The sequence below is a fragment of the Microbacterium ureisolvens genome (assembly GCF_019511645.1).
GTDB classification, from domain to species: Bacteria; Actinomycetota; Actinomycetes; order Actinomycetales; family Microbacteriaceae; genus Microbacterium; species Microbacterium ureisolvens_A.
The window spans coordinates 1-57289 of sequence record NZ_JAEUAX010000001.1 but is presented as its reverse complement, the minus strand read 5'-3'; the positions used below and the strand labels follow the sequence as shown (position 1 = coordinate 57289).

Below are 57289 nucleotides of genomic sequence, written 5' to 3'. Positions count from 1 at the left end.
ACGCCGGTCTCGGGGACCGCGGGCGGTTCGGCTTGGACGGCGGACTCGGGCTCGACCGCAACGTCTTCGACCGGCTCTGCCGAGTCTGCGATCGGAGGCTCTGTCACAGCATCCGTCGGCACAGCATCCTGAGCGCCGGGCAGCGGCGGGCGCGGCGGCACGACGATGCCCCGGGCGGCGGTTGCGGCGAGCTCCAGATCGCTCGGCAGGGGCGGCGGAGGTCCCGGATCCGGGGCGGGTGCCGGCTTCGGCGCCGCCTTGGAGGCGGTCGACGTGCGCTTCTTGCGCGGCGGGCGGCGGGGCTTCTCGGGGACCGGTGAGACCGTGTCTGCGAGGCGTACGGCGCGCGCGCTGGAGTGACGGTCCGGCTCTTCCGGATCGATGTCATTCGGCACCGGGAGGGAGGCTGTCACTTAACAAACGTATCAAGCGCGCCCGCCGGCGACGCAGTCGGTATCGCCGCGTCGCGGCATCCACGTCATGTCACAACTCTGCAACGGGAGCCGCACATCATGCGTCTTCCCAGGCCTCATCGCTACCATGGTCGAGGCACGAAGGGGTGTCGCGCCGGTGAACCGGCAGTGAATCACGCACTTCAGGAGCAGATTTTGACCCTTCAGACCGTCATCCTCGCAGCCGGAATGGGCTCGCGCCTCGGCCGCAGCCTGCCCAAGCCCCTCACCGAGCTCAGCGACGGCCGCAGCATCATGCAGCAGCAGCACGACAACATCCGTGCCGCTTTCGGCCGTGAAGCCAAGATCACCACCGTCGTCGGCTACCGCGCCGAGACCATCGTCGAGGCGTTCCCCGACGTCGACTACGTCTACAACGACCGCTACGACCAGACGAACACGTCGAAGAGCCTGCTTCGCGCCCTGGCGAAGACGGGCAAGGGCGGCGTCCTGTGGATGAACGGCGACGTCGTCTTCGACCCGCGGGTGCTCGGCCGCGCGATCGCGCTCATCGAGCGCGACCGGTCGTTCGTCACCGTCAACACCTCCAAGGTGAGCGATGAAGAGGTCAAGTACACGGTGACCTCGGAGGGCTTCATCGACGAGCTCTCGAAGACCGTCAAGGGCGGCATCGGCGAGGCCGTGGGCATCAACTACATCTCGAGCCGCGACAAGAAGGCGTTCATGCGCCACCTGACCCGCGTCGACGACCAGGACTACTTCGAGCGCGGCCTCGAGCTCGCGATCGCCGAGGACGGCGTGCTGCTCGAGCCGCTCGACATCTCGGACCTGTACGCCGTCGAGGTGGACTTCGCCGAGGACCTCGAGCGCGCCAACCTCTTCGTCTGACCGATCGCGCCCGGGTCTGTCAACCCCGAGCCCCCGCTCAGACACGGGCGCATAGACTCGGCGCGATGGCCGACAAGGTTCACCAGATCCATTCCCTGCCGGGCGACTCGCCGTGGCAGGGCGGGCTGCCGCCGGCAGGCTCCGACGAGCATCCCTTCACGATCCGCGCGCTGGATCGCGTCCTCGCGATCCAGCGGCCGGTCGTGCTCGCCCACCTGCGCAGCATTCGCCTCCGCCATCCGGATGCCTCCCCCACCGACATCGTGCGCATCCTCGAGCGTCGGTACCTGGCGGCCGTGACCACCGGTGGCGCCGCGGTCGGCGCGACCGCCGTCGTTCCGGGGATCGGGACGGGCGTGACCCTCGCGCTCAGCGGTGTCGAGACCGTGGCCTTCCTCGAAGCGACCACGCTCTTCGCGCAGTCGGTCGCCGAGGTGCACGGCATCCCGGTGGCCGATCCGGACCGGGCGCGCGCCCTGGTGCTGACGCTCATGCTCGGCAAGGAGGGGGTCGACCTCGTGGCCCAGCTCGCCGGCCAGGCAGCCGGGCGCGGTCCGACCCGTTCCACGTACTGGGGCGAGCTCATCACGAAGTCGCTGCCCCGCGCGGCCGTCGGACCCCTCGTGGATCGGCTCAAGACGACCTTCATCCGCCAGTTCGCCGCGCGCGGCGGGGCATCCTGGATCGGCAAGGCGCTGCCGTTCGGCATCGGCGCCGCGATCGGCGGCGCAGGCAACAACATCCTGGGGCGCCGCGTGCTCACCGGCTCTCGGCGTGCCTTCGGCGCGCCTCCGCTCACGCTGCCGCCCGAGCTCGAGCCCCGCCCGGACGCCGAGCGGATGGAGCGACTTGCCGGACGCGGCATCCGTCGTGCCGGTGAAGTCGTCGTCGGCGGCGTGACCCGGGGTGTCTCCGGTGCGCGGCGAATCACCGCGCGTGTGATCCGGCGCACGCCGGACGCCATCGAGAGTCCGACCGAGGAGAACGACCTCTCATGATGCGGTCCCGCCGGCGCGCGGCGGGGACGACAATGGCCTCATGGGTCTGTTCAGCAAGCTTCCCGAAGAGCCCGCCGAGTGGGCGGGGCTCCCCTCCGAGCCGGCGCGCGCCGAGACGCAGGCGGAGCGATTGACGGATGCCGCAGCCGTCGACCCCGGCGGGCTCGGCCTGGGCGACCTCTCCGTCGGAGGCGGAGGCGGGGTCGAATCCATCGTGATCCCGGTCGCGCCGATCGTCGAGGTCACGCGGTCGCAGGACTCGGGCGAGGACCGGTAGAGCGCACGACCCGGCCCACGAGCGCACGGCAAGCGCTTGCAGTCGATCTCGACACGCACCGCACCGCGGGCATACGCTCACGGGTATGGACAGCACGTTGGCGTGCCTTGCGGCGTGGATGCCGCGGCAGCGGTGGTACGCCGCAAAGGGGCGCCCACCCAGCCTGCGCCTCGTCTCGTGGTGGGACCTGACCCTCGGATCCGGCGACCTCGAGGACGTGGACGCGGGTGCGCGCATCCGCACGTTCCTCGTTGCGGACGAAGGCGCGCTGCCCGCCGTGCTCTACCAGATCCCGGTCGTCGAGCGCGCCACCGAGACGGTGGACGCCGACCCCGACCACGTCATCGGCAGTCCCGTGCCGGGGACGACGTTCATCGACGGCCCATTCGATCCCGCCTACGCACGAGCGCTGCTGCGCTTGATCTCGCTCGGCGGGACCGCGGACGGCCCGCAGACGACAGCGATCGGACGGCCTGCGTCGTCCGGAGGTGTTCCCGAACACGCCACGTCGCGGGTGATCAGCGGAGAGCAGTCGAATACGTCTCTCATCTTCGAGGGCGACGGAGCCCCCGTGATCTGCAAGGTCTATCGCCAGCTTCACGCGGGCCTCAACCCCGACATCGAGCTGCAGGAGGCGCTCGCCGGAACCGGATCACCGCATGTGCCGCGCCCGGTCGGGTCGATCGAAGGCACCTGGCCCGACCTCGCCACCGCCCACGGCACCGTGCACGGGTCGCTCGCGTGCGCGCAGGAGTTCCTGCCGGGCGTCGAGGATGCGTGGCGCGTCGCTCTGCGGGCGGCGGCCAGGGGTGACGACTTCCGCGATGCGGCGCGCGCTCTGGGCACAGCGACGGCGGAGGTTCATCTCGCGCTGGCCGAGTGCTTCCCGACCCGCACGGCGACCACGGCGGGTCGTGAAGCGACGGCCGCCACCTGGGAGCGGCGGTTCGCGATCGCGATGGCGGAGGTTCCCGACATCGCCGATCAACGGGATGCCGCGGCCGAGGTGTACCGCCGCGCCCTCGACGTGCCGTGGCCGCCGCTGCAGCGGATCCACGGCGACTTCCATCTCGGGCAGGTGCTGCACTCCCCCGATCGAGGCTGGATCATGGTCGATTTCGAGGGCGAGCCGCTGCGCCCGATGGCGGAGCGCACGCAGCCCGATCTCGCGCTCCGGGACGTTGCCGGCATGCTCCGCTCGTTCGACTACGTCGCGGGGTCCCTTCGCCTCGACGATCCCGACCGCTCCGTCGATGCGGTGCGCTCCTGGGCGCGCGACGCCCGCCGAGCGTTCGTGGACGGATACGCGGCGTCGGCAGGCGGGCTCGACCCCCGGCATCCGCTGCTCGCAGCCCTCGAACTCGACAAGGCGGTGTACGAGGCGATCTACGAGGCCCGCAATCGGCCGACGTGGGTGGCGATCCCGCTGCGCGCGATCGCCCGGCTCGTCGAGCGTCCTGCTCCGGTGGCCTGACCGGGGCCCCGCCGCTCGACGCGCCCCGAGCTCAGCCCTCGTCGTCGAGTTCCGCCTCGTCTTCGGGCTCCTCGTCCTCGGTGTCGGCGACCGACCGGGTGTACCAGGTGTCCCAGTCGTCCATCAGGCGCTGGATCGCCCCCTGGAATCGCGCCGTCGCCGCACCCGGAGCGGTGTCGCCGAAGTAGTGCGCGACCCACTCCTCGAGCCGCGCGACCGCCTCGGGATCTCCCAGCACGCGCTCGGTGTGGGCGACGATGTCGGGGGCGTCGGCCGCGGCGAGCCACTCGCACGCCGAGAGGTACCCGTGAGTGTCGATCGCGGCCGCCGGGTCGGCCGGGCGTGTGATCATGAGAGGCTTGTCGGCTGCGAGCCGGTCGTAGACCATCGCCGAGATGTCGACGATGGCGACGTCGGCGGCGGCGAGCTGCCAGCCCAGCTCGGGACCGTCGTCGAAGACGTGCTGGGCTGCAGGGTCTGACGCGTTCGCCGCGGCGAGGGCCGAGATGATGCGCTTGTTCGCGGCGCCGTACTCGTGGTTCACGACCCCCGAGCGGGGATGCGGGCGGTAGATCACTCGATGTCGCCCGGTGGACAGCAGCGCGTCGACGAGTGCTTCTCCGTGTGTGGCGATCGAGCCGTAGTGCGCCGACGGGCGGTCGCCCTCCCACGTGGGCGCGTAGAGCACCACGGTGCGATCATCGGGCGTGTACGGAAGGGTGCCCGAGTAGTGGTCGGCCTGCGGGCGCCCGATCTGGATCGTGCGGCGCTCGATGTCGTAGTCCCATAGGACCCGTGAGAGCCGCTCTCGCGCGGCATCGCCCGCGATCAGCGCGTAGTCGTACGCCTTGTACTGGTTGGTGGTCATGTACATCTTGTCGGACTCGCCGTGATTGATGAACACGTGCCAGCGGCGGCCGTACCGGAACATCTGGAAGTTGCGCGTGTTCTGGTTCACGTACAGCACGACGCGGATGTCCTGTTTGGCGATGAAGCGCTCGAGATCGCGCACGGTGGGTACGAACGCGACCGGCAGCGCCCCGTCGGCCAGCAGCGCCTCGGCGCCCGTGGCGGCCCGGCTCAGCACCACGACGGGCCAGGTCTTCGCGAGGTCGGCGAGCGGCTTGTACCACTGCCGCATCTGGTACATGTTGACCGCGCCGTCGGCGAAGTAGACGGCCACGCGGTACTGGAACGGCGGGTGCGGCGGGCGGGCCGCGAGCGTGCGCCGCACATCGATCACGGCGGAGCGATTGCGTACCGCCTTGCGGACGAGCGCGACCGCTTTCTTTCCATCCGAGACCAGACCCACGCACCCAGCCTACCCAGGGCTCTCGTGACATGATCGACGCGTGCATGTCGAGCAACACGGGCGCAAGGACGCTCCAGTCCCTCCCCCCGGCTCCGGCGTGAGCTTCGTGATGCCGGTGCTCAACGAGCGCGCGTACCTCGGCCGTGCGGTGGAGACCGTGCTCGCACAGGACGTTTCCGGCCCGACCGAGCTGATCCTCGCGCTGGGCCCCTCGACGGACGGCACGAACGCGCTGGCCGCCGAGCTGGCCGCCGGCGACGACCGCATCGTGCTGGTCGAGAACCCGGGCGCGGACATCCCCATCGGCCTCAATCTGGCGATCCGGGCCGCGCGTCACCCCACGGTCGTGCGCGTCGACGCGCACTCCGAACTCGATCCGACGTACGCCCGACGCGCTCTCGAGACCCTCGACCGCGTGCACGCGGCGAACGTGGGCGGCGTGATGCGCGCCGACGGCCGCACCCCCTTCCAGCGCGCGGTCGCGCGCGCCTACAATTCCCCCATCGGTCTCGGCGGCGGCGCGTATCACGGCGGCACGCAGGAGGGCGAGGCCGAGTCCGCCTACCTCGGCGTCATGCGCCGCGCGGTGCTCGAAGAAGTCGGGCTGTTCGACGAGAGCATCCGCCGCGGCGAGGATTGGGAGCTGAATCTGCGCATCCGGCGCGCCGGGTACCGCGTCTGGTTCGACCCCGCGCTCGCCGTCACGTACTGGCCGCGTGAGAGCTGGACGCGCCTCGTGCGTCAGTTCGCCGCGACAGGGCGGTGGCGGGGCGAGCTCGTCCGCCGGTTCGGGCGCGGCAACTCGCTGCGCTTCTTCGCTCCTCCGGCGCTCGTGCTGACGATCCTCCTCGGCATCGTCATCGGCGTGCTGCAGCTCACCGGCGTGCTGCAGGGATGGTGGTCGGTGGCGGCATCCGTCGTCTACCTCCCCGTGCTCGCGTACGCGCTCCTCATCGTCGGCGTCGCGATCGGACCGGGCGGCGGGCATGGCTGGCGCGACAAGCTGTGGACCGCGGCGGTTCTGCCGTCCATGCACCTCGCGTGGGGATGGGGATTCCTCCTCGGGGTGATCGGCGGCGCCCACGACACCGTCGACACCTCGCGCCTCGGCAGCCGCAACACTCCTCTGCCGTGACCCGGGGGCGGCGATCCGGACGTCAGGCTTCGATGAAGCCCTGGTCCAGGATGCGCGACACGACCCGCTCGGCGGCGCGCCCGTCGTCGCGGGCGTTGAACTTGTCGCGCCACCGGGCGTAACGGCCCGCGTACTTCGCCGAGTCGTCGGCGGCGAGCGCGGCCACCAGCTCGTCCTGCGTCCGCACCATGGGCCCCGGCGCGTGTGCCGCGAGGTCGAAGTAGAACCCGCGCAGTTCGCCGCGGTAATGCTCCATGTCGGGTACGAGGAAGTACATCGGCTTGCCGGTCACCGAGTAGTCGAACATCACCGAGGAGTAGTCGGTGATGAGCGCATCGGCGACCAGCAGCAGCTGCGACGTGTCGGGGAAGCCGGTGACGTCGATGACGCGGGGGCCTTCGGCGTCGCGGCCGGGCAGCAGCGTGCGCGAGTGTCCGCGCACGAGCACGACGGCATCGGTGGCCGCGGCGAGGGAGACCGGATCGATGAAGTCCACGATCTGGTCACGGTCATCGCGCCACGTGGGCGCGTACAGCAGCACACGCTCGCCGGGACGGATCCCGAGGGCCGCGCGCGTCGCCGCGCCGTCGCCCGTCGTCAGCACGTCGTTGCGCGGGTACCCCTCGACCCAGATCGGGCGTGTGAGGAACGCGTACGCCTTGCCGAGGATGCGCGCGGCGTAGGGATTCTGCGCCAGCAGGATGTTCCACCGCAGCGACTCGCGCACGACCGCGGCGGTGCGGCGCGGGTCGAATCCGGGCCGGTGCAGGGCGAGACGCTTGAGGGGCGTGCCGTGCCAGGTCTGCAGCACGACCTGGCCCTTGCGGCGAGAGAACCGGCGGCGCAGCCAGTCGTTGACCACGAGCAGTCGCACCGCGCCGCGCGCGCGCCACCACTCGGGGCTGCCCTCGACGACCGGGATCGCGCCCTCGGGAACGGCGACCGACAGGTCGACCACGCTCCAGTAGCGGGTCACACGCGGTGCGCGGCGCGCAAGCTCCCGATCGATCGCGAGCGGGTTGCAGCTGGCGTTGCGGCCGTAGAAGCTCTCGAAGAAGACGGCGTTCTCGAACCCGCTGGCGGGTCGGGTGGCGTACCGGCGCTCGAGGGCGTCCTGCCCTTCGCCCGAGTCGTACGCGGGGTCGATCGGGGGCCCGACGCGCAGCGTCCACCCCTCCAGGCTCGCCCTGAGGGTTCCGAGCTGCGTGAGCGGGATCGACTCGGGGGGACGGATGCCTCGACCCGCGGCATCGGTGATGCGCACCTCGTACGACCCCGCGGGCAGCGGCAGCTCGGGGCCGCCCCAGCGCGCGGCGCGCAGCGGCAGCGTCGCGGTCCACGTCTTTCCGCGGCCGGTGAGTCGTGCGGTGACGCGGGCGCGGGGGCCGACGATCTCGACGGAGTCGGGCCGTTCCCCTTCGCCCGAGAGCACGAGAGCGGGGCTCGCCTCCGTGAAGCGCGCGTCGGTCATCCGGTTCCTTCCCTCGGGCCGGCGTGGACGGTTCCGGCCAGAATCGCACGGTACACCCTCTCGGCGTTGCGTCCGTCCCGGAACGCATGGACACGCGCGTCGAGCGCGATCGCGCGGTCCACGCGACGCGCGCGCTCGCCCTCGGACCCGAGCACCGCGTCCAGCTGGGTCGCCGCCTGGGTCCAGTCGACCGCCCAGTCGTCGCCTGCGACATCGGCATACGTGCCGTAGAAGCCGCGCCGGCCCGCGTACTCCTCGACGTCGGGCGCGAGGAACAGCGTGGGCAGCGGCACGAGCGCGGCGTCGAACGCCAGCGACGAGTAGTCCGTGACCAGGGCGTCGAGCCCGGGCAGCAGCGGCGTCACATCCGCGACGAGGTCGCTGCCGAGCGAGTGCACCCGATCGGTGGGGAACGGCGGGGCGTAGTCACCGGCCCCGAGGGGGTGCGAGCGGACGAGCAGCGTCGCGTCATGGCGCCGCAGCACCTCGACGATCCGAGACCACTCCTGCGCCGTCGGCACGGCGGGGTCGACCGCCCCGTCACGCCACGTCGGCGCGTAGAGCACGAAGCGGCTCGACGCCTGCGCCCGCGGCACCGCGCGCCCGATGGCGGCACGGGCATGCACCCGGCGATCCGCGGCGGTGCCGCGGGAGAGCACGTCGACACGCGGCTCGCCTGTCACCGGCACGCTCGCGTCGGGCAGCGCGAAGGCGGATTCGAGGCGACCGCGCACGAGGTGAGAGGCGGCCGGCAGCACACGGATCCGGCGGGCGGCGCCGCGGTACATCGCGCCCAGGAGCGTCCTGACGGCGCCGGCCGCGGGAGTGGCCGCGACGACGCCGGGAACCCTCAGCGTCTCGGGCGAGTCGATCCCGATCCGCTTGAGCGGGATTCCGTGCCACAGCTGCACGACGAAAGCGCCCGACACGGCGTAGCGGTTGACATCGCCGAACCCGTGCGTCACGACCACCACGCGAGCCCGCGCGGTGCGCCACAGCCCCCTCAGGGAGCGCTTCGGAACGGCACGGATCCCCCGGGCCGCGGCATCCGTCGCCTCCCGTTGGGACGCCACCAGCCACACCGGGCTGCGTCCGTCGGCGGCCGCCACCTCCCAGAGGGCCAGAGCGCCGTCGCCGATGCCGACCGCGCAGCCGATCACCCACTCGTCGCGCGAGCGCGGCACCAGGAGGGTGAGGAGGCGTCCGGCGGCGTAGAGCGGGATCGTCGCAAGCTTTCGGGCGTTCCCCGCGCCGAACGAGAAGGACGCCATCCCGCGAGCCTAGCCGCTGACCTGCGCCGCAGGCCTGCTGACTCGCGAAATGGCGTCCCTCGGCGCCGGGGACTACTGGAGCGACCCCAGCGTGACCTCGACCGTCTGCGTCTTGCCGTCGCGCACGTACGTGACCTCCGCGTCGCTGCCGGCCGCGGCGGCGCGCACCTGCGCCGTGAGGTCGGTCGCGTCGGTGACGGGCACGCCGTTGAAGGCTGTGACGATGTCGCCCTCCTTGAGGCCCGCGGCGGCCGCCGCACCGCCGTCGGTGACACCGGCGATGTAGGCGCCCGTGATGGTGGACCCGTCGACGGATGCCGCAGCCTGGACGTTCGCGCCGAGCAGACCGTGGGTCGCCTCGCCGTTCTCGATGAGCTCGCCGGTGATGCGCTTGACGATGTCGGACGGGATCGAGAAGCCGACGCCGATCGAACCCGAGCCGTCGGACGACGATCCGCCCGCGGTCGCGATCGCCACGTTGATGCCGATCAGCTTGCCGTCGGAGTCGACGAGCGCACCGCCGGAGTTGCCGGGGTTGATGGCCGCGTCGGTCTGGATCACCGAGATAGAGATGCTCTCGGTGGCGGTCGACTGCTGCTCGCCCTGGCCGAAGTCGAAGCGGAACGGGCCCTCCTGGCTGTTCTGATCCTGCTGGTCCTGTTCCTCGCCGTCTCCGCCCTCCGGAGCCGCCGACGACGCGATCGAGATCGACCGGTTGAGCGCGCTCACGATGCCTTCCGTCACGGAGTTCGCCAGGCCCAGCGGTGCGCCGACCGCGACCGTCGTGTCACCCACATTGAGCTTGCTCGAGTCGGCGATCTCGATCGGGGTGAGGTCCTCGGCATCCTTCAGCTTGATGACGGCGAGGTCGTAGGTCGGGTCGGTGCCGACGACCTCGGCATCGTAGACGCGGCCGTCGGAGGTGGTCACGCGGATGGCCGCATCGCCCGTCGCGCCGTCGAGGGTCACGACGTGGGTGTTGGTGACGACGTAGCCGTCCTCGGTGAGGACGACGCCCGAACCGGTGCCGGCGCCCGACGAGCCGGTGGCCTCGATCGTGACGACGCTCGGCACGACCTTGGCCGCGATCGCGGTGGTCTGATTGACCGAGTCGGTGTCATTGACGGTGACCGTGTTCGGGCCGGCGGCGGGGGAAGCGCTGACCGGGGCAAACCAGGTGACGCCGGCGTAAGCGCCGCCGAGGCCGGCGGCACCGCCGACGATGGCGGCGGCGACGACGAGGCCGACGACCTTGCCTGCGCCGGACGGCTTCTTGGGCGCCTTCGTCGCGGTGGGTGCCGCGCCGGTCGAACCTGCGATGGGCAGCGTCGGCTGGGCGTCAGGCGTCACGCCGAACGCGGCGCCCGGGGCGCCGGGTCCGGCCTGGCCCGCGTAGGAGTGGGGATAGGGCGTGGGCTGACCGGCGTAACCCTGCGGACGGGCGTAGGCGTGCGCCCCTGCCGGGTAGCCGGCGGGCGGCACGGGCTGGGTCGGCGGCGTCGGCGGGACGTGTGCCGCGGGCTGCGCGGCCGGGGCCACCGGCGGAACCGGGGGCGCCGCGGCAGCGGGCTGCGCGGGCTCGACGGGCTGCGCAGGCTGGACGTTCTCAACGGCCTCCGGCGCCGCTGCGGGGACCGGGTTCTCGGGTTGCGCGGGCGTCTGCGCGGCGGCATCCGCGGCCGACTGCGAGGGGACGGCGGGGGTCTGGTCTTCCGGGCGGTCGCCCTGGATGTCGCTCATGGTTGCTCCTTCTGCCAAGCACTCACCACTGTGCCCACCGATGCTGTGCGTTTCTTATGTCGCGAATGGGACTCGCCTATGCAACGGGGATGAGCCCGCCCGGTATTACGGTGAAGCGATGCGACAGATCCCCGGAGCATGGCGCCGCACGGCCGCGGGCGCCGGACTCGTCGGTTCCGACGGGTCGATCCACCCCACCATCTTCGCCGAGATGTCGGCCCTCGCGGCGAGAACCGGCGCGATCAACCTCGGGCAGGGCTTCCCCGATGAGGACGGCCCCGCGGAGGTGCTGGAAGCCGCGCGCACAGCCATCGCGAACGGCGTGAATCAGTACCCGCCGGGCCGCGGCATCCCTGATCTCCTCGCCGCGGTCGCCGAGCACCAGCAGCGGTTCTACGGCCTGCACCTCGATCCCGCGCGCCAGGTGCTGGTGACCGCCGGCGCGACCGAAGCCCTCGCCGCGGCGCTCCTCGCGCTGCTCGACGATCCCGACGACGAAGTGCTCGTCTTCGAGCCGTACTACGACTCGTATGCCGCGGTCGTCGCCCTCGCCGGCGCACGGCTCGTGACGGTGCCGCTGCGGTGGCCGGACTTCCAGCCCGACCTCGAGGAGCTGCGAGCCGCCGTGAGCGACCGCACCCGCGTCATCCTCGTGAACGACCCGCACAACCCGACGGGTGCCGTCTTCGGCGCCGAGGTCCGCGACGAGATCGTGCGTCTGGCCGACCGCCACGATGCGGTGATCGTGACCGACGAGGTGTACGAGCATCTCGTCTTCGACGAGCCGCACGTGCCGATCGCCACGCTGCCGGGCGCCGGGGAGCGCACGCTCACGATCTCGTCGGGCGGGAAGACGTTCTCGACGACGGGCTGGAAGATCGGCTGGATCTCGGGTCCGGCGCCGCTGATAGACGCGGTGCTCGCAGTCAAGCAGTTCCTCACCTACGTCAACGGCAGCCCGTTCCAGCCCGCGATGGCGACCGGTCTGCGTCTCGGCGACGACTTCTTCCGCGGCATCGCGGGCGCGCTCCGCGCGAAGCGCGACCTGCTCGGCGCGGGCCTGCGCGCGGCCGGCTTCGACGTCTCGACGCCGGCCGGCTCGTACTTCACCGTCGTCGACGCGGCACCGTTGGGGGCGACGGATGCCGCGGCCTTCTGCCGTGCTCTCCCCGAGCGGGCGGGAGTCGTCGCCATCCCCCTCACGGCCTTCGCCACATCCGAGCGGCGTGCGGACTACGGCACGCTCGTGCGGTTCGCGGCGTGCAAGCGCGTCGAGGTCCTCGAGGACGCGGCATCCCGTCTGACCCGCCTCCGGTGAGTCTGCGGATCAGCGCGGCCCGACGCCGAAGCGCCGGAGCCTCAGCGCCGGGTTGACGCGGCGCACGCGCTCGATGGCGCCCACGTCGAGGTGGGCGATCGCGACGTCGGTCGACGTGCCGACGGCGGCGAGCTCGACGCCCTGCGGGTCGACGATGAGCGAGTTCCCCACTCCCAAGGGCGGAGGATGATCGGCCGCCGCCACGAACACCGTGTTCTCGATCGCGCGGGCGTGCAGCAGAGTGCGCCAGTGGTGTTCTTTGAGCGGACCGCGCACCCACTCCGCCGGCACGAGGAAGACGTCGGCGCCGGCGTCGACGAGCAGCCGCCCGACCTCGGGGAACCGCAGGTCGTAGCAGGTCATCAGGCCGAACCGCAGGCCGCCGAGCTCGAACGTCTGGGGCTCCCCCGCTTCGCCGGGCTCGACCCAGTCGGACTCCCGCTGCCCGAAGGCGTCGTAAAGGTGCAGCTTCCGGTAGTGCGCGACGAGGCCGGTGCCGTCGACGGCGACCGCGGTGTTGCGCACGTGCTCGCCATCGCTGGCGCGCTCCAGCAACCCGGCGGCGATCGTGACCTCCAGCTGCGCCGCGAGCCGCGTCAGCGCCTCGACGAACGGCCCGTCCAGCTCCTGGGCGTTCTCGGCGAGCGACTCGTCGAACGGGTCGACGAAATAGCTCGAGTACTCCGGGAACACCACCACGCGCGCCCCGCGGACGGATGCCGTGCGCACGAGCTGCTCGATGGCTTCGAGGTTCACCGCGGTGTCGGCCGTCGGCGCGAACTGGGCCACGGCGATGGGAAGGGTATCGGTCATCGTCGCCCTCCGTTCGTCCGGTGGCGCGCGCGGAGGATCGCGGGCACGACCAGCCACAGCACGCACAGGAGCAGGCCGAGCGGGATGAGGGCCCACCAGAACGCGGAGCCGCCGAGCACGACGTCGAACACGAATGCCACGACGCCGACGAGGAGGACGGCGACGGTCCCCAGCGCGGCGACGAGCGCGATGTGGCCGGATCGGACGACCTCGGCCTTCGCACGCTGCTGGAAGAGAGCCCGGTGCATCGCCACGGGCGCGAGGGCGACGATCGAGCTGAGCGCCGAGAGGACCACGAGCCCCAGGTAGAACGCCCTCTGGCCGTCATTGAGCTCCCCGAAGGCGGGCTGGAAGGCAAGCGCGAGCAGGAAGCCGGTCAGGATCTGGGTGCCGGTCTGCAGGACGCGCACCTCCTGCAGCACCTCGTTCCAATTGCGGTCGGCGCGCTCCTCCGGCGTCTCGTCCCGACCATCGACACGGTCGTCTCGCGGGTCGGTGTCGCGCTCGGTGGGCATGCGTTCATCCTTGCCCGCGGCGACCGATCCAGGCAAGCGGACCGGCCCGTGGTCACGACCACTCAAAAGCCGTGCTAGGCTTACTTCTTGTGCCGCGGGGTGGAGCAGCTCGGTAGCTCGCTGGGCTCATAACCCAGAGGTCGCAGGTTCAAATCCTGTCCCCGCAACAGAAAACGAAGGAAGGGCGTCCCATCAAGGGGCGCCCTTCCTTCGTTCATGCACCGCCTTCGGCGCCGTGCCACCGGGCACACCGCCCCTGGCCGCGGCTCAGTCCTCCGGGTCCATCGCGCCGCAGAGGTCGTCCAAGAAGCGCGCGATCACACCGAGCTCCGTCTCGTCGTACTCCATGGCGACGGACCTCATGGCACGCAGGCGGTCACCGAAGACACGGAAGAACACATTCCGCGCTCCCTCCGTGAGCACCACGACGCGCCCCCGCCTGTCGCTGGGATGGGGCCGCCTCTCGACGTGACCGGATTCGACGAGCCGGTCGAGCAGCTTCGTGGTCGACGCGGTGGAGATGCGCAGGTGATGGGCGATGTCGCGCGGACTGACCGAGCGGCCCTGTCGCTCTCGGATGATGAGCAGCCGCAGCGCCGCGACGTCCGAGGCGTTCATGTCCATGTCGTCCTTCATGCCGCTGTGCATGCGCTCCATGGCGTCGCTGACGGCACGGATGGACGTGAGCACGCGCATCACCGCGTGTTCATGATCCGTCTGCGGCAGCCAGCGTTCCGACATCGTGGACGTTCCTTCCGACCCGTTGTAGCATCGCACGGAAAGCATTGCTAGTTTAGCTAGCAATCTGAGAGGAATGATCGGATGCCCGACACCGACCACGTGGTTCTGCTCGACGACGACGGCCGCGCCATCGGCACCGCGCCGAAATCCAGCGTGCACGGCCCCGACACCGCCCTGCATCTCGCCTTCTCCTGCCACGTGCTCAACAGCGAGGGTCAGGTGCTGATCACCCGCCGGGCGCTCACCAAGCGCACGTGGCCGGGCGTCTGGACCAACTCGTTCTGCGGGCACCCTCGCCCCGCCGAGCCCGTGCTCTCGGCGGTCCGTCGCCATGCGGATTTCGAGCTCGGACTCACGCTCAGCGACATCCGTGTCGCGCTCCCCCTGTTCCGCTACCGCGCCATCGACGCGAACGGCATCGTCGAGCACGAAGTGTGCCCGGTGTACACCGCCTACACGGACCAGGAACCTGTGCTCAACCCGCTCGAGGCCATCGACGCACGGTGGGTCGAACCCGAGGCGCTCGCCATCTCCCTCGAGGCGACGCCGTGGGCGTTCAGCCCGTGGCTCGTGCTCCAGGCCCAGCAGCTGCACCTGTTCGAGACGCCCGCGCGAGAGAGACGCGCGTCATGATCCCCGCCGCGGCCGATCCCGACCTCCGGATCGCGATCGACGGCGCACTGGCGCGCATCCGCGAGCGGGCGTCCGAGCTGGGACCGGCGTTCGGTGCGCTGGGGGACGCGATCACCCGCGCGGCGCAGGGCGGCAAGCGCCTGCGTCCGGCGCTGGTCACCGCCTCCTTCGATGCGTTCCGCACCGGCGACGCCAATGCGTCGGCCGTCCTGTCCGTCGCGGCCGCCTTCGAGTTGCTCCACACGGCGTTCGTCGTCCACGACGACGTCATCGACCACGACACGATGCGCCGCGGGGTGCCGAACATCGGCGGGGAGTTCCGCCGGCGCGCTCAGGACGACGGCGCCGACAACGACGGCGCTGCGCTGGTCGGCGACGCCGCGGCCATCCTCGCAGGGGACATCCTGCTCCACGAGGCATTCCGACTGGTCGCCATGGCCCACACCGACGACGCCACTCGGGATCGACTCCTGACTCTGCTCGACGACGCCGTCCTCATCTCCGCGGCAGGTGAACTCGCCGACGTGGAGAACAGCGTCGCGGCGCGGCATCCGTCCCGCATCTCCACACTCGACACCGCGTTCAACAAGACCGCGGTGTACACATTCCGCGCACCGCTGCAGGCGGGCGCGCTGCTCGGCGGCGCCGACGTCGACGCCCTGCGGGTGCTCGGCGATGCGGGCGGACGCCTCGGGCTCGCGTTCCAGCTCGTCGACGACCTCATCGGCGCATTCGGGACCACGGCGCAGACGGGCCGCGACACCGGTCCCGACCTCCGCGAGAACAAGCGCACGCCGCTGGTCGCACTGGCCCGCGAGTCCGGCGCCGCCCCCCGCGTGGACGAGGCGCTCGCCCTCGCACGCACCGGTCCCGTCGCCGTGCGCGAGGCGCAGCTCGTGCTGGAGCAGACCGGCGCCCGGGAACGCATGGTCCACCTGGTCGACGAGACGCTGGCAGCGGTACGGGAGGCCTCGCACGACCCGGCGCTCCCCCACCGTGCCGGGGCGCTCCTGCGCACGCTCTCCGACGGCATCGAAGGACGCATCCCATGAGCACCGTGCGCGCGGCGTCCACGACGGGCCTCGCCCTGTACAACCAGGCTGCGGCGGATGCGGCGGCCACGGTCATCGCGCGGTACTCGACGTCGTTCGGACTCGCCTGCCGGCTGCTCGGCCCTCGCCCGCGGCCGCACGTGCGCAACGTCTACGCCCTGGTGCGCATCGCGGACGAGATCGTGGACGGCCCCGCGGAGGAGGCCGGGCTGTCGCCGGAGATCGCGGGCGAGATCCTCGACCAGCTCGAGGGCGAGACCCTGTCGGCGATCGAGCGCGGCTTCAGCTCCAACCTGGTGGTGCACGCGTTCGCCGGCACGGCGCGCGGGTGCGGCATCGGGCCGGAGCTCGTGCGCCCGTTCTTCGCGTCCATGCGCACCGACCTCGGCACCCTCCGCCACGACGCCGCCTCGCACGACGCGTACGTCTACGGCTCGGCCGAGGTCGTCGGCCTGATGTGCCTGCAGGTGTTCGTCAACGCGGGGACGCAGCATCCGGTCACCCCGCCTCCTGAGCTCGTCGACGGAGCTCGACGTCTCGGAGCGGCGTTCCAGGACGTCAACTTCCTGCGCGACCTCCGCCACGATGAGACCGTGCTCGGACGCGACTACCTCGGGCTATCGACAGCCGACGGAGAGCGCGCCGCGGTACTGGACCGCATCGACAGCGATCTCGCGATCGCGGCGAGGGCGATCCCCGCGCTGCCTGCCGACTGCAGGCGAGCGGTGACCGCTGCGCACGACCTCTTCGCGGAACTGGCAGTGCGCCTGCGCGCCTGCGACGGTGGCGAGGACCGGGTGCGCGTGCCCGACGCCGTGAAGGCGCGCCTCGCGGCGCGCGCCCTGCTCGGTTTCGCCCCGCGGGAGGTGCGCGCATGAGCCTCGTCGACGGACCGCGTCGCGCGGTGGTCATCGGCGGCGGCGTCGGCGGGCTCGCCGCAGCAGCGCTGCTGGCGACCGAGGGCTGGGACACGACGCTCTTCGAAGCGCGCGACGAACTCGGCGGGCGCGCCGGGTCGTGGGAGCGCGACGGCTTCCGCTTCGACACCGGCCCCAGCTGGTATCTCATGCCCGAGGTGTTCGAGCACTTCTTCCGGCTGCTCGGAACGACCGCGCAGCGCGAGCTCGACCTGGTGCCGCTGGACCCGGCGTACCGCGTGTACTCCGATCCCTCGACCGGCCTCGCGCCGCTCGACGTGCGTTCCGGGCGCGCCGAGGCCGCCGCGCTGTTCGAGAGCGTCGAGCCGGGGGCGGGCGCACGGCTCGACGAGTACCTCGATTCGGCTGCCGACGCCTACGACCTCGCGGTGTCGCGCTTCCTCTACGACACGTACGAGACGACGGCGGGTCTCAGGGATCCCGCTCTTCTGAAGCGGATGCCGCGTCTCGCCCCTCTCCTGACCCGCAGCCTCGCCCGCCACGTCGAGCGCCGGTTCACCGACCCCCGGCTCCGGCAGATCCTCGAGTACCCGGCGGTGTTCCTGGGAGGATCGCCGTACGGTGTGCCGAGCCTGTACCACCTCATGAGCCACCTCGACCTGGGCGATCGGGTGCTCTATCCGCGCGGCGGGTTCACCGAGCTGGTGCGGGCGATCGAGCGGCTGGCCGAGGCATCCGGAGTCGCGATCGAGACCGGGGCGCGAGTCACCGCGATCACGACCAGCGCGGGCGTCGCCACCGGCGTCGAGCTCGAGGGCGGGCATCGGGTGCCGGCAGACCTCGTGGTGTCGGGGGCAGACCTCCACCACACCGAGACCCGGCTGCTTCCGCGCGCCGAGCAGACGTACCCCGAGCAGTGGTGGAACTCGCGCACGCCCAGCCCGGGCGCGCTGCTGGTGATGCTCGGCGTCGAGGGACGGCTGCCGCAGCTCGCCCACCACACGCTGCTGTTCGCCCGTGAGTGGCGCGCGAACTTCGCCGACATCTTCGGCGCCCACCCGCGCATCCCCGACCCCGCCTCGCTCTACGTCTGCCGCCCCAGCGCCACGGATCCGAGCGTCGCACCGCGGGAGCACGAGAATCTCTTCGTGCTCGTCCCCGTGCCCGCAGATCCCCGGCTGGGGCACGGCGGCATCGACGGCGACGGCGACCCGGCGATCGAGACCGCGGCCGACCGGGTCATCGCTCAGATCGCCCGGTGGTGCGGCATCCCGGATCTGGCGGATCGAGTCGTGGTGCGCCGCACCGTCGCCCCCGGGGACTTCGCGGACGACCTCGGCGCATGGCGCGGGAACGCGCTCGGCCTCGCCCACACCCTCGGGCAGAGCGCGCTGTTCCGCCCGCGGAACACTTCGCGCAAAGTCGAGGGCCTGTCGTACGTCGGGGCGTCCACGCTGCCCGGCATCGGGCTGCCGATGTGCCTCATCTCGGCGGAGCTCGTCGTCAAGCGGCTGCGCGGGGACCGCTCCCCCGGTCCGCTGGCCGAGCCCGCGAGGGTGTGACGGTGCCGGGGATCTATCTCGCCGCCATCCTCGCCTCCGCCGCGGGCGTGCTGCTGATCGACCGGCGCTGGCGCCTGGCCGCGTGGCACGCGCCCGGACGCACGGCCCTGGCGGTCGGCATCGGCACGGCGTTCTTCCTCGCGTGGGACGCCGTCGGCATCGCGACGGGCGTCTTCGTCAAGGGCGACAGCGCCCTGCTGCTCGGCGTCGACCTCGCCCCGCATCTTCCCGTCGAAGAGCCCGTCTTCCTGGCGTTCCTGAGCTACCTGGCGCTCGTCGCGTGGTCGGGGGCTCTGCGGCTGACTGAGCGACGGAAGACGGATGCTGCGCCCCCGCGCTCGGAGGCGGCTCGATGACGTACTCCCTCATCATCGTGCCGTTCGCCGTAATCACGATGGTCGTGGTGCTGTTGACGGTGCGGCTCCCCGGATTCGGTCGCAGGATGACGGCATCGGTCATCGCCGCGGGCATTCTCGTCGCGTTGACCGCCGTGTTCGACAACGCGATGATCGCGGCGGGGCTGTTCACGTACCCGGAGACCCTGATCTCGGGGGTGCGGATCGGGCTCGCGCCGATCGAGGATCTCGCCTACCCGGTGTGCGCGGCATTCCTCGTCCCGGCCGTGTTCACGTTGCTGACCGGCTCGCGTGCCGGCCAGGAGGTGCGCTCGTGACCTCCGCGCCGCCCCTGCGCGCCGGCGCCGTCGCGCGCCAGCTGCTGGTCGCCTCACGGCCGGTCAGCTGGATCAACACGGCGTACCCGTTCGCGGCAGCGTATGTCATGACGACGCGCGAGCTGGACCTCACCCTTGTGATCGGCACGCTGTTCTTCCTGGTGCCGTACAACCTCGCGATGTACGGCATCAACGACGTCTTCGACTACGAGTCGGATCTGCGCAATCCCCGCAAAGGCGGGGCGCACGGCGCGGTGCTCGATCGGCGGATGCACCGGGTGACCCTGTGGGCCTCCGCGCTGCTGTGCGTGCCGTTCGTCGCCTATCTCCTGGCGGTCGGGTCGGCCCTGTCCTGGCTCGTCCTCGGCGCGAGTCTGTTCTTCGTCGTGTTCTACAGTGCGCCGCCACTGCGGCTGAAAGAGCGGCCGTTCCTGGATTCGGTGACCAGCAGCATCCACTTCTTCTCACCCGCGGTGTACGGTCTCGTGCTGGCGGACGCCACGTGGACGCCGCCACTCGTCGCGCTCATCGCCGCGTTCGCGCTGTGGGGCGTGGCCTCGCACGCGTTCGGAGCGGTGCAGGACGTCGTGGCCGACCGCGAAGCGGGCATCGCGTCGATCGCCACGGCGCGCGGCGCGCGCTGGACGGTCCGCTTCGCCCTCGCCTGCTACGCCGCCGCGGGCGCCGCGATGCTCGCGACGACGTGGCCGGGGCCGATCGCAGCCGTGCTCGTGCTGCCCTACCTCGTGACGGTATGGCCGTACCGCTCGATCGCGGACGCCGATGCGGCCGCCGCGACGACCGGATGGCGACGCTTCCTGTGGCTCAACCAGTTCTCGGGCTTCGCGGTCACGCTGCTGCTCATCTGGTACGCGTTCCTCACGGCCTGAACGGGAACACCGAAGGCCGGCCCCGGCGGGACCGGCCTTCGTGCGTGTGGCTTACTGGTCGCCGAGCTCGATGAGCTTCTCGACGGCCGCGGTGAGACGCTCGTCCGCCTCGCCGTATGCCGCCCAGTCGCCCGCCTCGAGCGCCGTCTGACGGTCGAGCATCGCCTGCTGCGCCTCCTGGAGCGCGGCCTGGTACTCGTCGGTCGGCTCGGCCGGAGTGGTCGGCTCGGTCGGCGTCGGCTCCGGGGTCGGTGCGGGCGTCGCGCCCGGCGTGGGCTGAACGTCGGTGTCACCCGCATCGGCACCGGAATCTCCGCCGAACAGCGTGTCGAGCGCTTCGTTCAGCGTGTCCTCGAAGGCGATGTCGTCGCCGAACGACACCAGCACCTTCTGGAGCTTGGGCAGCTTCGTGCCCGTCGAGGACTGCACGAACACGGGTTGCACGTAGAGCAGACCGCCACCGACGGGGAGGGTCAGCAGATTGCCGTTCAGCACCTCCGACTGACCCTGCTTCAGCAGGTTGATCTGCGCCGAGATCTGCGGATCGGAGTTGAAGGTGTTCTGCACCTGGCCGGGACCGGGCACCGTCGTCTCGGCGTCGATCACCAGCATCCTGAGTTTCCCGTAGTCGTCGCTCTTGACCCCCGCCTCGTTCCCGGCGTTCGAGTCCACGGCGAGATAGCCCATCAGCACGTTGCGGGTATTGCCCGCCGTCGCCGCCGGGATGAACGACGTGAACATGGAGTACGTCGGCTGATCCTGGTCGGGCATCTGCATCGTCAGGTAGTACGGCGGCTGGAGCTGCGTCTCCTCCTGCGGGTCATTGGGCGTCTGCCAGCGGTTGTCGCTCTGGTAGAACGAGCGCGCGTCATCGACGTGATAGACCCCGAGGATCGTGCGCTGCACCTTGAACAGGTCGGTCGGGTATCGGACGTGGCTGATCAGGTCGGCCGACATCTCGCTGATCGGCTTGATCGTCGACGGGTACACCTTCTGCCAGGACTGCAGCACCGGGTCTTCCTCGTCCCACGCGTAGAGCGTGACGGAGCCGTCATAGGCGTCGACAGTCGCCTTCACCGAGTTGCGGATGTAGTTGATGTCATCGAGCGCGAACCGCGGGGCGGGGTTGGACGAGTCCGAGATGGCGGAGGTCAGGCTCACCGTCGAGGAGTAGGGGAAGTTGGCGCTCAGCGTGTAGCCGTCGATGATCCACACGATGCGGCCGTCGACCACACTCGGGTAGGCGTCGTTGTCGAGCGTCAGGTACGGCGCCGCCTTCTGCACGCGATCGCGCGGGTTGCGGTCGTAGAGGATCTGCGAGTCCTCGTTCACGTAGTCGGAGAACAGGATCTGCTCGGCCTGGAACTTGAGCGCGTAGATGAGCCTGTTGAAGACGTTGCCGAGGCTCGGCCCGCCCTCGCCGTCGAACGTGGTCTTCGTCTCGCCGGAGCCGTCCTCGCCCGAGGGGTAGTCGAGCTCGACCGGCTCCGAACCCTCGGGCGCTCCGACGATGGAATACGTCGGCGAATACTCGCCGAAGTACACCCGCGGCTGGAAGTCCTCCTGGTCGGAGAGGAAGCCCGCGGCAGGGATGCCCCGCTCGAGGAACACGGGGTCGCCCTCGTTCGTGCGGTCGTTGCCCTTGGCTGCCACGAGCCCGTAGCCGTGCGTGTAGACGACGGCCGAGTTCTGCCAGTCGGCGGCGTTGCCCAGCTGGGCGAGGTTGAGCTCGCGCACAGAGACCACGGTGTCCTGCGCGACGCCGTCGATGTCGTACCGGTCGACGTCCAGCGGGTCGGCGAACTGGTAGTAGGACCGGTACTGCTCGAGCTGGCGCACGTTGGGCGAGATGATCGCGGGGTCCATGATGCGCACCTGCGCGGTCGTGGCCGCGTCGTCGCGCAGCTGGCCGGCCTCGACATCCGTCACGGCCGTGAAGTCCTCCTGGTCGAGGCTGTCGACGCCGTACGCCTCGTGGGTCATGTCGACGTTGCGCTGGTAGTACTCCTCTTCCAGCGCGAAGCGGTTCGGCTGCACCTGGAAGGTGTTGACCACCCACGGGTAGCCGACGCCGACCACGATCGCCGACACCACCAGCAGTGCGGTCGCGATGAGCGGATAGCGCCAGCGGCCGATGACCGCGGTGACGAAGAAGAGGATCGCGACGATGACGGCCGCGAAGGCGAGGATCGTCTGGCCGGGGATGATCGCGTTGACGCCGGTGTAGCCCGGACCCGTGATGCGGTCGCCGGGCTCGACGAGCGTCTTGTACCGGTCGAGCCACAGGCTTGCACCCTGCACCAGCAGGTAGAGGCCCGCGATCACCGCGAGCTGGATGCGCGCCGACTTCGAGATGCGCAGCTCCCGCTGACCGATGCGCACCGAGCCGTACAGGTACGACACCAGCGCCGTGACGAGCAGGCAGATCAACAGCACCGCGGAGGTGAAGCCGACGAGCGAGCTCCAGAACGGCATCGCGAACATGTAGAAGCCGGTGTCGAGCCCGAACTCGGGGTCGGTCGTGTCGGTGGCGACACCGTTGAACCACAGCCAGGTGGTCTCCCACTGCGCCGAGGCGGCGAAGCCGGCGAAGAACCCGAAGAAGATCGGGATGCCCCACATCGCGAGGCGGCGCAGCGGCTCGACGACCTCCTGGTAACGGTCGAGCTGGGAGCTCAGGCGCGCGTACACCGGACGCAGCCGGTACGCGAGCTGGATCGAGAGCCACACCGGCACAGCCATGCCGAGGAAGCCGACGACGAACATCACGACGCGCGCGACCCACTGGGTCAGCAGCACCTCCGAGAACCCGAGCTGGTCGTACCAGAGCCAGTCCGCGTAGAGGCTGGCGAAGATGAAGAACGCCACAACGAGTGCGGCGATGACCGCGAGGGTGATGGCGATGACGCGTCGGGTGCGAGAGGGTGTGGCCGGGGTCGGCGCGGAGGTCGTGGTCACGTTCCCATCCTAGGCGCGCGATTCTCGGCGCCCGCCTTGTCCTCCCTGGGCGAACTCTAAGAAACTCGCAACGTTTCGGGCACGATCCTCGTCACCGCACGGCGCAGGTCGGGAGCGAATCGAGATCGCCGCCCTCGCTCACCGCGTCGAGCACGGCCAGGGCGTCGTCGAGGTCCTCCACCGAGAACACACGCAGATCGCCGGGGATGTGGCCCACGACCTCGTCGCAGTTCGCCTCGGGGGCGAGGAACCACCGTGCCCCGGCATCAACCGCGCCCCACATCTTCTGACGGATGCCGCCGATCGGCCCGACCTCGCCGTCGGCGGTGATCGTGCCCGTGCCGGCGACCTGCTCACCGCCGTTGAGCTCGCCCGGGGTGAGCGTGTCGATGATGCCGAGCGCGAACATCATGCCGGCGCTCGGACCGCCGACGTTGTTGAGCTGGATCGTGACGTCGATCGGGAAGTCGTAGTCCGTGGTGAGGTTGACCCCCAGGATCCAGCTCGTCTCGCGCTCGTCGTCGGTGGTCTCCTTCGGGGTGACCTCCACGGTCTGCTGCTCGCCGTCCCGCTCGATGAGCAGCTCGACGGGCGCGCCCTCCCCCTCGTTGATGACGGAGCGGAGGGTAGAGACGTCCGTGAGTTCCTCGCCGTTCGCCGCGAGGATCAGATCGCCCGGCTCGAGGATGCCCTCGGCGGCGGCACCGTCGATGATGGAGTGCACCGCCAGCGTCGCCCCGACGTCGTAGCCGAGCTCCGTCAGCGCGGCGGCAGTCGCCTCGTGCTGCGAGTCCACCATCATCCGGGCGCTCTCCTCGTTGCGCTCGTCGGTGGTCTGATCCTCGGGGAAGATCGCGTCGATCGGCATGACGGCACGGCTCGGGTCGAACCACGCCATAGCCAGCTCGAACCATGACGGCGTGTGCTCGCGGTTTCCCTGCACCTGCACGGTGAGGAGGTCCAGCGATCCGCCGGTCGGGTACGTGTCAGCGCCTTCGACCGAGATCAGGGGCACCTCGTCGCCGTCGGCGTTCTGAGCCGTGCCGAGGGTGTTGTACACCGGTCCGGGGCGCTGGATGACGTACGACGTCGGCAGGAACGTGATGACGAGCAGCACCACCATCGCGACGGCGAGCGCCCACACACCAGCCAGCGTGCGGCGCGACATCCGCGGCCGCGGGGCGGGCTCGATCGTCGTGTTCTCGTCGAACAGGGCCACGCGGGACCTCTCTTCCGTGCCTTGTCGTTGATGCGCCTGGTCGTTCGCGACCGGCGTAAGGCGTGAGGGGTCCCTGCCGGGGAGTGCGACGGATGCTGCGACTAGCGTAGAACGCAACCCCATCGACCGGCTGAAAGGCGGCTGAAGTGGCAGACGACGTCACGGGCGGGAGCGGCCCGAGCCCCGAGGACGACTTCCAGGAGCTCATCCGCCAGCTATTCGGCGGTGCGGCAGGAGACTTCGATCCCGAGCAGCTCTCGCGCCTGTCGGGCATGAACATCGACCCCGCGATGATGCAGGCGGTCATGCGGCAGCTGCAGGGCGCGTTCGAAGGCGCCGACGAGAGCGGCATCTCGTGGGACATGGCCAAGCGGCAGGCGCTGCACATCGCCAACCAGGAAGGCCTCGGCGTGACCGCGGGCCAGCGCACGGACCTCGACCAGGCGTTCGCCTTGGCGACGCTGTGGCTGAGCGAGGCGACCACCATCTCCGAACTGCCGACTCCGCCGGCAACGCTCACGCGCGGCGCGTGGGTCGACGCCACGCTGCCGGTATGGCAGGAGCTCGCGGCGCCGGTCGCGACGAGCATCGCGGACGCCCTCACGACGGCGCTGAGCGAGCAGGCACCCGAAGACATGCAGGGCCTGGTGCAGGGCGCCGGCCGCCTCATGCGCACGGTCGGCGGCTCTCTCTTCGCGTCTCAGCTGGGTCAGGTCGTCGGCAACCTGTCCAAGGAGGTCGTGAGCGGCGGCGACGTCGGCATCCCGCTGATGCCCGACGGTCAGGCGGCGATCCTCCCGCAGAACTTCGCCGACTTCGGCCGCGACCTCGAGGTGCCCGAGGACCAGCTCGCGCTCTACGTCGCCACGCGCGAACTCGCGCACGCGCGCCTGTTCCGCCACGCGCGCTGGCTGCGCCTGCACGTCATCTCACAGGTGACCGACTTCGCACGGGGCGTGCACGTCGATACCGACGCGCTCGAAGATCTCGCGACCCGCTTCGACCCGTCCGAGCCCGAGGAGCTCCGCCGTGCGATCGAGAGCGGCGCGCTCCTCCCGGCCCGCTCCGAGGCGCAGGATGCCGCCCTCGCACGGCTCGAGAACCTCCTCGCCGCCATCGAGGGATGGGTGGAGGTCGTCACCGAGGACGCCACGTCGCGGCTCCCCTCGGCGCACCGCATCTCGGAGGCCGTGCGCCGCCGCCGCGCCGTCGGCGGCCCTGCCGAGCGCGCGCTCGGTTCGCTCGTCGGCCTTGAGATCCGCCCGCGCCGCATGCGGGAGGCCGCCGCGATGTGGCGCGCCGTGACGGATGCGGTCGGCCCGGCCGCGCGCGACGCACTGTGGGACTACCCCGACCTCATGCCGGGCGCGTCCGACATCGACGATCCCGCGGCGCTCGTCGCCCGCCTGGAGGCACGCGCGCGCGGCGAAGAGCCGGTGCGCGATGAGATGGACGACGCCCTGGCGCGCCTGCTCGCGGGAGAGGAGCCCGGCGAATCGGCGGCGCGCGAGGCATCCGACGCTCCTTCCGAGTCGGACGGTTCCGGCGATGAGGGCGAGAGCGGCGCTCCTGACGACCATCGGCCCGTGTAGGAGTCGAACCGAAGCGGGTCACCGCCTCCTCCCCAGGCCGACGCGCCACCGCGAATCGGTGTCGTGGCCTGTGGATACCGGTCGCCTACGCCGGCTCGTGCGACAGGATCGGGCGCATGCTGCGACTCGACCCCTCGTATCCGCCCGTGTGGCGGACTGATTCGACGATCCAGTTCGGCGCGGAGCCGGTCGCCGTGCTCGACGATCCCCAGCCGTGGCAGCAGCGGCTGCTGCGCGAGCTCGAGCGCGGCATACCCGACGAAGCGGCCGTGCCGTTCGCGCAGGCGCTGGGCGCTCCCGACGCCGCGACGGCGGCGCGGTTCCTGTCGCGCATCCGCCGGGCGCTCGTGACGGATGCCGCGACCCCGCGCCGCGTGATGATCCACTGCGCTCAGGACGTGCCCGACCGGCATCGCGACGCGATCGCCGCGGGACTTTCCTCCGAGGGTTTCGCCGTCGACACCGCCCACCGCTTCGATCCCGTCGGGAGCGTCGGAACGGATGCCGCGGCCGTGGTCTTCGTCGTCCACCGCGTGGTGGCGCCCGGCGCGGCCGCCGCGCTCATGAGCGCGGACGTCGACCATGTGCCGGTCGCCCTCACCGGCTCGGGTGCGGAGGTCGGCCCCTTCGTCGAGCCGGGGCGGAGCGCATGCCTGGCCTGCGTCGCGGCTCACCGCCGCGACAGCGACCCGTCATGGCCCGTGGTGGCGGCGCAGCTGCTGGGTCGCGGTGTCGAGAGCGAGCCCTCCGTGCTGTGGGAGTCGGGCCTCGTCGCGGGCCGGCTCATCGCGGAGCGCGCGCGGCACCCTTCGGCCGACCGGACCCGCTCGGTGACCCTGCGCGCCGGCTCGCTGCACCGGCACGTGCGCTCGCACCGCCCGCACCCAGAGTGCCGTTGCCGATCTCTCGCAGGAACCGTGACGGCTGCCGCTCCCGTACGCCCCGCGCCCATGACAGTGACAGCGTTCGCCCGGCCCGCGTGATGCCGACGTACGCCAGCCGCCGCTCCTCGTCGATCTGCTCGAACGTCGTCGCATAGGAGATGGGAAGCAGGCCCTCCGCGACACCGACCAGATGCACGTGCTCCCACTCCAGGCCCTTCGCCGCGTGCAGCGTCGCGAGCGTCACGGTGCGCATCGCAGGCTCGTCGTGGGCTTTGGCCCGCGCGGTGAGCTCGTCCGCGAAGGCGCGCAGAGTCGTGCCGGCGGGAGCCTCCTCGGCGAGCCGCAACAGCGCGGCGCGGGCCTCCCAGGCGTCACGGAGCGCGCCGCCCGCCTCCGGCGGATCGTCGGTGAGGCCGCGAGAGCGCAGGATGTCGCGCACGGTGTCGACCAAGCCGCTCTCGATGGGGGCGACCGAGGCCGCGCGCAGCTCCATCACCGCCTGCCGCACCTCCGGCATGTCGAAGAAGCGGCGGCCGCCCAGCACCGTCGTCGCGATACCCGCGTCGGAGAGCGCCGCGACGAGCTCAGCCGACTGCGCGTGCGCGCGGTAGAGCACCGCGATGTGGCGCGGATCAGTGCCGTCCGCGATCTGCGCGGTGATCCGCGCCGCCACCGCGCGGGCCTCGTCCCGGTCGTCCTCGAACGCGGTCACCGTGGGAACCGCCGCAGCATCGGTGTCGCCGTCGCGGTCGGCGGCGGAGAGATGCAGCGCGCCGGGGCGCCCTCGCATGAGTTCGTTCGCGACGGCCAGGATAGGGGCATCCGACCGATAGTTCGTCTCGAGGCGGACGACGCGAGCGCCTTCGTACCGCGACGGGAAGTCGAGGAGGAATGCGGCATCGGCACCGGCGAACGAGTAGATGGTCTGACTCGCGTCGCCCACGACGCAGAGGTCGCGGCGGTCCCCCAGCCACAGCTCGAGCAGCCGGTTCTGCAGGGGTGAGACGTCCTGGAATTCGTCGACGGTGAAGTGGCGGTACTGCTCGCGCACGGCCTTGGCCACCTGCGGCTCAGCCTCGAGCATGCCCGCGCAGGCGAGCAGGACGTCCTCGAAGTCGAGCTGACGGCGCTCGTCCTTGAGCTTCTCGTATGCGTGCTGCAGGGCGACGACGCGGTCGACCCCGAGGCGGCCGACCCCGTTCGGGCGCGCCGCCGCGTACGCGTCGACGCTCAGCATCGAGACCTTCCGCCACTCGATCTCGGACGCGACGTCGCGCAGCGTGGCGACGTCGGGCGCGAGCCCGATGCCATCGGCGGCGTGCGCGAGCATGCGCACCTTGTTGTCGATGATTCCCGGGGCGGTGTCGCCGGCGAGCGACGGCCAGAAGAAGTTCAGCTGTGCGAGGGCGGCCGCGTGGAACGTGCGGGCCGACACCCCCGCCACACCCATCGCGCGCAGGCGCCCCCGCATCTCGCCGGCTGCCTTCGTCGTGAAGGTGACCGCCATGACGCGCCCGGGCGAGTATGCGCCGGTGTCGACCCCGTGCGCGATGCGATGCGTGATGACGCGGGTCTTGCCCGTGCCGGCTCCCGCCAGAACCGCCACCGGACCGCGCAGCGCGGTCGCCGCCTCGAGCTGGCGCTCGTCGAGCCCGGACAGGGCGCCGCCGTTCACCCGCGCTCCGCGTGCCAGTCGGCGATCAGCCGATGCGCGATGGACGCCCGCCCGGGCAGCACGACATCCCCGTCCCCGACGAGCGCCTTGCCGATCTCGTCGCGCGTGAACCAGCGGATCGCAGCGATCTCCTCGCCATCGGCGCGCGCCGCCGCATCGTCGCGCGACTCGGCGAGGAAGCCGACCATCAGCGAGCGCGGATAGGGCCATGCCTGAGACCCGCGGTACGTCACGGTGCCCACGTCGACGCCGGACTCCTCGGCGACCTCGCGACGCACTGCCGCCTCGAGCGACTCCCCCGCCTCGACGAACCCGGCGAAGCAGGAGAAACGGTCGGCGCCCCACAGCGCGTTCGAGCCGAGGAGGAGCAGGTCCGGGTCCTCCGCGCTCGTGATGGCGACGATCACCGCCGGGTCGGTGCGCGGGAAGTGCTGGCGCCCGCAGTTCGGGCAGCGTCGCGACCAGCCGGCATCGCCCAGGACGGTCCGCGTGCCGCATGCCGGGCAGAACGGGGCGTCGATCAGCCAGCGTCCGAGGCTCAGCGCCTCCACGAATGCGCCGGCATCGCGCGCCGAGAGCAGCGCTCCGACCGTGCGCAGGCCCGCCCACCCCGCCGGCGCGACGAACAGCTCATCGTCCTGGGATGCGAACACGGCCCCCAGCAGCGCCGCACCGTCATCGCCCCGGCCGAGGAACGCCCACTCAGCTCCGCCGGGAACGTCCGACGGTGTGAGCCACAGCAGCGCGTCCGCCGCCGCGAGCGGCGCGGAGTCGCCCACGACCACCAGGACTCGGGACCCAGCATCGCTCTTCGCCGACTCGAGGAGGTCGGGAATCAGCCTCTCATCGGCCGCGCGATCGAGTCCGGGATGCGCCAGCGGATTCAGACTCGTGCTGTCGGGCGCCGTCATCGAACATGCTCCGCTTCGTCGTTCAGGGCCGGGCGTGGCGCGGGGACGGACGAGCGTGGCCGACCTACCCTGGGCACATGGCACGCTCACCCCTCACTCTAGCCGCGTCGGTCACGTCGGCTCTCCCGCGGGTCGGCGTCGTCGGAGTCGGCGCCCTGACGGAGGGAGTCGGGGGCCGATACGACACGGCGGTCGCGGACCTCGACGACGGGCGGCGCGTGGTCGTGCGCGTCCCCGCCGACCCGTCGTCCGCCGCGGAGCTCGCCGCGGAGGTGCGCGCGCTGAGGGCGCTCACCCCAGGTGTGCGGGGCCTGCTGCCTTTCCGTGCGCCCGAGCTGCTCGGAGAGGGAGGCCTCGGCGACACGCGGGTGGTCGTCGTCGACTTCCTCCCCGGCTACCGCGTCGACGCCGCACATCTGCCGCCCGGACGCGGCGCTGCCACCTCGCTGGGCGCGGCGCTGGCGGCGCTGCACGCACTGCCGCACTCCATCGTCAAGGCCGAGGGGCTGCCCGCCCGCACCCCGCAGCAGGTGCGCGCCGACGTCACGCGCCTGATCGACCGTGCTATGGCGACCCGTCGGCTGCCGGTGAGCCTGGCGGAGCGCTGGCACCGCGCCGTGGACGCGGACGAGCTGTGGCGGTTCGAATCGGCCGTCGTGCTCGGCGGCGCCGGAGCCGCATCGTTCCTGTTCGAGGACCTCGACGGGGTCCCGACCGTGACCGGACTGCTCGACTGGCACGGACTGTCGATCGGCGACCCCGCGACCGACCTGCAATGGCTGGCGTCCGCGCCGGACGCCGCCGAAGACGTGTACGCCGCCTATGTCGCCGACAGCGGCCGCGCCCCCGATGCCCGGGCGCGCGAGCGCTCCCGCCTGTATGCCGAGCTCGAGTTCGCGAAATGGCTCGTGCACGGGCACGACACCGACCGCGACGACATCGTCGGCGACGCCGTCGAGCTGCTGGAGTCCCTGGCGGCGGGTGTGGCCGGCGACGACATCGTCTCGGCCGCCGCACTCGACGTCGACGACGCCATCGCGCTGCTCGAGCGCACGCCCGGCGCCGGCGCACCGACGATCGACACGTCGATGCAGACCGACGCGTACGATCCTGAAGAGCTGGCCCAGTGGGTCGCCGACGAGGACGACGCCCGGCACGAGTCCGGGCCGGTCGCCCCTGGCCCGGAGTCCTTCGACACGCAGGAGATCTCTGCCGACGACCTCGCTGCGTTCCGGCCCGTCGACCTGGACGCGTCGGCGGTGCAGCTGCCCGGCCGGCACCCGGACGACGACCTCTCCACCGCGCCCATCACGCTTCCCGGCGCGCGGGAGCAGGGCGCCGCTCCCGCGCGCGAAGACGAGGGCGGGCTGGATGCCGCGGCCGAGGCCGAGCGTGCGTCCGAGGCGGCACTGCGCCGCTGGCTCGCCGACTGACACGGCGCGGCGAGGCGGCGGACCGCCCGGCGCCGTCCATGGGGGTCAGTTGCGGAGGATGACGTCCTCCGCGACGTAGTACAGCGCGACGTCGATCTCGTCGAGAGGCACGTCATGCTTCGAGTGATAGGCCTGACGGTACAGCTCGAGCTGCAGCATCCGTTCGTCCTTCTCGGCGGGGGTGCGCGGGGCGACGCCGGTCTTCCAGTCGACGATCTCGATGCGGCCGCCGCGGTCCTCGCGGCGGTACACGGCGTCCAGCTTGCAGATCACGATGTGCGGCAGGCCGTCGGGGCCGATGGTGGTGAAATCGATCTCGGTCTCGACCTCGATCGGCCGCAGCGGTGCCCATTCCGACGCGAGGAAGCGTTCGCGCAGCGCCGCGAGTGCGGCGGCGTCTTCGGCGGATGCCTCGGTGCCCGGGACGTCTTCGTCGGTCTCCCACAGCGCGTCGTCGATCGAGCCGCCGAGCCCCGTGCGGCCGGAGCGCTGCTCGACCCACGCGTGGAAGAGAGTGCCGAGGCGTGTCTGGCGGAAGGGGCGCTCGGGCATCGGCCGGGCGATGCCCGCGAGGGTGCCGTCGAGGTCGGCGACGTACTCCTTATAGCGGGACGCGGCGATGCGGGTCGGCGCCGTGTGCACCGGGCGCGCGCGGCGCGCATCGCGCTCGGCGAGCAGCAGCGCCGCCTGCGGATCAATCTCGGCCCGGGGCGCGTCGAGTGCTTCCTGGACGGCCGCCGCGGCGCCGGCGACCGCCGCCCGCCGGGCGCCCAGCGGATCGATCGGCCACTGCAGCACGCGCCGCTCCCCCTGGTACGGGTCGTCGCCGGGCTCGTCGTCGGGGAGAGCCACGTCGAGCGCCTCGGCGATCTCGGCCAGGAACGTGCTGCGCGTCCGCGGGCGCTTGGTGCCCGACCACGTCGCCCCGGTGAGCAGCAGGTGGTCGCGGGCGCGGGTGACTGCGACGTACGCCAGCCGGCGGTCTTCTTCGAGCTGCCGGGCGCGGTTGGCCTCGACGAACGTCTCGATCGCCTCCTTGAGCTCCTGCTGGGTCGTCGCGGACTGCCAGCCGAGGGCGGGCAGCCAGGCCGAGTCGCCGCGGAACGCGTAGGGCAGCACGCCGAATCCGAGCCAGGCCTTCGTATCTCGCGGCGCACTCGGCAGCTCGTCCTTGACCAGGCGCACGACGGCGACGGCGTCCCACTCGAGCCCCTTCGACCCGTGGATCGTCAAGAGCTGCACGACGTCGTCCTCGGGCGGCTCGGTGCGGGGCGCGAACTCGTCCAGCTGCTCGGCGTGCTCGAGCCAGGCGAGCAGGCTCGTCAGCGAACCGGTCTCGTCGGCGGCGAGGAACGCGTGCACCTCGTCGACGAAAGCCCGCAGCTGCGCCGACGCGATGCGCGCAGGGCCTCGAGACTCGTTCGCGGCGAGCTCGATGTCGAGCCGCAGCTCCAGCTCGATCAGCCGCACCAGCTCCGGGATCGGCATGGCGCTCGCCTGACGCAGTCCCGCGAAGACGGATGCCGCGTCCCGCAGCCGCTCGCGCGCCTCGGGCGTGAAGCCTGCCAGCCAGCCGTGATCAGGCTTCTGGCGCAGGATGAAGTCGAGGGCGTCGACGAGTGACCCGTCGTCGTCGCCGGCGCTGCCCCGGATGCGCTCGACGACTTCGGGCGCGAGCGGCTGCAGTGCGGTGTCATGCCGCGCGAGCCGGCGGGACAGCGCCGCGAGTTCGCGCAGGTCGGGCAGACCGATCGCCCACCGTGGCCCCGACAGCAGCCGGATCAGCGCCGAGCCTGCCGACGGGTCGCTGATGACGCGCAGCGCGCACACCACGTCCACCACCTCGGGGGTCGAGAGCAGGCCGCCGAGGCCGAGGATCCGGTGCGGGATGCCCCGGCGCCCGAGCGCGTCGCCGAAGCGGACCATGTGCTTCTTGCTGCGGAAGAGGATTGCCCCGGTGGTCGTTCGACCGTCGTCGGCGCGCTCGGCGCGCACCCGCCCGAACCACTCCGCGACGCGCTCCGCCTCGGTGTCGAGGTCGGCATCGAAGCCGAGCTCGACGACTCCGGCGGGCGCCCCCGGACGCGGCTGCAGCTCGCCGACGGCGACGGAAGCCGACGCGGCGAGCGGCGCGAGCACGGCGTTCGCCGCCGTCAGCACCGAGGCGCTGTTGCGCCAGCTCGTGAGAAGCGAATACTGCGCGCAAGCCGCGCCGGGAGCGAATGCCGCCGCGAAGCCACCGAGGTTGCCCGCGCTGGCGCCGCGCCATCCGTAGATCGCCTGGTGCGGGTCACCGACCGCCATCACCCCTGTGCCGGCGAAGAGGGCGGCCAGAAGGTCGGTCTGGACGACGGAGGTGTCCTGGTACTCGTCCAGCAGCACGACGCGGTAGCGGTCGCGCAGCTCGTCGGCGACCGCGCTGTGGCTCGCGACCACCTGCAGTGCACCGGCGACCTGGTCGGAGAAGTCGATGACCCCGAGCCGGAGCTTCTCGGCTGCGTACTCGCGCGCGAGGTCTGCCAGCATTGCGAGCGCGTCGATCCGATCGGCGGCATCGGCGACGTCGGCGTAGACCGTCGTGCGCCGATTGGTCGACGGCAGCTCGCGCACGGCGCCGAAGCGCTCGGGGAACGCGGCGAGCGCGTCGAAGTCGACGAGGTTGTCGACCCCGTCGCGGGCGATGCGCAGCGCCGCGTCGACGATCGTGCGCACCGCTTCTCCTCGGGCCTCCAATCGCGGATCGTCGGAGGCGAACACGACGCGACGCATGAGGAGCCACGCCGCGGACTCCGAGAGGACCGCGGCCTCGGCATCGCGCCCGATCCGCAGCGCGTGCTCGCGCACGATCTGATCGGCGAAGCTGTTGTAGGTCGCGACGCTCGGCCGGTGCAGGAGCGCGTCGTCGACGGAGTCCTGCGGGAGGGCGGCCAGCCCGTGCGCGAGCGCATCGAGCAGGCGGTGACGCTCGGCCGACGCCCGCGCCCCGTCGAGGCCGGACCGCTCGAGCGCGCCGAACACGTCGAGCCGCCCTTCTTCCGCGAGCGCGGGGAGCGACGGCAGCAGGCCGCGGCGCTCGAACTCGGACAGGCGCGCGAGACGCTTCTGGATGCGCTCGGCGAGTTCGCCGGCGGCCTTGCGGGTGAAGGTCAGCCCGAGAACCTCGTCGCGGCGCACGATGCCGTTCGCGACCAGCCATACGACGCGGGCCGCCATCGTCTCGGTCTTGCCGCTGCCGGCGCCGGCGACGACGAGGGCGGGCGTCAGCGGCGCCTCGATGACGGCGACCTGCTCGTCGGTCGGCGGGAACTGTCCGAGTGCGGCGGCGATCACACGCGCCGAGAGGATCGGCGCCTCGGACACGGATCGCGTGTCCGCCGGCTGCACGAGGGTCACGAGGCGCTCACCGCGCCGACCGTGTGGATGCGGCACAGCCCATAGGAGTGCTCGTCGCGGCAGTGCTCCTCGTAAGGCGCGGTGAAGCTCACCCCGCGCATGACCCCGACCGCGGTGCGGATGCGGCCGACGAACGCCTCCCGGCGCTCGTCGTCGAACGGCGGCTGCCAGGGCGTGACGTAGTCGGACTTCGTCGCCGTGGGCCGGAGCACCAGGAGCTTGGCACCTCCGGGCGCGAAGCCCTTCGCCTCGGGGATCGCGCCCGACTCGAAGGCGAGCTGATAGGCGGCGAGCTGCGGGTTGTCGAGCACCTTGGCGTCGGTCTGCGGCTCCCGCTTGCCGGTCTTGAGATCCATGATGACCACCGTTCCCTCCGGAGTCAGCTCGACACGATCGATGTAACCCGACAGGAGGACGCGGTGCTCCCTCGCCTCGGCGACGACGTCGAACGCGGAGCCGGCCGCCCGGGGCTCGCCTGCTGCGTCGTCCAGTGGGATCACGACCTCGAAGTGCGGCTCTGCCCCGATCAGCTTCCCACCGGCGTCGTCGAACCGCCGCAGGTACAGGTGCAGGCGCCGCACCAGATCGCGTGCGCGGGTCTGCTCCGCGCGATCCCGCCAGCCCGCTTCGAACGTCAGCTCGCCCCAGCGCGACTCCACCTGCGCCCACAGGGCCGCCTCGTCGTGGCCGGACGCATGCTCGAGCGCCGCGTGGATGATGGTGCCGAGGCCCGCGGTGGTGCCGCCCGGAGCGCCGCCGAGGTCGGCGATGACCCAGTTGAGCTCGCACTCTTCCAGGGCGTGCAGCCGCGAGGGAGAGACGCGGACGTCCTCCCTGGCGAGATCGCGTAGCGGCCCGGTCGAGGTCGGCGCCGCGACGCCGTACCACTCGTGCGGCCAGGCACCTGGCACCCCGGCATCCGCCAGCAGCGCGAGCTGCTCCGCGGCCCGCGCCGCCGGCTGGGCGAGGAGCCCTGACACGGGGGCCGAGCGCAGACCCGCCGTCGTGAGGGTGCGCCGGTGCCGCGCGACGAGGCCGCGCAGCGATACGGGGTGATCGAGGTCGAAAGGCTCGGGGTCGGGCAGAAGCTCGAAGAACACGCTCGGACCGGTGTCGTCGTCGTCGACGGCCGTGACGATCACCTGGGCGGTCGCGCGCGACAGCGCGCGGGCGAGCAGTCGCAGCTCGTCGTGCATCGCCCCGCGGCGGCGGTCGAACGCGCCGAGGGTCTCGCCGTCGGCGCGGGTGGCGGCATCCGCGAGCCGCCAGGTGTCGAGGAGGCTCCCGCGCAGGCGGGTGTTGGGCCAGACGCCGTCCTGCACGCCGGCCACGACGACGGTGTCGAACTCGAGCCCGAGGGCACCGGCCGGCGTCATGATGCGCACACTGTCGTCGCGGGTCGGCGCTTCGAGGCGGTCCTCGGCGACGCCGCTGTCGAGGATCGACCGGGCGAAGACGCGCGGATCTGCGTCGAGCGACCGCTCGACGAAGCGCTTGGCGGCCTGGAAGAGCGCCACGAGCGCGTCGAGATCGCGGTTCGCCTGCTCGGCGAGGGGACCGTTGCCGCGGGCGAGCTCACCCCACGTGCGCTCGAGTGTGCTCCGGTCCCACGCCGTCCAGAGCAGCTCGTGCGCGGTCGCGCCGCGGTCGAGGTCCGCGCGCAAGGCCGCGAGCGTGCGCGCCAGCGATGCCGCACGCCGGGCCTCACGCGTGTCGATCAGGTCGAACTCGAGCGGCTGACGCATCGCCGAGAGCAGGAGCTCGCGACCCGAGCGCTCGGCGACCGCGGCGCTCTCCGCGCCCGCCCGAGCTTCGGCGCCCTCGACGCCACCTGCGCCCTCGACGCCATCGGCGCGGGGCACCTCGCTCCCGACGAGGCGTCTCAGCTCGGTGTGCCGCAGCGCCGAGCGCAGCCGGCGCAGCTCCATCACGTCGAGGCGTCCGTAGGTGCCGACGAGTGCCGCGGAGACATCGTCGAACGTCCACTCGTCGCGCGAGGCGAGCTCGATGAGGCGCAGCAGGTCGGCGACCGGCCGCACCGTGCCAAGGGCGCGCCCCGGGCCGCTCGAGCGAGCCGGCACCTCCCGGGCCGACAGCTCGGCCTCGAGCGCGGCGACCTGCCGCGTGTCGTGCGCGATGACGGCGCAGGCGCCCCACGGCACGCCGTCGTGCACGTGTCGCTCACGCAGCACCCGCGCGACGGCGTCGTACTCCTCCGCCGCCGAGCGCAGCGTGAGCACCCGCACGGAGTCGTCGGCCTCGGCGCCCGACGCCGCGCCGCGATGTGCGACCACGCCGACCGCGCCGATGCGCTGCGTGACGCGGCCGACGAGCTCCCGCTGCCACGCGGTGCCGCGATGCCCTTCGGCGAGCACGTGCACGGCGCCGAGCGACGCCGCCAGCCGGGCGAAGTTCTCCGGGGTGGCGCCGCGGAAGGAACCCGACCCGACGTCGGGGTCGCCGAAGGCGAGCACCGCGGCACCGCGGGCGCGCACGGCCTCGAGCAGCTCGACCCCACCGAGGGTGAGCTCTTGAGCATCGTCGACCAGCACCACCCGCGCTGCGTCGACCGCCGGGCTTCCCGCCGGAGCGGTCCTCAGCAGTCCGACGGCTTCGCGGACGAGCCCCGCGGCATCGCGGTGGGCGCCGCGCATGGCGCTCCGAACCTGCAGGTACTCGGAGAAGAAGGAGGACAGCGCCACCCAGGCCGGCAGCTCGTGGCGCTCGCCCAGCTCGCGCAGGCGGCGCGGTTCGATGCCGAGGGTGGTGCATTCCGCGAGGAACGTGCGCACCTCCGTGCGGAATTCGGACGTGCCGCGGATCGCCGGACCGAGCCAGTCCGGCCACCGCACAGCGCCGGCGGCTTCGTCCTCGTCGTCGCCTTCGAGGAGGTCGCGGATGATCTGGTCCTCGTCGCCGCCGGTGAGAAGCTGCGGCGGATCGGCGTCCGCGGCGACGGCGTGCGCCCGCACGATCTGGAAGGCGTACGAGGCGACCGAGCGCGCGAGCGGCCCCCTCGTCGCCACGCCCACGGCGAGGCCGAGCCGGTCGCGAAGGGCTGTCGCGGTCTGCCGCGAAGGGGTCAGCACGAGCACCGAATCGGGTTCGATGCCGCCCTCGATCAGGGCGGCGACGCGGGCGATCAGGGTCTCGGTCTTTCCGGCCCCCGGTGCTCCCACCACCACACCCGATGCGTCCGACGGCAATGCGAGCACGGCCCGCTGCGGTGCATCGGGGCGGTACGCCGCGCGGTCTGGCTTGCCCGAAGTCACCCCTCGACGCTAGCGCGAAGGGGCGACATCGGCGTTCGCCCAGAGCGTTCCGGCGACGGGCGGATGCCCCTGCGCGGTGTCGTAGAGTTGCCATGCGTCCGGGGAGCCCTGAGGCCTTCAGCCAGCAGCGGCCCTCAGCCATCCGGCAAGACAACTATCGCCCCGCGCAGGAGGTCAGTCACGTGGAGATCCGCATCGGCATCGCGAACACCGGCCGCGAGCTCAACTTCGAGACGAACGAGCCCGCTGCCGACGTCAAGAAGTCCATCGCCGCGGCCCTCGACGCCGGCGCCACGCACGTGACGTTCGCCGATGCCAAGGGCAACTCGTACATCGTCCCGACCGCGGGCCTCGCCTACGTCGAGCTCGGCTCCGAGGAGTCGCGCCGCGTCGGCTTCGTCGCCTGAGCGGACCCGGACCAGTGCAGATCCTCATCGCGTTCATCGTCGGCGCGGTCGTCGGCATCGGGATCCACTTCCAGCTGCACCAGCGTCTGACGCGCGGTGTCGTGCTGGCCCCGATGATCGGCGCCGTTTCGGCGGGCGCGGCGTGGTCTATCCTCACCTGGCTCGGCGTCGGCATCGACACGCCGTGGCCGTGGCTCGCGGCGCTGATCGTCCCGATCGCGGTCACCTACCCGGCGATCATCCTCGTCTCTCGTGCGCGGGTGGCCCGCGATGCGCGCGAGAAGGTGCGCCTCGGCATCGGCTGATCCGGCTGGGGTGCGCGTGCTCCGGTCTCGGGGCTGCGCGCCTCCGCGGCATCCGTCCCCGTGTGTCAGGCCGCCAGCCCCATGGCGTCCATGCGCCGGGAGTGCGCCGCCATGAGCTCGGTGAAGACGGGCTCCACCTTCTCTTCCGCGGCCGAGCCGAGGTCGGTCGGCCGCAGCGCTGCGCGCGCGATGAGCAGGGTGTCGCCGACCAGGCGGCGCCCCCACAGGGCGAGCAGCGACTTCCACTCGGGGTCGCTCGTGATCGCCTGGGAGATCAGCTCGACGATCGCCTGGCGATCGTCGTCGGCCTGCAGGATCCGCGCGACGCGGTCGCCCGTCTCGCCGTAGCTCGCCGACAGAGCGAGGTAGAAGTCGTCGAGCATGCCCGCCGTGATGTGCACCGACAGCATCGTCTCCTGAGGGCGCACACCGTGCGTCGCAGCGCGGAACGCGTCCAGCGGCTCGCGGAACGGCCGCATGATCTCGGTGGGGTCGTCGCCGCGCTCGCGGATGAGGGCGACGAGCGCCTCATGCTTCGTGAGCGCAGCCCCGGCGGCCCGTGAGACCGCCTCCTTCTCGCTCAGCTCGGGGATGGTCTGGATCAGCTCGGTGAGGGTCTCGAAGAAGCCCAGCTGCAGATAGGCGGCCTGGCCGAGGAACGTGTCGATGTCGGGGGCGAGCTCCTCGAAGTCGACACGGTTGCCGCCGCTCAGCTCGTCACGCGAGCGCAGCTGGAGCTTGCGCCCCGTGTCGCGGCGCTGCCAGAACCACTTGACCATGCAGGAAAGACTACGGGGATGCTGGCTCCGTGCCCGCGCGGGCGACCTCCGGTATCGTGGATGCCGGCCCCGGCGTCGGATCGGGGCGCCCGCGCCTGTGGGAAAGAAGGGCGTGGATCGCACTTCCGCCCGCGCGGCGGCCCTCAAGAGGCCGGACACGCGCCCGGGCATGAACCCAGGCAGCATCCCACTGCCGGACAGGCACACATCGTGACGACCTTCGCCGAACTCGGCGTCGATCAGGACATCGTCGATGCGCTCTCTGCGAAGGGCATCGTCGACGCGTTCCCCATCCAGGAGCAGACCATCCCCCTCGGCCTGCCCGGCCAGGACATCATCGGCCAGGCCAAGACCGGCACCGGCAAGACGTTCGGCTTCGGCATCCCCGTCGTGCAGCGTCTCGGCGCCGACCCGGCTCCCGGTGTCAAGGCGCTCATCGTCGTTCCCACCCGCGAGCTCGCGGTGCAGGTGTACGAGGACATGGACATGCTGACCTCGAACCGCTCGACGAGCGTCGTCGCCATCTACGGCGGCAAGGCGTACGAGGGGCAGATCGACCAGCTGAAGGCGGGCGCGCAGATCGTCGTGGGCACGCCGGGCCGCCTCATCGACCTCAACAACCAGCGCCTGCTCGACCTGTCGAACGCGACCGAGGTCGTCCTCGACGAGGCCGACAAGATGCTCGACCTCGGGTTCCTCCCCGACATCGAGAAGATCTTCTCCAAGGTCCCGGCGATCCGTCACACCCAGCTGTTCTCCGCGACGATGCCCGGGCCGATCGTCGCCCTCGCGCGCCGGTTCATGTCGAACCCGATCCACATCCGCGCCACCGACCCCGACGAGGGACTCACGCAGGCGAACATCCGCCACCTGGTGTACCGCGCGCACTCGCTCGACAAGGACGAGGTCATCGCGCGCATCCTGCAGGCCGACGGGCGTGGCAAGACCGTCATCTTCACGCGAACGAAGCGCGCGGCGCAGAAGCTCGTCGACGAGCTCAACGACCGCGGGTTCAACGCGGGCGCCGTCCACGGCGACATGAGCCAGGAGTCGCGCGAGCGCTCCATGGCCGGTTTCAAGGCGGGCAAGAAGGACGTCCTCATCGCGACCGACGTCGCCGCGCGCGGCATCGACGTCGACGACGTCACGCACGTCATCAACCACACCATCCCTGACGACGAGAAGACGTACCTGCACCGCGCGGGCCGCACCGGCCGCGCCGGCAAGACCGGCATCGCGGTGACGTTCGTCGACTGGGAGGACCTGCACAAGTGGGCCCTCATCAACCGCGCTCTCGAGTTCGGCCAGCCCGAGCCCGTCGAGACCTACTCGTCGAGCCCGCACCTGTTCTCCGACCTCGACATCCCGGCGGGCACGAAGGGCCGCATCGTGACGGCCCCGAAGACCCAGGCCGTCCGCGTGCAGCCCGAGAGGGCGGCGGATGCTGCCGCCGAGGTCGAGGCGAACGGGCAGGCTCCGAGCCGCCGGCGTCGCCGTCGCCGGTCGGGCTCGCCCGAGAAGGTCGGCTCCACGTTCCAGACCGCCGAGGCGGAGGCCGGTGCGGCCCACGGGCACGGCGCGTCGGCGAGCACCGACGGCGACCGCGCCGCCGAGGGCGGCGGAACGCACGACGGCGGCGGCAAGGAGCACCACGACGGCAAGCCCGCTCCGCGGCGCCGCCGTCGCCGCCGCGGCGGCAGCGGCGGGTCGGCTCCCGCGGGCGGGGCCACCGTCGGCGCCTGAATCTGCTCTTGCGCTGTCGCGGCGCCGTCATACGGCGCCGCGACAGCGCTATTGTGAGCGCGGACGGCGCGCAGGGCGCCGGTACCTCGCAATCACGAAAGGCACACGATGCGCTTCATCGAGGCCGTCACCACCGGCTATGAGTACCAGGGCTTCTGGGGGTCCTTCTGGGACATCATCTGGTGGTTCCTCTGGATCTTCTTCTTCATGGCGTACCTGTTCGCGCTGTTCGCCGTGATCGCCGACCTGTTCCGCGACCACAAGCTGAACGGCTGGTGGAAGGCCGTGTGGATCATCTTCCTGATCTTCGTGCCCTTCCTGACGCTGCTCATCTACCTGATCGCGCGCGGAAACGGCATGGCCCGGCGCAGCGCGAAGGAGGCTTCGGAGCTGCAGAAGGCGCAGGACGCCTACATCAAGTCCGTCGCCGGCGCCGGCGCGAGCCCGGCTGAGGAGATCGCCAAGGCGAAGGGACTCCTCGACGCCGGAACGATCACGCAGGCCGAGTACGACGCGCTGAAGGCCAAGGCCCTGAGCTGATCGGCGCCGCGCCGGTCGTCGCGATCTGAGCCGCCGCATACGCGGTCGCACAAGCGCCCCCGCCCACCCTCACGGGTAGACGGGGGCGCTTCCGTCCGCCATGGCGATGATGCGCGACACCATCTCGTCGGTCGTCGTGTTCTCCCCCGGCTGATTGGGCTTGCCCAGGCCGTGGTAGTCGCTGGAGCCGGTCACGACGAGGTCGCGTTCGCGGCACAGGTCGCGCAGGGTGGTGAGCGCGGGATCGCGATTCTCCCGATGACCCAGCTCGAAGCCCGCCAGGCCGGCGTCCAGCATCCGTTCCATCAGCCGCATCGGGAGCAGGCCGGCGCGCCCGGCGGGATGCGCGATGACGGGTACTCCCCCGGCGCCGGCGACGAGGCCCACCGCGGTGACGGGGTCCGGAGCGTACAGCGCGACGTAGTAGTCACCGCGGGGACTCAGGATGCCCGCGAACGCCTCGGCGCGATCGCGCACGAGGCCCCGCGCCACCAGCGCGTCGGCGATGTGCGGGCGGCCGACGGTCGCGCCGTCGGTGGTCTGCTCGAGGATGTCGTCCCACACCAGGTCGTAGTCGCGCGCGATGCGGTCTGCCATCAGCCGCGCGCGATCCAGTCGCGACGAGCGGATCCGCGCGGTCTCGGCCCGCAGCGCCGGCTCGTCGGGGTCGGGAAGGTACGCCAGCACGTGGACGCTGCGCCACTCGTGGCGCGCCGACAGCTCCATGCCGGGCAGGAACGTCATGCCGAGGGATGTCGCGGCCTCGGCCGCCTCCGCCCAGCCGGACGTGGTGTCGTGGTCGGTGAGGGCGGCCGTGCGCACACCGTGCCGATGGGCGGACGCCATCACCTCGGCGGGAGGCTGCGTGCCGTCGGAGTTCGCCGAGTGCAGGTGCAGGTCGCTCGGCCCTTCGAAGCGCTGGGGTCCGGGCATCCTCCGAGCGTAGCGCGGGCCGAATGCGCCACGCCCGCGTGCGCTGACGGATCTCACAGCCTGCTCGCATAGAGTCGCCGTCGTGCTTCGCCTGCTCGGGATCCTCGTCACCGTGCTGTGCGCGATCGCTGCAGCGGTGCTGACGTTCCCGGGTTTCTTCCGCGTCGAGCGCATCTATCCCATCGCCCAGATCGTGTCCTTCCGCGGCATCCTCGCGGTCGCGTTCGCCGCCGCCGCGCTGCTCGCGCTCCTCTTCTCGATCGCCCGGCCGATCCGCGCCTTCGCGTTCTCGCTCGCGGTCGTGGCGGGGCTCGCGACCGTCGCGAACGTCGCGGTGATGTCGTCCCGCGGCGGCCTGGGCAGCGACCCGCTCCCCGCGAAGACCGACGCGTCCATCCGGGTCATGACGTGGAACACGGCAGGCCCCGCGACACCGCCCGAGACGATCGCGAAGATCGCGGTCGCGATGGACGCCGACATCGTCGCACTCCCCGAGACGACCATCGAGACCGGCGAGAGCGTCGCCATCGCGATGCGCGACCTCGGCCACCGCATGTGGGCGCACCACGCCTCGGATCCGTCGACGGAATGGGACGCCGGCTCGACGACTCTCCTGATCTCGCCCGAGCTCGGTGACTACGCCGTGATCGAGTCGTCGCTCGACGGCAGCAGCAACACCTCGACCGTGCCGAGCGCCGTCGCGATGCCCGTCTCCGGCGAAGGGCCCATCGTCGTGGCCGTCCACGCGGTCGCGCCCCGCCCGAGCTATATGCAGAACTGGCGCGACGACCTCCAGTGGCTGGCCGATCAGTGCGGCGACGGCAACGTGATCATGGCAGGCGACTTCAACGCGACGGTCGACCACATGTCGGGTCTCGGGCTGGAAGGCGCCACGCTCGGCCACTGCACCGATGCCGCAGCCGAGACCGGCAACGGCGCCCTCGGCACGTGGTCGGCCGACATGCCCGCCATCCTCGGCGCCCCGATCGACCACGTGATGGCGACGCAGCAGTGGCGTGCGACCGGCTCTCTGGTGCTGCGCTCGCTCGACGACTCGGGTTCCGACCACCGCCCGCTCATCGTCCAGTACGACCCCGCCGGCTGAACTGCCCGCGCCCCTGGGCCCGTGCGAGACTGGGAGGCATGAGCAGCGCAGCCAGCGAGCAGTCCCCCGGCGCCACGAGCACCACCGAGACCTCGACCGAGACCCCGGTCAGCACGAACCGCCGTCAGCCGTACGGTCAGGGCTTCCTCGACACCATCTCGACCGGCTGGGCCGAACGTCCCGAGTCCGCTCCGCCGGCACGCCCGCAGGCCGCCTTCGCGGCCGCGCGTCGGGAGGCCGTCTCGGCCGCATTCCCGGGCAAGCGCCTCGTGATCCCGGCGGGCGAGCTCACACAGCGCAGCAACGACACCGACTATCCGTTCCGCGCGCACTCGGCCTTCTCGCACCTGACGGGCTGGGCGTCCGACTCCGAGCCCGGCGCCGTGCTCGTGTTCGAGCCGCGCGCCCCCCTCGGCCACGACATCACGCTGTACTTCCGCGAGCGGGCCGACCGCACGACGAGCGAGTTCTACTCGGATGCCTCGATCGGCGAGTTCTGGATCGGTCCGCGGCCCGCGCTGGCCGGCGTCGCCGCGGACCTCGGCCTCGCGACCGCGCACATCGACGACTTCGAAGCCGGCGACGGAGACGTCGTCCTCGATGAGGACGACGACCTCACCCGGTTCGTGTCGGAGCTGCGCCTGGTGAAGGACGCGTACGAGATCGGCCAGATGGAGCTCGCGGTCCAGGTCACGGCATCCGGATTCGACGACATCGTCGCGAACCTCCCCGCGGTCGTGGCGCACCCTCGCGGCGAGCGCGTCGTGGAGGGCGTGTTCCACCAGCGTGCGCGCAGCGACGGCAACGCGGTCGGCTACGACACGATCGCGGCATCCGGTCCCCACGCGTGCTATCTCCACTGGACGCGCAACGACGGCGCCGTCGTGCCGGGCGACCTGATCCTCATCGACGCCGGCGTCGAGGTCGACAGTCTCTACACCGCCGACATCACGCGCACCCTCCCGGTGAGCGGCCGCTTCACCGACGTGCAGCGCAAGGTGTACGAGACGGTGCGCGAGGCGGCGGACGCCGCCTTCGCCGCGGCCCAGCCCGGGGCGAGGTTCCGCTCGATACACGAGGCGGCGATGCAGGTCATCGCGACGCGCGTGGCCGAATGGGGGCTTCTGCCCGTCACCGCCGAGGAGGCGCTCGACGCCGACAGCGGTGGCCACCACCGGCGCTACATGGTGCACGGCACGAGCCACCACCTCGGCATCGACGTGCACGACTGCGCACAGGCCCGCCGCGACATGTACTACGACGGCATCCTCGAAGCGGGCATGGTCTTCACGATCGAGCCGGGCCTGTACTTCCAGATCGACGACCTCACCGTCCCCGAGGAGTATCGCGGCATCGGCGTGCGGATCGAGGACGACATCCTCATGACGGCCGAGGGCCCGGTCAACCTGTCGGCCGCCATCCCCCGCACGGCCGACGAGATCGAGGCCTGGATCGCCCGCGGCGGCCGCTGACCCGTGGCGTACAGCTCTCCGTCGTCCTTCACGACGCGCCCGACGCTGACGGGCACGTTCGGCATGACCGCGTCGACCCACTGGATCGCCACCGCAACCGCGCAGGGGGTCCTCGAGCGCGGGGGCAATGCCTTCGACGCCGCGGTCGCCGCCGCCTTCGTGCTGCACGTCGTCGAGCCTCACCTGAACGGTCCCGGCGGCGATCTCGTCGCCATCTTCCAGACGGCGGATGCCGCAGCCCCCACCGTGCTCATGGGCCAGGGTCCCGCTCCCGCGGGCGCCACCATCGAGCACTATCGTGGCGAGGGACTCGAGCTCACCCCCGGTGCGGGGGGCCTCGCGGCCGCCGTGCCGGGAGCGGTCGACGCATGGCTGCTGCTGCTGCGCGACCACGGCACCTGGGAGCTCTCCGACGTCCTGGCCTACGCCATCGGCTACGCGCGTGACGGCCATCCCCTCGTGGCGGGCGCGGCCGCGACGATCGCCCGGGTCGCCGACCTGTTCCGAGAGGACTGGACGACGTCGGCCGATCTGTGGACACCCGACGGTGAGATCCCGGCCCCCGGTCGCATCGTCCGCAACCCGGCCTACGCGGCAGTGCTGGACTCCCTCGTCCACGCGACCTGCACCGTGCGGGACGACGGCCCGGTCGGGCGTGCGGCCCGCATCGACGCCGCGCGGCGGGAGTGGAAGACGGGGATCGTCGCCCACGAGGCGGCGGCGTTCCTCGCGCAGCCTCACCGGCACTCAGGCGGTGGCCTGCACGCCGCGGTCATCACCGCGGACGACTTCGCCGCCTTCGAAGCCGGGTACGAATCGGCCGTCAGCCGTGAGTTCCGAGGTCGCACCATCGCGAAGGCGGGGGCATGGACTCAGGGGCCCGCCCTGCTGCAGACGCTGGGGATGCTCGAGCCTCTCGACGACGATCTGCTCGACCCGTCGCAGGAGGCGGGCGCGCACACGATCCTCGAGGCCCAGAAGCTCGCGTACGCCGACCGCGACACGTGGTTCGGTGACGACGACGTCGACCTCGATGTGCTGCTGTCCGCGGACTATCTCGACGAGCGCCGGTCGCTCATCACGGCAGCCGCTTCGGGCGAGTATCGTCCGGGCGCGCTGCCCGGGCGCACGCCGTTCCGACCGCCGCTGCGCACCGGCTACGACGCCCCCGCTGTCGGTACCGGCGAACCGACGGTGTCCAAGACCGGCGAGACGAAGGGCGACACCTGCCACCTCGACGTCATCGACCGGTGGGGCAACGTCGTCTCGGCGACCCCGTCGGGCGGCTGGCTGCAATCCTCGCCGACCATTCCCGCTCTGGGGTTCTGCCTCGGCACCCGGCTGCAGATGACCTGGCTCGAGCCGGGGCATCCGTCCTCGCTCATGCCGGGCAGGCGTCCGCGCACCACGCTCACGCCCACGCTGGTGCTCCGCGACGGCGCGCCCGAGTTCGCCATCGGCTCCCCCGGGGGTGACCAGCAGGATCAGTGGCAGCTGCTGGCGCTGCTGCGGATGATCGTCGGCGGCTTCGCACCGCAGCAGGCGATCGACGCGCCCGCGCTGCACACGACCTCGATGCCCGAGTCGTTCTGGCCCCGCACCTGGACCCCCGCGGGCGCCGTGGTCGAGAACCGGCTCGGCGATGCGGTGATCGAGGGACTCGAGCGCCGCGGCCACCGTGTCACGCGGGCGGGCCAGTGGGCGCTCGGCCGTGTGTCGGCCGCGGGGCGGGACCCCGGCACCGGCGTCCTGTGGGCCGCGGCGAATCCGCGGGGGATGCAGGGATACGCCGCCGGGCGATAGTCCCGCTCAGGCGGCCGGCACCCGCACCGCGGGCCCCACGTACCGCGCCGACGGCCGGATGATCTTGGGATCGCGCGCCTGCTCGAGGATGTGCGCCGTCCACCCGATCGTGCGCGCGACGGCGAACGTCGGGGTGAACATCGTTCGCGGGATCCCGCACTGCTCCATCACCAGCGCCGCCCAGAACTCGACGTTGGCGTGCAGCTCGCGGCCCGGCTTCGCTTCTGCCAGCAGCCGTTCGGCGGTCTCCTGGAATCGCAGCGCGAGCTCGACGCGCGGGCCGCCCGTGCGCCGGGCGACGCGCTTCACCAGCTCGGCACGCGGGTCGGCCGTGCGGTACACCGCATGGCCGAAGCCCATCAGGCGCCGACCGGCGGCGAGTTCGCCGCGGATCCACGGCTCGATGCGCTCGGGGGCGCCGACGGCGTCGAGGCCGTCGAGCGCTCGCGACGGCGCCCCGCCGTGCAGAGGTCCGGTCAGTGCCCCGAGGGCGCCGACGAGGCAGGCCGCGGCATCCGCTCCCGTCGACGCGATGACGCGCGCCGTGAACGTCGACGCGTTGAAGCCGTGATCCATCACGGCGATCAGGTACGCGGTCAGAGCGCTCTCGGTCGCCTGGTCCGGCACGACGCCGGTGACCTGGTGCAGATAGTTCGCGACGACACCTCGATCTTCCAGCACAGCCAGCGCGCTTTCCTTGCGACTGCGCCGCCAGAGAGCACCGACGAGCACCGGCGTCGCTGCAGCCAGCGCGATCGCATCGGCGAGACGGTCGTCGTGGTCGAGATCGTAGAGCGGACGGATGCTGCGCCTCGCGCCGAGCAGCGGCCAGGCGGCCGCGAGCCCGGCGAGAACGTCCGGTGTCGCAGACGACACGGCGTCGACGACGACATCGAGGTCGGCGGTGCGTGCGGTGGCGGCATCGGCGATGCGGGCGGCGAACGCCGGGCGCGAGGCATCGGTCACCGCATCCCCGGTGACGAGGAGCTGCCACGCGTCCTCGAAGCTCGCTGTCTCGGCGAGCTCGATCGCCGACCGGTCCCGGTACTGGAAGAAGCCTTCCGCTCCGCGCACGTCGCTCACGCTGGTGTCGGCGACGATCACGCCGGCGAGGCCGCGCGGCGCGTCGATCGGAGTGGGGCGTGTCGTCCTTTTCATGTCGGCTCCTTGCTGGGGTTCCGGCCGCAACGGCCGGTCGTTCCCGCTACAGTCAGTGTGAGGACTTGATCATGCTTTCGTCAATCTTGATCGGATCAACATCATGAGCGACCTGCCTCGACTGACCGCAGCCGAGGCGGCCGCGCGCCTCGGCGTCAAGCCGGAGTCCCTGTACGCCTACGTATCGCGCGGGCTGCTGTCGCGCGAGCGCGATGCCGCGGGCTCGTCGTTCGATCCCCTGGAGGTCGAGGCGTTCGCGCGCCGGCGCCGCCGCCGACCCGGTATCGCCCCCGGTTCGCCGACTCCCGGCACCCCGCTCATGGTGCTCGAGACCCGACTGGCCCATGTCGACGACGACGAGCTTCACTATCGCGAACGGTCGGCGGCCCGACTTGCCCGCGACGCGTCGTTCGAAGAGGTCGTGATGTGGCTGTGGGACGTCTCCGCACTGCGCCGCCCGTCGCCGGCCGACCTCACGGTCGCCCGGCGGACGATCGAGGCGCTCGGACGGACGGCCCCGCCCCTCGACCGGCTTCTCGTCGCGGTGGCGGCTCTGGCGGCCACCGACCCCCTGCGCGACGATCCGGATCCGTCACAGCTCGTGCGCGTGGGAGCGCGACTCGTGACGGGTCTGCCCGCCGCTCTCGCCGGCGCCGGCGAGCCCCACGGCGAGGGCGGCGTGCCCCATGCTGACGGCGGCGAGCGACACGGTGTCGCGCAGACCCTGTGGCGCGCCCTCGGCCGGCACGATCGCCCGGGCGGGTCCCGTATTCTCGATGCGGCGCTGGTGCTCGTCATCGACCACGATCTCGCCGTCTCGACCCTCGCCGCGCGGGTCGCGGCGTCCGCCCGCGCGTCCGGGTACGCCATCGTCACCGCCGCGCTCGGCGCGTTCGATGCGCCGCTGCACGGCACCGCGAGCCGTGCGGCTGCGCAGCTGCTCCGGGCCGTCCAGGAGGGCGACGACCCGGCGATCTCGATCGCGCGTGCCGTACGCGACGGCGGCCGCGGCATCCCGGGCTTCGGTCAGCCGCTGTATGCCGGCGGCGACATGCGGGCGAGGGTGCTCCTCGAGCTGCTGCGCGACGCGCCGGAGAGCGCTCCGGTGCTCGCCGCGGTGGATGCGGTCGCACGGGAGGTGGCGCGGCGCGCCGACGTGCGGCCGAACCTCGACCTCGCGCTGGCCGCTCTCACCCTCTGGGCGGAGATGCCCGACGACGCGGGGTCGGTGATCTTCGCGATCGGACGCATCGTCGGATGGATCTCGCACGCGCTGGACGAGTACGACGAACGCCCGATGCGCCTTCGACCGCGCGGGCGCTACGTCGGGCCCGCTTCCGAGTGAATCCGGCGCAGCCACCCCGCGACCATCGGTGCGAGGTCGGCCGCGATCTCCGCCGCCGGGCGCTTGCGGCCCTTCACTTCGAACGAGTGCCCGCCGCCGTCGATCCATGCGATCTCCGCGGCCCGGCATGACGCCACCGCTTCTTCGAGCTGATCGTGCGGGTCGATGAAGGGATCGGTGGTCCCTTCGACGAAGAGCTGACGCTGCGGCACGTCCGGCAGGTGCGCGGTACGTGCCTTGTCGGGTCTCCCCGGCGGATGCAGGGGGTAGCCGAGGTACACGAGGCCGGCCGGGTCGATCACGCCCTCCGCCGCGGCCATCGACGCCATGCGCCCGCCGTACGACTTCCCGATCGCGATCGCCGGAGCACCAGCGGCGCGCTGTGAGAGCTCGGCATGCACCGCCGCCCACGTCGCGATCGCGTGCGCGGCGGGTCCGGGCATCCGCCTTCCCGCCTCGACATACGGGAAGTTGAAGCGCAGCGTGGCGACGCCCTCCTCGGCGAGCGCGTCCGCGAAGCCGGTGAGGAACGGATGCCGGTACCCCGCGCCCGCGCCGTGGGCCACTGCGGCGAAGGCCCATGCCGATGACGGCATGACGAGGTCCGCCGATACCTCGACCGTGCCGGTCGGAAGCGCGACGGCGATTCGGAAGGAGCCGCCGTCTGCGCTCATGCGCGCTCGCTGCCGTCCGCGCGCTCGGCGTCGGTGACCTTGTGCCCGGCGCCGGGCGTCGGCTCGGAGTCGGCGGGCTGATCGGGACCGGAGGGCTGCTCGGGCGTCGCCGGAGTGCCGGGGCCGGCAGGGGGTTCGCCGTCGGGCTCGATCTCGGTTTGGGGCTCGGTCTCGGGCTCGGGTGCGACGCGCTCGCCGTACTTGGGCGGCTCGGTGGGCTGCGCCGGCCGCGGGGGCGTCGACGCACCGGCGGGCACGACAGGAGTGGCAGGGGTGACCGCCGACTGGGGACCGAGCACCTGACGCGCGCGGCCGATGCTGTTGTCGGTGACGGTGACCTCGTAGTGGTCGGCGACGACCTGCATGACCGAGGCGTAGTCGCGCCGGCGACGCACGAACGAGTAGGCCACGATACTCAGCAGCATGCCGATCGCGATGCCGACGAAGAGGACGCCGACGAATGCCTGGATCGGCACGGAGGGCGAGCCGATCACCAGGATCGCCGAGAAGAGCAGGCCGAGGAGGAGTCCGTTCACGGCGCCGGAGCGCGCGGCCGACGCGTATCCCAGTCGGCCCGTGATGCGCTCGATCGAGCGGAGTCCCTGTCCCACGATCGCGATGTCGCGCGCCGGGATGTCGGCCGCGATGAGGGACGACACCGCCTTCTGCGCCGCCTCATACGTCGGGAAGCTCGCCACGGTCTGCCCGACCGCGTCGGAACCCTGCGGAGAGCGCCCTCCCATCATGGTCATCTCCCCATCCTCCCACGGCACGCGGACTACGCTGGGACGTGTGAGCACGCAGAGGGTTTTCGTCGCGCGCCTTTCCGGGTGCTCGGTCTTCGACCCTGCCGGCGACCGTCTCGGCAAGGTCCGCGACGTCGTCGTCATCTATCGCAAAGACGATCCACCTCGCGTCATCGGGCTCGTGGTCGAGATCCCGGGCCGACGCAACGTCTTCGTGTCGATCGGCCGCGTCACCTCAATCGCGACGGGGCAGGTCATCACGACCGGCCTCATCAACGTCCGTCGCTTCCAGCAGCGCGGCGGCGAGGTGCGCGTCATGGCGGAACTCCTCGGCCGCAAGGTGTTCTTCGCGGACGGCTCCGGAACAGCGGTGATCGAGGACGTCGCCATCGAGCGCAACCGCCTCGGCGAATGGGACGTCGGACAGCTGTTCCTGCGCAAGCCGAAGACGAGCGCCTCCCCGTTCGCCAAGGGTCCCACGACGTTCGCCACCTGGGACGCGGTGCGCGAGAGCCAGATGCCGGGCGAGGCGCAGTCCGCCGAGCAGCTGGTGGCGACGTACTCCGAGCTGCGCCCCGCCGACCTCGCCAACACGCTGCTCGACCTCCCTGAGGAGCGACTGCTCGAGGTGGTGGAGGAGCTTCCGGACGACCGGCTCGCGGACGCGCTCGAGGAGATGCCCGAGGAGGAGCAGGTCCACATCCTCGAGGCGCTGGACGACGAGCGCGCCGCCGACATCCTCGACGCCATGGAGCCCGACGACGCGGCTGACGTCCTCGGACAGCTGCCCGAGGACCAGCGCGAGGAGCTCCTCGAGCTCATGGAGCCCGAGGAGGCGGAGGACGTCCGCGCCCTCCTGAAGTACGGCCCCGACACCGCGGGCGGCCTCATGACCAGCGAGCCGATCGTGCTCTCCGCCGACGCGACCATCGCCGAGGCCCTCGCTCTCATCCGTCGTCATGAGCTGCACCCCGCGCTCGCCGCCGCGGTCTTCGTCACCCTTCCCCCGTATGAGACGCCCACCGGCCGCCTGCTCGGGACGGTGCACTTCCAGCGGATGCTGCGCTACCCGCCGCATGAGCGCCTGGGAGCGATCATCGACGACACGCTCGACCCGGTGCCGGCGACTGCATCGGCCGCCGAAGTGGCGCGTCTGCTCGCCTCGTACAACCTCGTATCGCTTCCGGTCGTGGATCCCGCCCACCGGCTGGTCGGCGCGGTGAGCGTCGACGACGTGCTCGACTATCTCCTCCCCGAGGACTGGAGATCGCATGATGCCGAGGAGGATGAACGCCCGGCATCCGTCCCCACCACGACAGCAAGCATTCCGAGGAGGCGCTGATGGCACGCAACACCCGCCGGCCGTCGCTCGACGCGCCCCGTGGCCGCGGAGGCATGCTGCAGCGCACCCCGCAGCAGTCGAGCGACCGCTTCGGCCGCTTCTCGGAGGCGTTCGCGCGTGCGATGGGCACGTCCGGCTTCCTCATCGGCATGACGATCTTCGTCGCCGTCTGGCTGTGCTGGAACATCTTCATGCCGCCGCAGCTGCAGTTCGACCCGGCGGCGACGAACTTCACCCTGCTCACCCTCATCCTGTCGCTGCAGGCGTCGTATGCCGCGCCCCTGATCCTGCTCGCGCAGAACCGCCAGGACGACCGCGACCGCGTGCAGATCGAGCAGGACCGGCAGCGCGCCGAGCGCAACCTCGCCGACACCGAGTACCTCGCCCGCGAAGTCGTCGCACTCCGCATGGCCGTCAACGATTTCGCCGATCAGGTCCTCACGCGCGACACGCTGCGCACCGAGCTGCGAGCCCTCCTCGACAAGCTCGAGAGCACGCCCGAGGTCGAAGACGGCGCCCCCCGATGAGTCCCGCCTCCGCGGACGCCGTCCGCGCCGCCGTCGGCGCTGTCTCCGACCCTGAGCTGCGACGCCCGATCGGCGAGCTCGACATGGTCCGCGAGATCTCGGTGGACGGCGACCTCGCGCGCGTCGCGATCGCCCTGACCATCGTGGGCTGCCCGGCAGCGGACCGGATCGCGTCCGACGTGCGCGCGGCCGCAGCATCCGTGCCGGGGATCACGGATGTGGCACTCGAGGTGGGCGTCATGACCCCGGCCGAGCGGCACGCGCTCACCGAGCGGCTCCGCGGCGGACGCGCACGCGAGATGCCCTTCGGCCCGGGGACGCTCACGCGCGTCATCGCCGTCACAAGCGGCAAGGGCGGCGTCGGCAAGTCCACGGTCACCGCGAACCTCGCCGTCGCCCTGGCCGCGCGCGGGCTCGCCGTCGGGCTTGTCGATGCCGACGTGCACGGGTTCTCGATCCCCGGCCAGTTGGGTCTCGTCGCGGCCGACGGCACCGTGCCGCAGCCCACGCGCGTCGACGAGCTCATGCTGCCACCGGTCGCACACGGCGTGAAGGTGATCTCGATCGGCATGTTCCTGCGCCGCGCCGAGGGCGACGCGCCGGTCGGCGCCGTCGCATGGCGCGGGCCGATGCTGCACCGCACGGTGCAGCAGTTCCTCACGGACGTGTACTTCGGCGATCTCGACGTGCTTCTGCTCGATATGCCGCCCGGCACGGGCGACGTCGCGATCTCGGTCGGGCAGCTGCTGCCCAACGCGGAGGTGCTCGTCGTGACGACCCCCCAGGCTGCCGCCGCCGACGTCGCCGTGCGCAGCGGCGTCGTCGCGCGTCAGACCGGGCAGCGGGTGATCGGCGTGGTCGAGAACATGGCCGCGATGACGCTGCCCGACGGAACGACGATCGACGTGTTCGGAACCGGCGGCGGCGCCGCGGTCGCGGCGTCGCTGTCGCTGCCCGACGCCGAGGTTCCCCTGCTCGCTTCGGTGCCGCTCAGCCCGATGCTGCGGACGGACGCGGATGCCGGCACCCCGGCCGTCATCGCGCACCCCGAGGATCCCGCGGCCCGCGCCATCGCGGGTCTCGCCGAGACGCTGGCCCAGACACCTCGCGGGCTGTCGGGCCGATCTCTGCCGTTCCGCCCGCGCTGAGCGCTCTGCCGGTCACGTGGCTTCGCTGTCGTAGGGCGTCGGACCGTCGATCGGGACGCGGTACGGCGTGCGCACCGGTGTCGTCGGCGTCACGGGGGCGGCCTGCGTCTGGGTCGCCGCGATGCCGGCGACCGGCGCATCGTCGAGCAGCGCTTCGCGGATGATGCGCCGCGGATCGTACTGACGCGGGTCGAGCGTGCGCCAGTCGACGTCATCGAAATCCTCGCCCATCTCCTCCCGCACGCGCGTCCGCGCGGTCGTGACCCAGGCCCGCGCCCGCTTTGTCAGCCCCGCGAGCGCCTCCGCATAGCGGGGCAGCCGCTCGGGCCCGAGGATGAGTGCCGCGACGAGTCCGATCAGCAGGAGCTTCTCGATCGTGAGGCCGAAGATCATGCCTTCAGATTACCGCCGTGCCTGGGCGGCCAGCGCCGCGCGGCCGCGTACGCTGGCGGGCGGAGGATTCCGATGGGAGAGCAGAACGCGAACCAGCGGTTCGTCGACGAGGCGACGAACGAGCCGGAGCACATCGCGCGTGCCCGCGCGCACGCGCTCGAGCTCGGCGCCGCGCCGATCAGCCCCGCGATCGGCGCTCAGTGCGCTGTCATCGCCGCCGTGTCCCAGGCGCTCAACATCGTCGAGATCGGCACCGGGGCCGGGGTCTCGGGTCTGTGGCTGCTGCAGGGCTCCCCTCGCGCGACACTCACCACCATCGACAAGGAGCCCGAGCACCTCGGCGCCGCCCGTCAGGGCTTCGCCGAAGCCCGGATCCCTCCGGCCCGCGCCCGTTTCATCACCGGCCGCGCCTCGGAGGTGCTGCCGCGGATGAACGAGGCGTCATACGACATCGTGCTCGTCGACGCCGACCCCGAGGGTGTCATCGAGTATGTCGAGCACGGCCTGCGCCTCGTGCGCGCCGGCGGGACGGTGCTGGTCCCCCGCGTGCTCTCCGGCGGCGCGGTCGCCGATCCGGTGCGCCGCGACCCGGTCACGACCGCATATCGCTCGCTCATCCAGGAGACGCAGGCCTCCCCCGCGGTGATCGGCGCGCTGTCGATCACGGGCGAGGGACTGCTGCAGCTCACCACCGTCGCCACGTCCTGAGGCGTGAACGAGAAAACGCGAACGGCCGGTCCGATCGGACCGGCCGTTCGCGCAACGAGCGATTACGCGGCGTTGACGACGCCCCCCAGGACGTCGTAGAGCTCCTTGGCCTCAGCGTCGTTCACCGAGACGACGAGGCGACCGCCCCCCTCGAGCGGCACGCGCACGATGATGAGTCGACCCTCCTTCACGGCCTCCATCGGCCCGTCTCCGGTTCTCGGCTTCATGGCTGCCATTGCGGCTCCTTTTCATCGATGGTCTGCACATCAAGTTTATCGTGAGGGCCGACGCCCCGGGCACGCCTGGGGAAAGCGGCATCCGAAATCCGGCGTCATGGGACCTGCCAATTCGTGCTGCCCAGGGCGTACATGTTGTAGATCCACCACCATTGACCGACGAGGCATGCGACGAGCACGCCGAGTCGCCACGCGCGCGAGCGCGGAACAGCGAACGCGCCCCACAGGGGCGACAGCGGCACGAGCAGCCGGAAGATGCTCGACTGCGGGAAGAACACCAGAAGCAGATAGACGAGGTAGCTCGCGCTCCACAGGCGGATCTCGATGCCGAGCCGGCGCACCTGCGGCAGGGCGATCAGGGCGACCGCGATGAGCACCAGCCCCCCGCCCACGAGCGCGTAGCCGAGTGCGAGCGGCAGGTGCCACATCGTCTCGAACCAGTACGACACCCCCGCGAGGAAAGGCTCGAGCGGCGTGAACGTCGCGTCCCCGAGGACCCAGTTGCGCCGCCACGCCAGCTCGGTCGCGAGATACGCGTCCGGAACTCCCGTGACCCATCCCGCGATGAACTGCCAGGCGAAACCCGCGATCGCGGCGAGGAGACCCGCGGCGACGATGTGCGCGATCTCCGGACCACGCAGGGGCTCGCGCGCCCGCCGGAACCATCGCCAGATTCCGAAGAGCGCCAGGAACAGCGCGAACGCCAGTACCCCCGGGCGCGTGAAGGCCATCAGCGGAATCAGCACGTACAGCCATGCATACCGCCGGCGCGCGACCGCCAGCAGAGCGCAGAACAGCCAGAACAGGTTGAGCGCCTCGGCATAGCCGACGTGGAAGAGCGCGGCGAGGGGGCCGTTGGCGAAGAACACGACAGCCCAGAGCGTCGCCGACTCGTCCAGCCGCATCCGCAGAAGGTAGTACAGGGCGACGGATGCCGCGTACCCGGCGACGAGCGAGACGATGAGGGCGCCGGTCTGCCAGAGACCGAACGGCGCGGAGACCGCCTCCGCGAGCCACGGATAGATCGGGAGGAACGCCCACGCGTTCTCGGCGACCTGCCCGGAGTCGGTGAGCGGCAGTCGGGTGGGGTAGCCGGATACCGCGACCAGCCAATACCACGTGCCGTCCCACGCGACGACGGTGTCGCCGAGGCGGGCATCCGCGCCCATCCGCGACGTGAAGCTCGAGAGCTCGGTCGCCGCGAAGAGGAACAGGGTGGTCACGATCCTCGCGGTGACGTAGATCGCCGCCACTCGCACAGCGGTCCGCGCGGCGGACGCACGCACCACCGGTGATGAGGTCAGCTGCTCGCCAGCCACGCGCGCAGGCCCTGCTCGACGGCCTCGATCTGGGAGACCGGCACACGCTCCTCGTCGTGATGGGCAAGGTGGGGGTCGCCGGGGCCGTAGTTCACCGCGGGCACCCCCAGCGCGCTGAAGCGGGCGACGTCCGTCCACCCGTACTTCGGCCGGGGCTCGGCGCCGACCGCCGCGAGGAACTCCTGGGCGAGGGGGGCGTCCAGTCCCGGCCGGGCGCCGGCAGCGGCATCGACGACGTCCACCTCGAAGCCCGCGAACACCTCGCGGACATGGCGCTGCGCCTCCGCGACGTCGCGGCTCGGGGCGAAGCGGTAGTTGACCTCCACCTCGCAGAGGTCCGGGATGACGTTGCCGGCCACACCGCCGTTGATGCGGACCGCGTTGAGGCCCTCCCGGTAGACGAGGCCCTCCACCGCGACATCCCGCGGGACATACGCGGCGAGACGCTCGAGGATCGGCGCGGCCTTGTGGATCGCGTTCTCGCCGATCCACGCCCGGGCACTGTGCGCGCGCACACCGTGGGTGCGGACGATGGCGCGCAGGTTGCCATTGCAGCCACCCTCGACCTCGCCGTTCGACGGCTCCCCCAGGATCGCGAAATCGCCGGCGAACAGGTCGGGGCGACTGCGCGCCAGGCGCGTGAGACCGTTGAGGTCGGCGTCTACCTCCTCGTGGTCGTACCACATCCACGTGATGTCGACGCGAGGGTCGACGAGCTCGGCGGCGAGCTTGAGCTGAACGGCGACGCCCGCCTTCATGTCGACGGTGCCGCGCCCCCAGATATAGGCGGCCCCATCGATCGAGATGTCCTTGGTCGGCACGTTGCCGTTGATGGGAACGGTGTCGATGTGGCCGGCGATCACCACGCGCTGGGCACGGCCCAGGTTGGTGCGGGCGACGATCGTATCGCCGTCGCGGTAGACCTCGAGGTGGTCGAGCGCGGAGAACTCGGCGAAGATCGCGTCGGCGAGAGTCTTCTCGTCGCCGGAGACGCTCGGAATGTCGCAGATGATGCGGGTCAGTTCGGCAGAAGGAAGTGTCAGATCGAGCGCCGGCATCCCTCGAGTCTACCGAGGTGGAATAGCGCCGTTAACGCGAAATGGCCACCCTGCGTTGGGTGGCCATTTCGTGAAGGGGTGTCCGGCGGTGTCCTACTCTCCCACAGGGTCCCCCCTGCAGTACCATCGGCGCTGAGAGGCTTAGCTTCCGGGTTCG

The 57289-nt window shown here is 71.5% G+C and carries 50 protein-coding genes, 1 tRNA gene and 1 rRNA gene (1 of these 52 cut by a window edge); 28 read left to right on the top strand and 24 right to left on the bottom strand.

The window, feature by feature from the left end:
- On the bottom strand, window positions 1-413 hold the beginning of the coding sequence (locus JNB61_RS00260; protein WP_308291169.1) for an ABC transporter ATP-binding protein. 1021 nt of this gene lie to the left of the window's left edge; the window shows 413 of its 1434 coding nt (coding positions 1-413); it begins with the start codon at window positions 411-413; the stop codon falls past the left edge of the window.
- 195 nt (window positions 414-608) lie between these two features.
- Between JNB61_RS00260 and JNB61_RS00255 the strand changes: the two genes are divergently transcribed.
- The 4 genes from JNB61_RS00255 (at window position 609) to JNB61_RS00240 (ending at window position 4050) form a co-directional block, all read left to right on the top strand.
- Entirely contained in the window at window positions 609-1301 is a 693-nt protein-coding gene (locus tag JNB61_RS00255) for a phosphocholine cytidylyltransferase family protein (RefSeq protein WP_220287157.1), read from the top strand.
- A 65-nt stretch (window positions 1302-1366) separates the two neighbouring features.
- Complete coding sequence (locus JNB61_RS00250) at window positions 1367-2299, top strand: hypothetical protein (RefSeq protein ID WP_220338430.1); 933 nt, start codon at window positions 1367-1369, stop codon at window positions 2297-2299.
- 40 nt (window positions 2300-2339) lie between these two features.
- Complete coding sequence (locus tag JNB61_RS00245) at window positions 2340-2576, top strand: hypothetical protein (protein ID WP_220338429.1); 237 nt, start codon at window positions 2340-2342, stop codon at window positions 2574-2576.
- An 85-nt stretch (window positions 2577-2661) separates the two neighbouring features.
- Window positions 2662-4050 carry a phosphotransferase gene (locus JNB61_RS00240; protein WP_220338428.1) on the top strand — a complete coding sequence of 463 codons (1389 nt, stop codon included), beginning with the start codon at window positions 2662-2664 and terminating at the stop codon, window positions 4048-4050.
- A gap of 31 nt (window positions 4051-4081) precedes the next feature.
- Here JNB61_RS00240 and JNB61_RS00235 read toward each other — a convergent pair whose 3' ends face one another.
- A complete protein-coding gene (locus tag JNB61_RS00235) occupies window positions 4082-5362 on the bottom strand; it encodes a CDP-glycerol glycerophosphotransferase family protein (RefSeq protein ID WP_220287151.1) in 1281 nt (426 codons plus the stop codon).
- 97 nt (window positions 5363-5459) lie between these two features.
- Here JNB61_RS00235 and JNB61_RS00230 point away from each other — a divergent pair, with 97 nt between their 5' ends.
- Window positions 5460-6497, top strand: a complete 1038-nt coding sequence (locus tag JNB61_RS00230) for a glycosyltransferase family 2 protein (protein ID WP_308289035.1) — start codon at window positions 5460-5462, stop codon at window positions 6495-6497.
- 22 nt (window positions 6498-6519) lie between these two features.
- On the opposite strand, the gene JNB61_RS00225 is transcribed toward JNB61_RS00230, so the two are convergent.
- From JNB61_RS00225 to JNB61_RS00215, 3 genes are all read right to left on the bottom strand, one after another.
- Window positions 6520-7968 (bottom strand): CDP-glycerol glycerophosphotransferase family protein, encoded by a 1449-nt coding sequence (locus JNB61_RS00225; protein ID WP_220287149.1) that lies wholly within the window; start codon window positions 7966-7968, stop codon window positions 6520-6522.
- Window positions 7965-9239 carry a CDP-glycerol glycerophosphotransferase family protein gene (locus tag JNB61_RS00220; RefSeq protein WP_220338427.1) on the bottom strand — a complete coding sequence of 425 codons (1275 nt, stop codon included), beginning with the start codon at window positions 9237-9239 and terminating at the stop codon, window positions 7965-7967. The genes JNB61_RS00225 and JNB61_RS00220 overlap by 4 nt, the downstream gene beginning before the upstream one ends.
- A gap of 72 nt (window positions 9240-9311) precedes the next feature.
- Entirely contained in the window at window positions 9312-10979 is a 1668-nt protein-coding gene (locus JNB61_RS00215) for a S1C family serine protease (protein WP_220338426.1), read from the bottom strand.
- 118 nt (window positions 10980-11097) lie between these two features.
- On the opposite strand from JNB61_RS00215, the gene JNB61_RS00210 reads away from it, so the two are divergent.
- Window positions 11098-12297, top strand: a complete 1200-nt coding sequence (locus JNB61_RS00210; protein WP_220338425.1) for an aminotransferase class I/II-fold pyridoxal phosphate-dependent enzyme — start codon at window positions 11098-11100, stop codon at window positions 12295-12297.
- A 9-nt stretch (window positions 12298-12306) separates the two neighbouring features.
- Here JNB61_RS00210 and JNB61_RS00205 read toward each other — a convergent pair whose 3' ends face one another.
- Complete coding sequence (locus JNB61_RS00205; protein ID WP_220338424.1) at window positions 12307-13110, bottom strand: carbon-nitrogen hydrolase family protein; 804 nt, start codon at window positions 13108-13110, stop codon at window positions 12307-12309.
- Entirely contained in the window at window positions 13107-13625 is a 519-nt protein-coding gene (locus tag JNB61_RS00200) for a DUF6328 family protein (RefSeq protein WP_159843438.1), read from the bottom strand. The genes JNB61_RS00205 and JNB61_RS00200 overlap by 4 nt, the downstream gene beginning before the upstream one ends.
- Window positions 13626-13718: 93 nt before the next feature.
- Between JNB61_RS00200 and JNB61_RS00195 the strand changes: the two genes are divergently transcribed.
- Window positions 13719-13792 (top strand) — tRNA-Met (locus JNB61_RS00195).
- A 100-nt stretch (window positions 13793-13892) separates the two neighbouring features.
- Here the strand turns inward: JNB61_RS00195 and JNB61_RS00190 are convergent.
- Entirely contained in the window at window positions 13893-14366 is a 474-nt protein-coding gene (locus JNB61_RS00190; RefSeq protein WP_220338423.1) for a MarR family winged helix-turn-helix transcriptional regulator, read from the bottom strand.
- Between the two features lie 81 nt (window positions 14367-14447).
- Between JNB61_RS00190 and idi the strand changes: the two genes are divergently transcribed.
- Genes idi through JNB61_RS00155 form a run of 7 tightly spaced genes read left to right on the top strand, consistent with a single transcriptional unit; the run spans window position 14448 to window position 20054 of the window.
- Window positions 14448-14999, top strand: coding sequence for an isopentenyl-diphosphate Delta-isomerase (gene idi, locus JNB61_RS00185; RefSeq protein WP_159843436.1), 552 nt, complete (start codon window positions 14448-14450; stop codon window positions 14997-14999).
- Window positions 14996-16051, top strand: coding sequence for a polyprenyl synthetase family protein (locus JNB61_RS00180; RefSeq protein ID WP_220338422.1), 1056 nt, complete (start codon window positions 14996-14998; stop codon window positions 16049-16051). Before idi ends, JNB61_RS00180 begins: the two co-directional genes overlap by 4 nt.
- On the top strand, window positions 16048-16929 hold the full coding sequence (locus JNB61_RS00175) for a phytoene/squalene synthase family protein (RefSeq protein WP_220338421.1): 882 nt from the start codon (window positions 16048-16050) through the stop codon (window positions 16927-16929). Before JNB61_RS00180 ends, JNB61_RS00175 begins: the two co-directional genes overlap by 4 nt.
- The gene (gene crtI / locus JNB61_RS00170; RefSeq protein WP_220338420.1) at window positions 16926-18491 is read left to right on the top strand and encodes a phytoene desaturase family protein; all 1566 of its coding nucleotides are present in this window, start codon (window positions 16926-16928) and stop codon (window positions 18489-18491) included. Before JNB61_RS00175 ends, crtI begins: the two co-directional genes overlap by 4 nt.
- Before the next feature lie 2 nt (window positions 18492-18493).
- Window positions 18494-18847, top strand: coding sequence for a lycopene cyclase domain-containing protein (locus JNB61_RS00165; protein WP_220287131.1), 354 nt, complete (start codon window positions 18494-18496; stop codon window positions 18845-18847).
- The gene (locus tag JNB61_RS00160) at window positions 18844-19164 is read left to right on the top strand and encodes a lycopene cyclase domain-containing protein (RefSeq protein ID WP_159843431.1); all 321 of its coding nucleotides are present in this window, start codon (window positions 18844-18846) and stop codon (window positions 19162-19164) included. The genes JNB61_RS00165 and JNB61_RS00160 overlap by 4 nt, the downstream gene beginning before the upstream one ends.
- Window positions 19161-20054, top strand: coding sequence for a prenyltransferase (locus JNB61_RS00155; RefSeq protein WP_308291168.1), 894 nt, complete (start codon window positions 19161-19163; stop codon window positions 20052-20054). Before JNB61_RS00160 ends, JNB61_RS00155 begins: the two co-directional genes overlap by 4 nt.
- Window positions 20055-20105: 51 nt before the next feature.
- Here the strand turns inward: JNB61_RS00155 and JNB61_RS00150 are convergent, their stop codons facing one another.
- Entirely contained in the window at window positions 20106-23012 is a 2907-nt protein-coding gene (locus JNB61_RS00150; protein ID WP_159843430.1) for a UPF0182 family membrane protein, read from the bottom strand.
- A gap of 91 nt (window positions 23013-23103) precedes the next feature.
- The gene (locus JNB61_RS00145; RefSeq protein WP_220338419.1) at window positions 23104-24231 is read right to left on the bottom strand and encodes a YlbL family protein; all 1128 of its coding nucleotides are present in this window, start codon (window positions 24229-24231) and stop codon (window positions 23104-23106) included.
- 146 nt (window positions 24232-24377) lie between these two features.
- On the opposite strand from JNB61_RS00145, the gene JNB61_RS00140 reads away from it, so the two are divergent.
- Entirely contained in the window at window positions 24378-25823 is a 1446-nt protein-coding gene (locus tag JNB61_RS00140; protein ID WP_220338418.1) for a zinc-dependent metalloprotease, read from the top strand.
- A gap of 783 nt (window positions 25824-26606) precedes the next feature.
- On the opposite strand, the gene JNB61_RS00135 is transcribed toward JNB61_RS00140, so the two are convergent.
- Together JNB61_RS00135 and nudC are read right to left on the bottom strand one after the other, a co-directional pair.
- Window positions 26607-28382, bottom strand: a complete 1776-nt coding sequence (locus JNB61_RS00135; RefSeq protein WP_220287122.1) for an ATP-dependent helicase — start codon at window positions 28380-28382, stop codon at window positions 26607-26609.
- Window positions 28379-29293, bottom strand: a complete 915-nt coding sequence (gene nudC / locus JNB61_RS00130) for an NAD(+) diphosphatase (protein ID WP_220287120.1) — start codon at window positions 29291-29293, stop codon at window positions 28379-28381. The genes JNB61_RS00135 and nudC overlap by 4 nt, the downstream gene beginning before the upstream one ends.
- Window positions 29294-29370: 77 nt before the next feature.
- Between nudC and JNB61_RS00125 the strand changes: the two genes are divergently transcribed.
- On the top strand, window positions 29371-30726 hold the full coding sequence (locus tag JNB61_RS00125) for a phosphotransferase (RefSeq protein ID WP_220338417.1): 1356 nt from the start codon (window positions 29371-29373) through the stop codon (window positions 30724-30726).
- 45 nt (window positions 30727-30771) lie between these two features.
- Here the strand turns inward: JNB61_RS00125 and JNB61_RS00120 are convergent, their stop codons facing one another.
- Window positions 30772-34119: an ATP-dependent DNA helicase gene (locus JNB61_RS00120; protein WP_374226576.1), complete on the bottom strand. Its 3348-nt coding sequence runs from the start codon at window positions 34117-34119 to the stop codon at window positions 30772-30774.
- On the bottom strand, window positions 34116-37391 hold the full coding sequence (locus tag JNB61_RS00115) for an ATP-dependent helicase (RefSeq protein WP_220338416.1): 3276 nt from the start codon (window positions 37389-37391) through the stop codon (window positions 34116-34118). Before JNB61_RS00115 ends, JNB61_RS00120 begins: the two co-directional genes overlap by 4 nt.
- A 182-nt stretch (window positions 37392-37573) precedes the next feature.
- Here JNB61_RS00115 and JNB61_RS00110 point away from each other — a divergent pair, with 182 nt between their 5' ends.
- The gene (locus JNB61_RS00110) at window positions 37574-37798 is read left to right on the top strand and encodes a DUF3107 domain-containing protein (RefSeq protein ID WP_018171265.1); all 225 of its coding nucleotides are present in this window, start codon (window positions 37574-37576) and stop codon (window positions 37796-37798) included.
- Between the two features lie 14 nt (window positions 37799-37812).
- Window positions 37813-38103, top strand: a complete 291-nt coding sequence (locus tag JNB61_RS00105) for a hypothetical protein (RefSeq protein ID WP_220287114.1) — start codon at window positions 37813-37815, stop codon at window positions 38101-38103.
- Between the two features lie 65 nt (window positions 38104-38168).
- Here the strand turns inward: JNB61_RS00105 and JNB61_RS00100 are convergent, their stop codons facing one another.
- The gene (locus JNB61_RS00100; RefSeq protein ID WP_159843415.1) at window positions 38169-38882 is read right to left on the bottom strand and encodes a ferritin-like fold-containing protein; all 714 of its coding nucleotides are present in this window, start codon (window positions 38880-38882) and stop codon (window positions 38169-38171) included.
- Window positions 38883-39092: 210 nt separating this feature from the next.
- Here JNB61_RS00100 and JNB61_RS00095 point away from each other — a divergent pair, with 210 nt between their 5' ends.
- Both JNB61_RS00095 and JNB61_RS00090 read left to right on the top strand, forming a co-directional pair.
- Window positions 39093-40625, top strand: coding sequence for a DEAD/DEAH box helicase (locus JNB61_RS00095; RefSeq protein ID WP_220338415.1), 1533 nt, complete (start codon window positions 39093-39095; stop codon window positions 40623-40625).
- A 108-nt stretch (window positions 40626-40733) separates the two neighbouring features.
- Window positions 40734-41165 carry an SHOCT domain-containing protein gene (locus JNB61_RS00090; protein WP_159843412.1) on the top strand — a complete coding sequence of 144 codons (432 nt, stop codon included), beginning with the start codon at window positions 40734-40736 and terminating at the stop codon, window positions 41163-41165.
- A gap of 69 nt (window positions 41166-41234) precedes the next feature.
- Here JNB61_RS00090 and JNB61_RS00085 read toward each other — a convergent pair whose 3' ends face one another.
- Window positions 41235-42098, bottom strand: coding sequence for a PHP domain-containing protein (locus JNB61_RS00085; protein ID WP_220287111.1), 864 nt, complete (start codon window positions 42096-42098; stop codon window positions 41235-41237).
- Window positions 42099-42180: 82 nt separating this feature from the next.
- Between JNB61_RS00085 and JNB61_RS00080 the strand changes: the two genes are divergently transcribed.
- Genes JNB61_RS00080 through JNB61_RS00070 form a run of 3 tightly spaced genes read left to right on the top strand, consistent with a single transcriptional unit; the run spans window position 42181 to window position 46478 of the window.
- Window positions 42181-43203 carry an endonuclease/exonuclease/phosphatase family protein gene (locus tag JNB61_RS00080; protein WP_220287109.1) on the top strand — a complete coding sequence of 341 codons (1023 nt, stop codon included), beginning with the start codon at window positions 42181-42183 and terminating at the stop codon, window positions 43201-43203.
- Between the two features lie 38 nt (window positions 43204-43241).
- A complete protein-coding gene (locus tag JNB61_RS00075; protein WP_220338414.1) occupies window positions 43242-44675 on the top strand; it encodes an aminopeptidase P family protein in 1434 nt (477 codons plus the stop codon).
- 3 nt (window positions 44676-44678) lie between these two features.
- The gene (locus tag JNB61_RS00070) at window positions 44679-46478 is read left to right on the top strand and encodes a gamma-glutamyltransferase family protein (RefSeq protein WP_220338413.1); all 1800 of its coding nucleotides are present in this window, start codon (window positions 44679-44681) and stop codon (window positions 46476-46478) included.
- 6 nt (window positions 46479-46484) lie between these two features.
- Here the strand turns inward: JNB61_RS00070 and JNB61_RS00065 are convergent, their stop codons facing one another.
- Complete coding sequence (locus JNB61_RS00065; protein WP_220338412.1) at window positions 46485-47636, bottom strand: citrate/2-methylcitrate synthase; 1152 nt, start codon at window positions 47634-47636, stop codon at window positions 46485-46487.
- Between the two features lie 103 nt (window positions 47637-47739).
- On the opposite strand from JNB61_RS00065, the gene JNB61_RS00060 reads away from it, so the two are divergent.
- Window positions 47740-48981, top strand: coding sequence for a citrate/2-methylcitrate synthase (locus JNB61_RS00060; RefSeq protein WP_220287100.1), 1242 nt, complete (start codon window positions 47740-47742; stop codon window positions 48979-48981).
- Here the strand turns inward: JNB61_RS00060 and JNB61_RS00055 are convergent.
- Both JNB61_RS00055 and JNB61_RS00050 read right to left on the bottom strand, forming a co-directional pair.
- Window positions 48957-49655 (bottom strand): alpha/beta hydrolase family protein, encoded by a 699-nt coding sequence (locus tag JNB61_RS00055; RefSeq protein ID WP_159843399.1) that lies wholly within the window; start codon window positions 49653-49655, stop codon window positions 48957-48959. The genes JNB61_RS00060 and JNB61_RS00055 overlap by 25 nt on opposite strands.
- A complete protein-coding gene (locus JNB61_RS00050) occupies window positions 49652-50407 on the bottom strand; it encodes a general stress protein (protein ID WP_220338411.1) in 756 nt (251 codons plus the stop codon). Before JNB61_RS00050 ends, JNB61_RS00055 begins: the two co-directional genes overlap by 4 nt.
- Window positions 50408-50447: 40 nt before the next feature.
- On the opposite strand from JNB61_RS00050, the gene JNB61_RS00045 reads away from it, so the two are divergent.
- Genes JNB61_RS00045 through JNB61_RS00035 form a run of 3 tightly spaced genes read left to right on the top strand, consistent with a single transcriptional unit; the run spans window position 50448 to window position 53418 of the window.
- The gene (locus JNB61_RS00045) at window positions 50448-51743 is read left to right on the top strand and encodes a magnesium transporter MgtE N-terminal domain-containing protein (RefSeq protein WP_159843397.1); all 1296 of its coding nucleotides are present in this window, start codon (window positions 50448-50450) and stop codon (window positions 51741-51743) included.
- Window positions 51743-52270: a DUF1003 domain-containing protein gene (locus tag JNB61_RS00040; protein WP_220338410.1), complete on the top strand. Its 528-nt coding sequence runs from the start codon at window positions 51743-51745 to the stop codon at window positions 52268-52270. The genes JNB61_RS00045 and JNB61_RS00040 overlap by 1 nt, the downstream gene beginning before the upstream one ends.
- Window positions 52267-53418, top strand: coding sequence for an Mrp/NBP35 family ATP-binding protein (locus JNB61_RS00035; RefSeq protein WP_220338409.1), 1152 nt, complete (start codon window positions 52267-52269; stop codon window positions 53416-53418). The genes JNB61_RS00040 and JNB61_RS00035 overlap by 4 nt, the downstream gene beginning before the upstream one ends.
- Window positions 53419-53430: 12 nt before the next feature.
- Here JNB61_RS00035 and JNB61_RS00030 read toward each other — a convergent pair whose 3' ends face one another.
- The gene (locus JNB61_RS00030; RefSeq protein WP_220287092.1) at window positions 53431-53811 is read right to left on the bottom strand and encodes a Sec-independent protein translocase TatB; all 381 of its coding nucleotides are present in this window, start codon (window positions 53809-53811) and stop codon (window positions 53431-53433) included.
- 72 nt (window positions 53812-53883) lie between these two features.
- Between JNB61_RS00030 and JNB61_RS00025 the strand changes: the two genes are divergently transcribed.
- Window positions 53884-54519, top strand: a complete 636-nt coding sequence (locus JNB61_RS00025; protein ID WP_220338408.1) for an O-methyltransferase — start codon at window positions 53884-53886, stop codon at window positions 54517-54519.
- Window positions 54520-54581: 62 nt separating this feature from the next.
- Here the strand turns inward: JNB61_RS00025 and JNB61_RS00020 are convergent, their stop codons facing one another.
- The 4 genes from JNB61_RS00020 to rrf all read right to left on the bottom strand — a co-directional run.
- A complete protein-coding gene (locus JNB61_RS00020; RefSeq protein WP_019179788.1) occupies window positions 54582-54755 on the bottom strand; it encodes a DUF3117 domain-containing protein in 174 nt (57 codons plus the stop codon).
- Between the two features lie 95 nt (window positions 54756-54850).
- Complete coding sequence (locus JNB61_RS00015; RefSeq protein ID WP_308289033.1) at window positions 54851-55978, bottom strand: hypothetical protein; 1128 nt, start codon at window positions 55976-55978, stop codon at window positions 54851-54853.
- 77 nt (window positions 55979-56055) lie between these two features.
- The gene (dapE, locus tag JNB61_RS00010; protein ID WP_220338407.1) at window positions 56056-57132 is read right to left on the bottom strand and encodes a succinyl-diaminopimelate desuccinylase; all 1077 of its coding nucleotides are present in this window, start codon (window positions 57130-57132) and stop codon (window positions 56056-56058) included.
- Between the two features lie 80 nt (window positions 57133-57212).
- Window positions 57213-57289, bottom strand: a 5S ribosomal RNA gene (gene rrf, locus JNB61_RS00005); the annotation flags it as partial.

What these genes read in the sequence shown, in the direction of transcription:
- JNB61_RS00060 (WP_220287100.1), top strand. Translation starts at nt 47,740, where the DNA reads ATGAGCGACCTGCCTCGACTGACCGCAGCCGAGGCGGCCGCGCGCCTC.
- JNB61_RS00250 (WP_220338430.1), top strand. Translation starts at nt 1,367, where the DNA reads ATGGCCGACAAGGTTCACCAGATCCATTCCCTGCCGGGCGACTCGCCG.
- JNB61_RS00245 (WP_220338429.1), top strand. Translation starts at nt 2,340, where the DNA reads ATGGGTCTGTTCAGCAAGCTTCCCGAAGAGCCCGCCGAGTGGGCGGGG.
- JNB61_RS00200 (WP_159843438.1), bottom strand. Translation starts at nt 13,625, where the DNA reads ATGCCCACCGAGCGCGACACCGACCCGCGAGACGACCGTGTCGATGGT.
- JNB61_RS00100 (WP_159843415.1), bottom strand. Translation starts at nt 38,882, where the DNA reads ATGGTCAAGTGGTTCTGGCAGCGCCGCGACACGGGGCGCAAGCTCCAG.
- nudC (WP_220287120.1), bottom strand. Translation starts at nt 29,293, where the DNA reads ATGACGGCGCCCGACAGCACGAGTCTGAATCCGCTGGCGCATCCCGGA.
- JNB61_RS00215 (WP_220338426.1), bottom strand. Translation starts at nt 10,979, where the DNA reads ATGAGCGACATCCAGGGCGACCGCCCGGAAGACCAGACCCCCGCCGTC.
- JNB61_RS00065 (WP_220338412.1), bottom strand. Translation starts at nt 47,636, where the DNA reads ATGAAAAGGACGACACGCCCCACTCCGATCGACGCGCCGCGCGGCCTC.
- JNB61_RS00190 (WP_220338423.1), bottom strand. Translation starts at nt 14,366, where the DNA reads ATGTCGGAACGCTGGCTGCCGCAGACGGATCATGAACACGCGGTGATG.
- JNB61_RS00075 (WP_220338414.1), top strand. Translation starts at nt 43,242, where the DNA reads ATGAGCAGCGCAGCCAGCGAGCAGTCCCCCGGCGCCACGAGCACCACC.
- JNB61_RS00160 (WP_159843431.1), top strand. Translation starts at nt 18,844, where the DNA reads ATGACGTACTCCCTCATCATCGTGCCGTTCGCCGTAATCACGATGGTC.
- JNB61_RS00180 (WP_220338422.1), top strand. Translation starts at nt 14,996, where the DNA reads ATGATCCCCGCCGCGGCCGATCCCGACCTCCGGATCGCGATCGACGGC.
- JNB61_RS00055 (WP_159843399.1), bottom strand. Translation starts at nt 49,655, where the DNA reads ATGAGCGCAGACGGCGGCTCCTTCCGAATCGCCGTCGCGCTTCCGACC.
- crtI (WP_220338420.1), top strand. Translation starts at nt 16,926, where the DNA reads ATGAGCCTCGTCGACGGACCGCGTCGCGCGGTGGTCATCGGCGGCGGC.
- JNB61_RS00040 (WP_220338410.1), top strand. Translation starts at nt 51,743, where the DNA reads ATGGCACGCAACACCCGCCGGCCGTCGCTCGACGCGCCCCGTGGCCGC.
- JNB61_RS00220 (WP_220338427.1), bottom strand. Translation starts at nt 9,239, where the DNA reads ATGGCGTCCTTCTCGTTCGGCGCGGGGAACGCCCGAAAGCTTGCGACG.
- JNB61_RS00205 (WP_220338424.1), bottom strand. Translation starts at nt 13,110, where the DNA reads ATGACCGATACCCTTCCCATCGCCGTGGCCCAGTTCGCGCCGACGGCC.
- dapE (WP_220338407.1), bottom strand. Translation starts at nt 57,132, where the DNA reads ATGCCGGCGCTCGATCTGACACTTCCTTCTGCCGAACTGACCCGCATC.
- JNB61_RS00035 (WP_220338409.1), top strand. Translation starts at nt 52,267, where the DNA reads ATGAGTCCCGCCTCCGCGGACGCCGTCCGCGCCGCCGTCGGCGCTGTC.
- JNB61_RS00025 (WP_220338408.1), top strand. Translation starts at nt 53,884, where the DNA reads ATGGGAGAGCAGAACGCGAACCAGCGGTTCGTCGACGAGGCGACGAAC.
- idi (WP_159843436.1), top strand. Translation starts at nt 14,448, where the DNA reads ATGCCCGACACCGACCACGTGGTTCTGCTCGACGACGACGGCCGCGCC.
- JNB61_RS00240 (WP_220338428.1), top strand. Translation starts at nt 2,662, where the DNA reads ATGGACAGCACGTTGGCGTGCCTTGCGGCGTGGATGCCGCGGCAGCGG.
- JNB61_RS00050 (WP_220338411.1), bottom strand. Translation starts at nt 50,407, where the DNA reads ATGACCATGATGGGAGGGCGCTCTCCGCAGGGTTCCGACGCGGTCGGG.
- JNB61_RS00125 (WP_220338417.1), top strand. Translation starts at nt 29,371, where the DNA reads ATGGCACGCTCACCCCTCACTCTAGCCGCGTCGGTCACGTCGGCTCTC.
- JNB61_RS00030 (WP_220287092.1), bottom strand. Translation starts at nt 53,811, where the DNA reads ATGATCTTCGGCCTCACGATCGAGAAGCTCCTGCTGATCGGACTCGTC.
- JNB61_RS00090 (WP_159843412.1), top strand. Translation starts at nt 40,734, where the DNA reads ATGCGCTTCATCGAGGCCGTCACCACCGGCTATGAGTACCAGGGCTTC.
- JNB61_RS00225 (WP_220287149.1), bottom strand. Translation starts at nt 7,968, where the DNA reads ATGACCGACGCGCGCTTCACGGAGGCGAGCCCCGCTCTCGTGCTCTCG.
- JNB61_RS00020 (WP_019179788.1), bottom strand. Translation starts at nt 54,755, where the DNA reads ATGGCAGCCATGAAGCCGAGAACCGGAGACGGGCCGATGGAGGCCGTG.
- JNB61_RS00085 (WP_220287111.1), bottom strand. Translation starts at nt 42,098, where the DNA reads ATGCCCGGACCCCAGCGCTTCGAAGGGCCGAGCGACCTGCACCTGCAC.
- JNB61_RS00175 (WP_220338421.1), top strand. Translation starts at nt 16,048, where the DNA reads ATGAGCACCGTGCGCGCGGCGTCCACGACGGGCCTCGCCCTGTACAAC.
- JNB61_RS00210 (WP_220338425.1), top strand. Translation starts at nt 11,098, where the DNA reads ATGCGACAGATCCCCGGAGCATGGCGCCGCACGGCCGCGGGCGCCGGA.